Source organism: Microbacterium sp. NPDC077391, assembly GCF_040686955.1.
Taxonomy (GTDB): domain Bacteria; phylum Actinomycetota; class Actinomycetes; order Actinomycetales; family Microbacteriaceae; genus Microbacterium; species Microbacterium commune.
Genome location: NZ_JBFBMI010000003.1, coordinates 514,816 through 559,925 on the forward strand (window position 1 = coordinate 514,816; position 45,110 = coordinate 559,925).

General features: G+C 65.2%; 49 protein-coding genes and 1 tRNA gene (1 of these 50 running past the window's edge). 25 read left to right on the plus strand and 25 right to left on the minus strand.

What is annotated here, in order from left to right; all coding sequences use genetic code 11:
* A protein-coding gene (gene narI, locus AB0O65_RS10545; RefSeq protein WP_071641725.1) for a respiratory nitrate reductase subunit gamma crosses the window boundary here: on the plus strand, nucleotides 1–572 show its 3' portion. 187 nt of this gene lie to the left of the window's left edge; the window shows 572 of its 759 coding nt (coding positions 188–759); the start codon falls outside the window, past its left edge; the stop codon is at nucleotides 570–572.
* A gap of 199 nt (nucleotides 573–771) precedes the next feature.
* On the opposite strand, the gene AB0O65_RS10550 is transcribed toward narI, so the two are convergent.
* From AB0O65_RS10550 to AB0O65_RS10565, 4 genes are read right to left on the minus strand one after another with little or no spacing between them, the layout of a single operon-like run.
* Nucleotides 772–1,479, minus strand: coding sequence for an ATP-binding cassette domain-containing protein (locus tag AB0O65_RS10550; RefSeq protein WP_363384862.1), 708 nt, complete (start codon nucleotides 1,477–1,479; stop codon nucleotides 772–774).
* Nucleotides 1,476–2,279 carry an ABC transporter permease gene (locus AB0O65_RS10555; protein WP_071641822.1) on the minus strand — a complete coding sequence of 268 codons (804 nt, stop codon included), beginning with the start codon at nucleotides 2,277–2,279 and terminating at the stop codon, nucleotides 1,476–1,478. The genes AB0O65_RS10550 and AB0O65_RS10555 overlap by 4 nt, the downstream gene beginning before the upstream one ends.
* 47 nt (nucleotides 2,280–2,326) lie before the next feature.
* The gene (gene modA, locus AB0O65_RS10560; protein ID WP_363384865.1) at nucleotides 2,327–3,124 is read right to left on the minus strand and encodes a molybdate ABC transporter substrate-binding protein; all 798 of its coding nucleotides are present in this window, start codon (nucleotides 3,122–3,124) and stop codon (nucleotides 2,327–2,329) included.
* The gene (locus AB0O65_RS10565; RefSeq protein WP_071641719.1) at nucleotides 3,121–3,522 is read right to left on the minus strand and encodes a TOBE domain-containing protein; all 402 of its coding nucleotides are present in this window, start codon (nucleotides 3,520–3,522) and stop codon (nucleotides 3,121–3,123) included. The genes modA and AB0O65_RS10565 overlap by 4 nt, the downstream gene beginning before the upstream one ends.
* A 144-nt stretch (nucleotides 3,523–3,666) precedes the next feature.
* Here AB0O65_RS10565 and AB0O65_RS10570 point away from each other — a divergent pair, with 144 nt between their 5' ends.
* From AB0O65_RS10570 to AB0O65_RS10590, 5 genes are all read left to right on the plus strand, one after another.
* The gene (locus tag AB0O65_RS10570; RefSeq protein ID WP_071641718.1) at nucleotides 3,667–4,770 is read left to right on the plus strand and encodes a HesA/MoeB/ThiF family protein; all 1,104 of its coding nucleotides are present in this window, start codon (nucleotides 3,667–3,669) and stop codon (nucleotides 4,768–4,770) included.
* Between the two features lie 118 nt (nucleotides 4,771–4,888).
* Complete coding sequence (glp, locus tag AB0O65_RS10575; RefSeq protein ID WP_363384869.1) at nucleotides 4,889–6,115, plus strand: gephyrin-like molybdotransferase Glp; 1,227 nt, start codon at nucleotides 4,889–4,891, stop codon at nucleotides 6,113–6,115.
* Complete coding sequence (gene moaC / locus AB0O65_RS10580; protein ID WP_071641715.1) at nucleotides 6,115–6,588, plus strand: cyclic pyranopterin monophosphate synthase MoaC; 474 nt, start codon at nucleotides 6,115–6,117, stop codon at nucleotides 6,586–6,588. Before glp ends, moaC begins: the two co-directional genes overlap by 1 nt.
* Entirely contained in the window at nucleotides 6,585–7,529 is a 945-nt protein-coding gene (locus tag AB0O65_RS10585) for an NTP transferase domain-containing protein (RefSeq protein WP_363384872.1), read from the plus strand. The genes moaC and AB0O65_RS10585 overlap by 4 nt, the downstream gene beginning before the upstream one ends.
* A 1-nt stretch (nucleotide 7,530) precedes the next feature.
* A complete protein-coding gene (locus tag AB0O65_RS10590) occupies nucleotides 7,531–7,779 on the plus strand; it encodes a MoaD/ThiS family protein (RefSeq protein ID WP_071641711.1) in 249 nt (82 codons plus the stop codon).
* 14 nt (nucleotides 7,780–7,793) lie between these two features.
* On the opposite strand, the gene AB0O65_RS10595 is transcribed toward AB0O65_RS10590, so the two are convergent.
* Both AB0O65_RS10595 and AB0O65_RS10600 read right to left on the minus strand, forming a co-directional pair.
* Nucleotides 7,794–8,222, minus strand: coding sequence for a molybdenum cofactor biosynthesis protein MoaE (locus tag AB0O65_RS10595; RefSeq protein WP_143187140.1), 429 nt, complete (start codon nucleotides 8,220–8,222; stop codon nucleotides 7,794–7,796).
* Nucleotides 8,219–8,692, minus strand: a complete 474-nt coding sequence (locus AB0O65_RS10600; protein ID WP_071641707.1) for a MogA/MoaB family molybdenum cofactor biosynthesis protein — start codon at nucleotides 8,690–8,692, stop codon at nucleotides 8,219–8,221. Before AB0O65_RS10600 ends, AB0O65_RS10595 begins: the two co-directional genes overlap by 4 nt.
* Before the next feature lie 98 nt (nucleotides 8,693–8,790).
* Here AB0O65_RS10600 and AB0O65_RS10605 point away from each other — a divergent pair, with 98 nt between their 5' ends.
* Nucleotides 8,791–9,405, plus strand: coding sequence for an ArsR family transcriptional regulator (locus AB0O65_RS10605; RefSeq protein ID WP_071641705.1), 615 nt, complete (start codon nucleotides 8,791–8,793; stop codon nucleotides 9,403–9,405).
* 36 nt (nucleotides 9,406–9,441) lie between these two features.
* Here AB0O65_RS10605 and AB0O65_RS10610 read toward each other — a convergent pair whose 3' ends face one another.
* Nucleotides 9,442–10,218, minus strand: coding sequence for a hypothetical protein (locus tag AB0O65_RS10610; RefSeq protein ID WP_071641703.1), 777 nt, complete (start codon nucleotides 10,216–10,218; stop codon nucleotides 9,442–9,444).
* 123 nt (nucleotides 10,219–10,341) lie between these two features.
* On the opposite strand from AB0O65_RS10610, the gene AB0O65_RS10615 reads away from it, so the two are divergent.
* From AB0O65_RS10615 to AB0O65_RS10665, 11 genes are all read left to right on the plus strand, one after another.
* Nucleotides 10,342–11,025 carry a GntR family transcriptional regulator gene (locus AB0O65_RS10615; RefSeq protein ID WP_313479857.1) on the plus strand — a complete coding sequence of 228 codons (684 nt, stop codon included), beginning with the start codon at nucleotides 10,342–10,344 and terminating at the stop codon, nucleotides 11,023–11,025.
* Between the two features lie 124 nt (nucleotides 11,026–11,149).
* On the plus strand, nucleotides 11,150–12,334 hold the full coding sequence (locus AB0O65_RS10620; protein ID WP_271639397.1) for a branched-chain amino acid ABC transporter substrate-binding protein: 1,185 nt from the start codon (nucleotides 11,150–11,152) through the stop codon (nucleotides 12,332–12,334).
* Nucleotides 12,335–12,449: 115 nt separating this feature from the next.
* Entirely contained in the window at nucleotides 12,450–13,337 is an 888-nt protein-coding gene (locus tag AB0O65_RS10625) for a branched-chain amino acid ABC transporter permease (RefSeq protein WP_177243798.1), read from the plus strand.
* Nucleotide 13,338: 1 nt separating this feature from the next.
* Nucleotides 13,339–14,496: a branched-chain amino acid ABC transporter permease gene (locus AB0O65_RS10630; protein WP_071641697.1), complete on the plus strand. Its 1,158-nt coding sequence runs from the start codon at nucleotides 13,339–13,341 to the stop codon at nucleotides 14,494–14,496.
* The gene (locus AB0O65_RS10635) at nucleotides 14,493–15,419 is read left to right on the plus strand and encodes an ABC transporter ATP-binding protein (RefSeq protein ID WP_071641695.1); all 927 of its coding nucleotides are present in this window, start codon (nucleotides 14,493–14,495) and stop codon (nucleotides 15,417–15,419) included. Before AB0O65_RS10630 ends, AB0O65_RS10635 begins: the two co-directional genes overlap by 4 nt.
* Entirely contained in the window at nucleotides 15,416–16,126 is a 711-nt protein-coding gene (locus AB0O65_RS10640; RefSeq protein WP_071641693.1) for an ABC transporter ATP-binding protein, read from the plus strand. The genes AB0O65_RS10635 and AB0O65_RS10640 overlap by 4 nt, the downstream gene beginning before the upstream one ends.
* A 53-nt stretch (nucleotides 16,127–16,179) precedes the next feature.
* Nucleotides 16,180–17,340, plus strand: coding sequence for an FAD-dependent oxidoreductase (locus AB0O65_RS10645; protein WP_313479865.1), 1,161 nt, complete (start codon nucleotides 16,180–16,182; stop codon nucleotides 17,338–17,340).
* 31 nt (nucleotides 17,341–17,371) lie between these two features.
* A complete protein-coding gene (locus tag AB0O65_RS10650; protein ID WP_313479867.1) occupies nucleotides 17,372–17,617 on the plus strand; it encodes a (2Fe-2S)-binding protein in 246 nt (81 codons plus the stop codon).
* Complete coding sequence (locus AB0O65_RS10655) at nucleotides 17,614–18,993, plus strand: FAD-dependent oxidoreductase (RefSeq protein WP_363384882.1); 1,380 nt, start codon at nucleotides 17,614–17,616, stop codon at nucleotides 18,991–18,993. The genes AB0O65_RS10650 and AB0O65_RS10655 overlap by 4 nt, the downstream gene beginning before the upstream one ends.
* Nucleotides 18,993–19,994: a proline racemase family protein gene (locus tag AB0O65_RS10660; protein WP_071641685.1), complete on the plus strand. Its 1,002-nt coding sequence runs from the start codon at nucleotides 18,993–18,995 to the stop codon at nucleotides 19,992–19,994. Before AB0O65_RS10655 ends, AB0O65_RS10660 begins: the two co-directional genes overlap by 1 nt.
* Before the next feature lie 46 nt (nucleotides 19,995–20,040).
* Nucleotides 20,041–21,513 carry an aldehyde dehydrogenase (NADP(+)) gene (locus AB0O65_RS10665; RefSeq protein WP_071641683.1) on the plus strand — a complete coding sequence of 491 codons (1,473 nt, stop codon included), beginning with the start codon at nucleotides 20,041–20,043 and terminating at the stop codon, nucleotides 21,511–21,513.
* Nucleotides 21,514–21,662: 149 nt separating this feature from the next.
* Here AB0O65_RS10665 and AB0O65_RS10670 read toward each other — a convergent pair whose 3' ends face one another.
* The 3 genes from AB0O65_RS10670 to AB0O65_RS10680 are packed head-to-tail and all read right to left on the minus strand — an operon-like array spanning nucleotide 21,663 to nucleotide 24,830.
* Nucleotides 21,663–22,850, minus strand: a complete 1,188-nt coding sequence (locus tag AB0O65_RS10670) for an amidohydrolase family protein (protein WP_083428633.1) — start codon at nucleotides 22,848–22,850, stop codon at nucleotides 21,663–21,665.
* Between the two features lie 25 nt (nucleotides 22,851–22,875).
* Complete coding sequence (locus AB0O65_RS10675) at nucleotides 22,876–23,859, minus strand: proline racemase family protein (protein ID WP_177243793.1); 984 nt, start codon at nucleotides 23,857–23,859, stop codon at nucleotides 22,876–22,878.
* A gap of 41 nt (nucleotides 23,860–23,900) precedes the next feature.
* Nucleotides 23,901–24,830 carry a hypothetical protein gene (locus tag AB0O65_RS10680; protein WP_071641679.1) on the minus strand — a complete coding sequence of 310 codons (930 nt, stop codon included), beginning with the start codon at nucleotides 24,828–24,830 and terminating at the stop codon, nucleotides 23,901–23,903.
* A 108-nt stretch (nucleotides 24,831–24,938) separates the two neighbouring features.
* Here AB0O65_RS10680 and AB0O65_RS10685 point away from each other — a divergent pair.
* Nucleotides 24,939–25,026: transfer RNA gene (locus AB0O65_RS10685), tRNA-Ser, on the plus strand.
* A gap of 179 nt (nucleotides 25,027–25,205) precedes the next feature.
* Nucleotides 25,206–26,702 carry a tyrosine-type recombinase/integrase gene (locus AB0O65_RS10690; protein ID WP_363384886.1) on the plus strand — a complete coding sequence of 499 codons (1,497 nt, stop codon included), beginning with the start codon at nucleotides 25,206–25,208 and terminating at the stop codon, nucleotides 26,700–26,702.
* 74 nt (nucleotides 26,703–26,776) lie between these two features.
* Here AB0O65_RS10690 and AB0O65_RS10695 read toward each other — a convergent pair whose 3' ends face one another.
* The 4 genes from AB0O65_RS10695 to AB0O65_RS10710 all read right to left on the minus strand — a co-directional run bounded on the left by AB0O65_RS10695 (nucleotide 26,777) and on the right by AB0O65_RS10710 (nucleotide 30,525).
* Nucleotides 26,777–28,267, minus strand: a complete 1,491-nt coding sequence (locus tag AB0O65_RS10695; RefSeq protein WP_363384889.1) for a hypothetical protein — start codon at nucleotides 28,265–28,267, stop codon at nucleotides 26,777–26,779.
* Nucleotides 28,268–28,270: 3 nt separating this feature from the next.
* A complete protein-coding gene (locus AB0O65_RS10700; RefSeq protein WP_363384892.1) occupies nucleotides 28,271–28,744 on the minus strand; it encodes a hypothetical protein in 474 nt (157 codons plus the stop codon).
* Between the two features lie 122 nt (nucleotides 28,745–28,866).
* Complete coding sequence (locus AB0O65_RS10705; protein WP_363384895.1) at nucleotides 28,867–29,313, minus strand: prepilin-type N-terminal cleavage/methylation domain-containing protein; 447 nt, start codon at nucleotides 29,311–29,313, stop codon at nucleotides 28,867–28,869.
* Between the two features lie 186 nt (nucleotides 29,314–29,499).
* Nucleotides 29,500–30,525 (minus strand): tyrosine-type recombinase/integrase, encoded by a 1,026-nt coding sequence (locus AB0O65_RS10710; protein WP_363384898.1) that lies wholly within the window; start codon nucleotides 30,523–30,525, stop codon nucleotides 29,500–29,502.
* A 131-nt stretch (nucleotides 30,526–30,656) separates the two neighbouring features.
* On the opposite strand from AB0O65_RS10710, the gene AB0O65_RS10715 reads away from it, so the two are divergent.
* From AB0O65_RS10715 to AB0O65_RS10725, 3 genes are read left to right on the plus strand one after another with little or no spacing between them, the layout of a single operon-like run.
* The gene (locus tag AB0O65_RS10715; RefSeq protein ID WP_363384901.1) at nucleotides 30,657–30,875 is read left to right on the plus strand and encodes a hypothetical protein; all 219 of its coding nucleotides are present in this window, start codon (nucleotides 30,657–30,659) and stop codon (nucleotides 30,873–30,875) included.
* Nucleotides 30,876–30,924: 49 nt separating this feature from the next.
* Complete coding sequence (locus tag AB0O65_RS10720; RefSeq protein ID WP_363384904.1) at nucleotides 30,925–31,782, plus strand: hypothetical protein; 858 nt, start codon at nucleotides 30,925–30,927, stop codon at nucleotides 31,780–31,782.
* Between the two features lie 21 nt (nucleotides 31,783–31,803).
* On the plus strand, nucleotides 31,804–33,210 hold the full coding sequence (locus tag AB0O65_RS10725) for a hypothetical protein (protein WP_363384907.1): 1,407 nt from the start codon (nucleotides 31,804–31,806) through the stop codon (nucleotides 33,208–33,210).
* Between the two features lie 96 nt (nucleotides 33,211–33,306).
* Here the strand turns inward: AB0O65_RS10725 and AB0O65_RS10730 are convergent, their stop codons facing one another.
* The gene (locus AB0O65_RS10730; RefSeq protein WP_363384910.1) at nucleotides 33,307–33,972 is read right to left on the minus strand and encodes a hypothetical protein; all 666 of its coding nucleotides are present in this window, start codon (nucleotides 33,970–33,972) and stop codon (nucleotides 33,307–33,309) included.
* Between the two features lie 214 nt (nucleotides 33,973–34,186).
* Here AB0O65_RS10730 and AB0O65_RS10735 point away from each other — a divergent pair, with 214 nt between their 5' ends.
* On the plus strand, nucleotides 34,187–34,831 hold the full coding sequence (locus AB0O65_RS10735; RefSeq protein ID WP_363384913.1) for a hypothetical protein: 645 nt from the start codon (nucleotides 34,187–34,189) through the stop codon (nucleotides 34,829–34,831).
* A gap of 3 nt (nucleotides 34,832–34,834) precedes the next feature.
* Here AB0O65_RS10735 and AB0O65_RS10740 read toward each other — a convergent pair whose 3' ends face one another.
* From AB0O65_RS10740 to AB0O65_RS10750, 3 genes are all read right to left on the minus strand, one after another.
* Nucleotides 34,835–35,230, minus strand: coding sequence for a hypothetical protein (locus AB0O65_RS10740; RefSeq protein WP_363384916.1), 396 nt, complete (start codon nucleotides 35,228–35,230; stop codon nucleotides 34,835–34,837).
* 39 nt (nucleotides 35,231–35,269) lie between these two features.
* Nucleotides 35,270–35,479: a hypothetical protein gene (locus tag AB0O65_RS10745; RefSeq protein WP_363384919.1), complete on the minus strand. Its 210-nt coding sequence runs from the start codon at nucleotides 35,477–35,479 to the stop codon at nucleotides 35,270–35,272.
* A 119-nt stretch (nucleotides 35,480–35,598) separates the two neighbouring features.
* Entirely contained in the window at nucleotides 35,599–36,372 is a 774-nt protein-coding gene (locus tag AB0O65_RS10750) for a hypothetical protein (protein WP_363384921.1), read from the minus strand.
* A gap of 248 nt (nucleotides 36,373–36,620) precedes the next feature.
* Here AB0O65_RS10750 and AB0O65_RS10755 point away from each other — a divergent pair, with 248 nt between their 5' ends.
* Nucleotides 36,621–39,431 (plus strand): DNA methyltransferase, encoded by a 2,811-nt coding sequence (locus tag AB0O65_RS10755; protein ID WP_363384973.1) that lies wholly within the window; start codon nucleotides 36,621–36,623, stop codon nucleotides 39,429–39,431.
* Nucleotides 39,432–39,438: 7 nt separating this feature from the next.
* Here AB0O65_RS10755 and AB0O65_RS10760 read toward each other — a convergent pair whose 3' ends face one another.
* The 7 genes from AB0O65_RS10760 to AB0O65_RS10790 form a co-directional block, all read right to left on the minus strand.
* The gene (locus AB0O65_RS10760) at nucleotides 39,439–39,867 is read right to left on the minus strand and encodes a hypothetical protein (protein WP_363384923.1); all 429 of its coding nucleotides are present in this window, start codon (nucleotides 39,865–39,867) and stop codon (nucleotides 39,439–39,441) included.
* A gap of 26 nt (nucleotides 39,868–39,893) precedes the next feature.
* The gene (locus AB0O65_RS10765; RefSeq protein WP_363384926.1) at nucleotides 39,894–40,085 is read right to left on the minus strand and encodes a hypothetical protein; all 192 of its coding nucleotides are present in this window, start codon (nucleotides 40,083–40,085) and stop codon (nucleotides 39,894–39,896) included.
* A gap of 57 nt (nucleotides 40,086–40,142) precedes the next feature.
* Nucleotides 40,143–41,231, minus strand: a complete 1,089-nt coding sequence (locus AB0O65_RS10770) for a hypothetical protein (protein WP_363384929.1) — start codon at nucleotides 41,229–41,231, stop codon at nucleotides 40,143–40,145.
* 453 nt (nucleotides 41,232–41,684) lie between these two features.
* Nucleotides 41,685–42,176: a hypothetical protein gene (locus AB0O65_RS10775; protein ID WP_363384932.1), complete on the minus strand. Its 492-nt coding sequence runs from the start codon at nucleotides 42,174–42,176 to the stop codon at nucleotides 41,685–41,687.
* A 67-nt stretch (nucleotides 42,177–42,243) separates the two neighbouring features.
* The gene (locus AB0O65_RS10780; protein WP_363384935.1) at nucleotides 42,244–43,650 is read right to left on the minus strand and encodes a hypothetical protein; all 1,407 of its coding nucleotides are present in this window, start codon (nucleotides 43,648–43,650) and stop codon (nucleotides 42,244–42,246) included.
* 2 nt (nucleotides 43,651–43,652) lie between these two features.
* Nucleotides 43,653–43,952 (minus strand): hypothetical protein, encoded by a 300-nt coding sequence (locus tag AB0O65_RS10785; protein ID WP_363384938.1) that lies wholly within the window; start codon nucleotides 43,950–43,952, stop codon nucleotides 43,653–43,655.
* Between the two features lie 282 nt (nucleotides 43,953–44,234).
* Nucleotides 44,235–44,906, minus strand: a complete 672-nt coding sequence (locus tag AB0O65_RS10790; RefSeq protein WP_363384941.1) for a hypothetical protein — start codon at nucleotides 44,904–44,906, stop codon at nucleotides 44,235–44,237.
* Nucleotides 44,907–45,110 lie beyond the last annotated feature (204 nt).

Here is a 45,110-nt window from a genome sequence, read left to right on the forward strand (position 1 = left end):
TTGCCGGCCACGTCGTCGGCCTGCTCATCCCACGCGAATGGCTGTACGCCATCGGGATCAGCGAGGAGATCTACCACATCGGCGCGACCGTGCTCGGCTCGTTCGCCGCCGTGCTCACCCTCGCCGGTCTCGCCATCCTCGTCTTCCGCCGCCGCACCGTGCCCGCCGTGTTCCTCGCGACGACTGTGATGGACAAGGTGATGTTCGTCTTCCTCGGTGCCACGCTGGCGTTCGGCACCCTCGCCACCTTCGTGTACCAGGTGTTCGGATCGGGGTTCTACTACCGCGAGACGATCTCGCCGTGGATGCGCGAGCTGATGATCTTCCGCCCTCGGCCCGAGCTCATGCTCGAGGTGCCGCTGCTGTTCCAGCTGCACGTCATCACGGCCTGCCTGCTGTTCGCCCTGTGGCCGTTCACCCGGCTCGTGCACGTGTTCTCGGCGCCGGTCGGCTACCTGTTCCGGCCGTACATCGTGTACCGCTCGCGTGACGACCACCGCGGGTCGCAGTCGCCGAAGCGGGGTTGGGATCCGGTGTCGACGCCGGACCCGGCGCGGCTGCGGCGTCCCTGACGTCCCTGGTCGGGACGTTCTGGAGGTTTCTGGAAACGGGGCCGGGCTCCGGGACGTTCCCTTCGTTCGCAGAACGGGTGCCCCTCCCGCTTCGCGGGTCCCTCCCCGATGCTCACTCCGGGAACGTCCCTACGCCCTACTCGGTGTGCAGCCGGGGCGGCGGTGGGGAGTGAAGAAAGGGGAAAGGGGGGAGAAGGGGTCAGCGGGTGGCGGCTACCGCCTGGGTGAAGGGGGTGTCCGGGGTGGCCAGCACTTCGTGGAGGGGGCCCTCTTGGGTGATGCGGCCGTGCTCGAGGATGAGCAGGTGATCCGCCAGGGCGTGAGCGTCGGCGACCGTGTGCGAGACGACGATCGTCGTGGTGCCGTGCAGCTGGTCGTGCACGACCTCGCGCAGCTGCGCGGCGGCGAGCACGTCGAGCGAGCTAAACGGCTCATCCAGCAACAGCAGCCGCGGGCGCGCCGCGAGGGCGCGGGCGAGGGCGACGCGCTGACGCTGACCACCGGAGAGCTGATCCGGGCGGCGATCACCGTGTCCGGGCAGCCCGATGTGCGGCATCCACTCGGCGGCGACCGCGACCGCCTCGGCGCGCGACGAACCTGCCGACCGCGCGGCGAACGCGATGTTGCCGATGGCGGTCATGTGCGGAAACAGTAGCGGGTCCTGCCCGAGCAGGCCGATCGCGCGCCGCGACGGGGGAATGTGTCGCGTGGCATCCGCCAGCCGATCGCCGTCGATGTCGACGTGCCCGGCGTCGAGACGGGTGAGACCCGAGATGGCATCCAGCAGCGTCGTCTTGCCGGCACCGCTGGGGCCCATCACCGCGAGCACGTCGCCGGGACTCAGCGACAGGCGCACGTCGAGCTCGGCGTGCTCGACGATCACGTGCGCGTCGAGAGCGCCCGTCACTTCAGCGCTCCCGGTCGCCACGCGCGCACGAGCAGCAGCACCACGACCGCGGTCGCCAGCAGCAGGATCGACAGCGCCACCGCCGTCTCGCGCCCGGTGCCCGCCCCGTTGAACGCCGTGTAGATCGCCAGCGGCATCGTCTGGGTCACCCCGGGGGCGTTGCCGGCGAACAGCGCCGTGGCCCCGAACTCGCCGATCGCCCGAGCGAAGCACAGGATCACGCCCACGACGATGCCGGGCGCCGCGAGCGGCAGCGTCACCCGCCACAGCACCCGCCACGGCCTCGCGCCCAGCGTCGCCGCGGTGCGCTCGTATCGGCCGCCGACGCTGCGGATGGTGCCCTCGACCGCGAGCACGAGGAACGGCAGGGCGACGAACGCCTGCGCCAGCACGACCGCCGTCGGGGTGAACGGCAGGGTCACGTCGAAGGCATCAGACAGCATCCGGCCGATCGGACTGGTCCTGCCGAACAGGAACAGCAGCGCAACGCCGCCGACCATCGGCGGCAGCACGAGCGGCACCGCGACGAGCGCGCGCAGCAGGGCGGACACCCGAGGACCCGAACGCGCCATCAGCAGCGCCAGCGGAAGACCGAGCACCAGGCAGAGCGCCGTGGCGGCCAGACCGCTGAGGAGCGACAGGCGTAGCGCGTCGACGGCGACCGGAGAGGTGATGTCCTGCCACAGCGTCGCCCAGGACGCGCGGGTGACCAGCGCCAGCAGCGGCAGGATCAGCAGCAGAACGCCCAGCACCGCCGGGGCGATCAGCGTGAAGGGCGTGCCGGTGCCGGTGTCGCGGATGCCGCCGCGACGCGTGGTCGAGCGACGATCGGGGGTGGGGAGCGCCGTCACGGTGTCCCGAATCCGAGCCGCTGCAGGATCCGCTGCCCCTCGGGTCCGCGCACGAAGGTGGTGAAGAGGGCGGCCGCCTCGCCCGTATCCTCCAGCGTCACGATCGGATAGCGGTTGACGACCTGGTCCGCGCCGTCGGGTGCGAAACTCTGCACCGCATCGTCGCCCACCGCATCGGTGGCGTAGACGATTCCGGCATCCGCCTCTCCGGCGGCGACCTTCCGCAGCACCGCCGTGACGTTCTGCTCGAGACTCGCCGCGGAGACCCGCACGTCCGCGGTCTCGAGCAGCGTGGCGGTCGCCGCGCCGCAGGGCACCTGAGGGGCGCAGAGCACGGTCACGACGTCGGCGAGGTCTGCGAGGGTCTCGACGTCGCCGGGATTGCCGGCCGGCACGGCCACGACCAGCGTGTTCGTGGCGAACGGCTGCGGGCCGGCCGCCAGCCCGCTGTCGACGAGCGACTGCATGCTGCGCTCGTCGGCCGTGGCGAGCACGTCGGCCTGCGCGCCCTCGATCAGCTGCGTCACCAGGGTGCTCGAGCCGTCGTAGACGATCGGGTTCACGGTGACGGCGGGGTGCTGCTGCTCGAACGACTCCGCGATCTCGTCGAACGCGGTGCGCAGCGACGCGGCGGCGAACACCGTCACCTCCCCGGTCGCACCGGTCTGCTCGATACCCGGTCCGGAGTCCTCGCCGTTCGGATCGAGGCTGTCACCCCCGCGCGCCGCCGGCGTGCATCCGGTGAGCAGCAGCACGCCGAGCAGCGCGGCGATCCCGACCACCCGCGACCTCACCGCCGCATCTCCTTCGGCGTCTCGATGACCACATTCGTCGCCTTGATCACGGCGGACGCGAGCGAACCGGGCTGCAGATCGAGCTGCCGGGCGGCCTCGGCCGACAGCAGCGAGACCACGCGATGCGGACCGGCCTGGATGTCGACCTGGGCCATCACGCCATCGATCTGCACCCGGGTGACCAGCCCCGTGAAGCGATTGCGCGCGCTGGAGAACGGGTCGGAGTCGTCTGCGGGCGCGTCGGCCAGGCGCTGAGCGTGCTCGGCGAGAGCGGCCCCGGGGATGCGGGCGGGGGAGTCGCCGGTCACCGGCAGCGCCCCGTGGTCGATCCAGCGCCGCACCGTGTCGTCGCTCACGCCGAGCAGACGGGCCGCGTCGGCGATGCGATATGAGGTCATGAGCCGACTCTAGCCGCGGTGCTCCCGCATCTGGGTGCGCTGGGGGAGAAAAACGCCGCATCTGCGGAACCTCGGTCCCGGGGTGCGGGCTTTCCCCGGCGAGCGGTGCTGGCCCGCCGCCGACGAGGACCGTACGCTCGGAGTATGCCCCTGCCGCCCCTCGTCGAGCCCGTCGAGGCCCTGAGCGACGCCGAGCGCGTGCGCACCGCGCGCCACCATGTTCTCGCCGGGCTGGGTGAGATCGGGCAGCGCCGCCTGCACGCCGCCCACGTCGCGGTCGTCGGGGCTGGGGGACTCGGTGCGCCCGTCGTGCTCGCGCTCGCCGCAGCGGGGATCGGAACCCTGACGATCATCGACGATGACGACGTCGAGCTGTCCAACCTCCAGCGCCAGGTGATGCACCGGCTCGATGATGTCGGCAGGCCGAAGGTCGACAGTGCCGTGCGCGTCGCGGCCGACCTCTCACCCGAGACCGTCGTCAGACCGGTGCGCGCGCGGCTGGCATCCGGCAACGCGGCAGACCTGCTGGCGGGAGCCGACCTGGTGATCGACGGCACCGACACGTTCGAGACGCGCCTGGTGGTCGCCGCCGCCGCCGAGCGGCTGGGCATCCCGCTGGTGTGGGGCGTCATCCAGGAGTTCGCCGCGCAGATCACGGTTTTCTGGTCGTCGCCGCCGGAGGGCGTCGACGCCGTCGTGCTGAGCGATCTGTATCCGGAGGGCAGCGTGGGCGAGCTGCCCACGTGCGCCGCGGTCGGGGTGTTCGGAGCGCTCTGCCTGCAGGCCGGGTCGATCCTCGCGATGGAGGCGATCAAGCTCATCGCCGGCATCGGCGACCCGCTGCTGGGCAGAGTGCTCGTCATCGACGCGCTGCGCGCCAAGATGGGCGAGGTGCCGCTGCGTCCGGCTCGAGCTCGCGCTCGGGCGGTGCCGGAGCCCGAGGCGAAGCGGACGATTCCGCACATCGCGGTCGCCGACCTCGTCGTCGAGTCTCAGGCGGGTGCGCTGCTGCTCGACGTGCGGGAAGATGCCGAGGTCGCCACCGGCATGATCCCCGATGCCACCCACCTGCCCCTCGCGCGGGTGCTCGCCGACCCCGGCGCGATCGACGGCGAGCGGATCGTCGTGATCTGCCAGGCCGGGGTGCGCGCGCGGCGTGCGGCGGAAGCCCTGCGTGCTGCCGGCCGCGACGCCGTGGTGCTCTCCGGCGGCATGGACGCCTGGACCGCGCAGGAGCCCACCCCATGACCCCCGCTTCTCCCTCCGGTATGAGTTTGTGCCGCCGGCGCGCGCCGCGAACGGCACGAACTCATACCGGAGCGAGGCAGCGGGTGGGGTGGGGATGGCGACGAGAGGAGGGGCACGCATGAGAACCGTCGAAGAGCAGCTCGAGATCGTGCTCGCACAGGTGCGGCAGCGCCTGCCCATCACCGTGCCGCTCGATGACGCGCACGGTCTGACCCTGGCATCCGACGCCCACGCGGCCTCTGCCGTGCCCGTCTTCGACAACTCCGCCATGGACGGCTTCGCCGTGCGCTGGGCGGATGTCGCGGACGCGACGCCCCAACATCCGGTCACGCTGCGCGTCGTCGCCGACATCCCCGCCGGCAGCGCGATCGACCCGGCGATCGCGCCCGGAGAGGCCGCGCGGATCATGACCGGCTCGCCGACGCCGACCGACGCCGACGCGATCGTGCCGTTCGAAGATACCGCCGGGGGCCTCGCCGACTCGCTCCAGACGGCGGTCGTGCAGCGCGCGCCCAAGGCGCAGAACGCGCACATCCGTCGCGCCGGTGCCGATATCAGCGCCGGTGCGGTCGTGCTCGGCGCGGGAACCCTGCTCGGTCCGCGGCAGCTGGCGGCTCTGGCATCCGCCGGCACCTCGCACGTCGAGGTCGCCCCCCGACCCCGGGTCGCGATCGTGTCGACCGGCTCCGAGCTCGTCGCACCTGGCGCGCCGCTGCAGCGCGGACAGATCCCCGAGTCTAACGGCATCCTGCTCGCCGGGCTCGCCGCAGAGGCCGGCGCCGCGATCGTGCTGCGCCGCGTCGTCGACGACGAGGGCGACGGGCCCGCCGACGCTGTCGCCGAGGCGAGACGGCTCGGCGCCGACGCGATCATCTTCTCCGGCGGCGTCAGCGCCGGGGCCTACGAGGTCGTCAGACAGAGCCTCGGCGACGCCATGGAGTTCACGAAGATCGCCATGCAGCCCGGCAAGCCGCAGGGCTTCGGCGCCGCCGCCGACGGGATGCTGATGTTCGGCCTTCCCGGCAACCCCGTCAGCGCCGCAGTGTCGTTCGAGGTCTTCGTGCGCCCCGCCCTGCTGCGCATGCAGGCGCGCAGCGCCATCCACCGGCCCCGCCAGCACCTGGCCGCCGGCGTCGACTGGCGCACCCCGCCCGCGCGCCGACAGTACCTTCCCGCCGTGATCGACCGCACCGACCCGGCCCGCCCGGTCGTGCGCCCGGCGACCGCCGGCGGGTCGGGTTCGCACCTCAGCGTGGGGCTCGGCGCGGCCGAGGCCTATGCGATCGTCCCCGCCGAGACGGAGCAGGTCTCCGTCGGCGACCTCATCGAAGTCATGGAGCTGTGATGACCTTCACCCACCTGGATTCCGCCGGCCACGCCCGCATGGTCGACGTCACCGAGAAGCAGCCGACCGTCCGCGCCGCCACTGCCCGCGGGTTCGTGCGCTGCGCGCCCGAGACGGTCGCCCTGCTGCGCGACGGCTCGGTGCCCAAGGGCGACGTGCTGGCCGTGTCGCGCATCGCCGGCATTCAGGCGGCGAAGCGCACCCCTGAGCTGCTGCCCCTCGCGCACGTCATCGGCGTGCACGGCGCGGTGGTCGACCTCGACATCGAAGACGAGGGCGTCGCCATCGAGGCGACCGTGCGCACCGCCGACCGCACCGGCGTCGAGATGGAGGCGCTCACCGCCGTCTCGGTCGCCGCGCTGTCGGTGATCGACATGATCAAGGGCGTCGACAAGTCCGCATCGATCGAGCACCTGCGCATCACCGCGAAGGAGGGCGGTCGCAGCGGATCGTGGCGTCGGCCCGGCGAATGATCGCGTCGACCTTCGGCGCGATCCTGCTCGTCGGCGGACGCGCCACCCGGATGGGAGGCGGGGTCAAGCCGCTGCTGGAGGTGGGCGGTCGGACGCTGCTGTCTCGGGCGCTGGCCGCGGTGACGGATGCCGGATGCGCGCCGATCCTGGCGGTCGGCCCCGAGCTGGATCCTGACCCGCGGCTGCGCTGGGTGCGCGAGGATCCGCCGTTCTCGGGCCCGGCCGCGGCCATCGCCGCGGCCATCGCCGCGGCGGTGGCCGCCCTCGAGCATCGAGCAGGCGACGGCGGCAGCGACGCCGGCGACGGCGGCGACGGCGGCAGCGGCGACGGCGGCGGCGCGGAATGGATGCTCGTGCTCGCCGGCGACTTGCCGCACGCCGACCGGGTCGTGACGCGTCTGACGAGCGCGGCGAGCTCGGCCCCGCCCCATGCCGATGCGGTCGTGCTCACCGCCGACGGGCATCCGCAATGGCTGGCCGGCGTGTACCGCACTCACGCCCTGCGCGCCTCGATCCGCGCGGCGACCGGCGAGCTCGCCGACTCGTCGTGCCGCGCCCTGCTCGGCGGCCTCGATATAACGTGGCTGGCAGACGAAGATGGGATCACCGCCGACATCGACACCCCGGCGGACCTGGCGCGCACGCGCGCCGCATTCGAGGAGGAGCACGTGAGCGAAACATCCCGCACCCTGCCGCCGGAGGCGCTCGACGAGTGGGCGCTCGCCCTGCGCGAGCGATTCGGCCTGGCCCCCGACGACGTGCCGATCGGTCTCATCCTCGACCTCGCGCGCGACGTCGCCAACGGCGTCGCGCGGCCCGCTGCGCCGTTCAGCGCGTTCATCGCCGGCCTCGTCGCGGGTCGCTCCGGCGGCACGCCGGAGCAGGTGCGGGAGACCGTCGCCGCGGTGGTCGAGCTGGCCGGCGACTGGAAGGAGTCCTGAGATGACGACGACGCAGAGCGCCACGGTGCGCTTCTTCGCCGCGGCGCAGGAGGCGGTCGGTCAGGATTCGCTGACGACGGATGCCCCGACCCTGGGCGTGCTCAAGCAGCGGCTGCTCGCCGAGCATCCGGCGCTCACCGGCATCCTGTCGCGCTGCGCGGTGCTCGTCGACGGCACCCGCGTCGACGATGATTTCGCGCTCGCCGAGGCGCGAACCATCGACGTGCTTCCGCCCTTCGCCGGCGGGTGAGCCCGCGTCCGCGGTCAGCCGCCGATGCCCTTCCACGCGGTCGTGCCGTCGGCCTCGACCTGTCGCTTCCACACCGGCAGCTCGCGCTTGATCGCCTCGATCACCTCGCGGCACACGGTGAACGCCTTATCGCGGTGCGATGACGCCACCGCGATGACGACGGCCGCCTCGCCCACATCGAGTCGCCCGACCCGATGGCTGACGGCGACGATGGCATCCGTCCCCTCAGCGGCGACCTCGGCGATGCGGTGCAGCGTCGGCTCGGCATCCGGGTGGGAGGTGTACTCCAGCGCGACGACGGCGTCCGCGGCATCCGGATCGTGATCGCGCACCCGGCCCACGAAGGTCGTGACGGCACCGGCTGTGGTGCTGTCGACGGCGGTGATGTGCTCGTCGAGTGACAGCGGCTGATCTGAGATGCGCGCGAGGCGGACGGTCATCAGTGGTCCTCTCCGTGGAGTTGGCTGAGCACGTGCCCGGCGACCGAGAGCACGACGGGCATGCCCTCGGCGACGGCCTTCGGCGAGCCGGGCAGGTTGACGATCAGTGCGTCGCCGACGACCCCGGCGAGGCCGCGGGTCAGCATCGATGCGGGGGTGGCCGCGAGGCCGGCGCGGCGCAGCTCCTCGGCGATCCCCGGCAGGTGCCTGTCGATCACGCGGGTGGTGCCCTCCGGCGTCTCGTCGCGCGGGCCGACGCCCGTGCCGCCGCTGGTGATGATGAGCCGGATGCCCGCATCGAGAAGCTCTCGCAGGGCATGCTCGACGGCATCCGCCCCGTCGGGGATCACGGTCGCGTCCGCGCAGGCGAACCCCGCGTCGCGCAGCGCGCGCACGGCGACCGGACCAGCGGAGTCGGCTCGCACCCCGGCCGCGGAGCGGTCGGAGACGGTGAGCACGGCGGCGGGGATCATGGCCTCCACACTATCCGCGCCACCCGTCTGCGGGTGGTTCGGGATTATTCACGGCCCTCGATCACCCGCCCGCGTGCCGGCTCTGGGAGCATGGGAGCATGACCACCACTGCGGTCTCGTACGGGCCCATCTCCAGCTACTCGCGCGTGCGCATCCTGCATCTCGTGCAGACGCGAGCCGAGCGGACGATCGGCGAGCTGTGCGAGGCGACCGGTCTGCACGCGAACACCGTGCGCGAGCACCTGCAGCGGCTGATCGAGGGCGGCTACGTCATCCAGGCTGCCGAGCACCGCACCACGCGCGGGCGCCCGCGCACCCTGTACAGCGCGGCGACCGGGGCCCCCGAGGCGTCGAGCCCGATCGCGCGCGACAAGGTCGCGGAGGCCGCCCGCCGCGGCGACCTGATGCGACGCATCCTGTCGGAGCCGGACTCCGAGCTGGGCCGCGAGGCGACCTACCAGCTGGACGCGCTGGTCGAGCATCTCGAGGAGAGCGGCTTCGAGCCGATCGTCGACGAGGGTCGCATGACGGTCGACCTCACGCCGTGCCCGCATGCCGCGAGCTCTCCCGAGCACCGTCCGATGCTGTGCCAGGTGCACCTCGGGCTCATGCAGGGGGTGCTGACGCAGGCCGGCGGACCGGTCGCAGCGGAATGCGTGCAGGTCGCGCGGCGGCCGGAGGAGTGCACGGTTCAGCTTCGGCTCACCGCCTGATCCGGTCTCCGGCGTCTGTGCGCCCGACGTGCACGGTCAGTTGTACAGCGACTCGGTCGGCTCCATCACGATCCCGTGCGCCTCGAACGCCTGACGGCGCTCTTCGATGCGCCGGTGCATCTCCGCCTGCGCCTCGGCGACGACGGATGCCGGAAGCGGGACGGATGCCGGATGCGGGTCAGCGTTGCCCGCGGTCAGGTACGCGTCGAGCTCGGGACCCGACGTCCACGAGCAGATCAGCGAGTAGCGCGGCTCGGGGCCCTGATGCCACACGGCGTGCCAGAAGCGCTGCGTGTCGACGACGATGCGGGAGCCGGCGTGCAGCGGGAGGCGGATCTCGGTCGAGGGGTCGAAACGGTCCGAGCGCAGGATCAGCAGCGAATCGGGATCGTCGGTGAGGTTGAGCCACGCACGCACGACCCACCCGGTGCCCTCGGTGTTGAGCCGGTTGTTGTCATCCTGGTGCAGGTTGTAGATGGCATCGGCATACGTGTTCGGCTGCAGCTCGATGACGCGGCAGCGACCCACGTTGGCGCCGGGCTCGAGCGCGCGCGCCTGCAGCGTCGGCGCCTTCGCGACCTGGGAGGGGATCCACACGCCGTCCTTGTCGGTGCGCGGGGGAGTGTGGTTCCAGAAGCCGTTGCACTCGACATCGCCGGCGTGGCTCGCGAGCGGCGCGAAGCGGGTGATGCCCGACGAGCGCCACCCGACGTACTCGAGGTCGCGCCACTCGACGGGATCGGCCGATTGGTCGTGGCGGTCGAGCACGACGTAGCCGGTCTCGCTCAGGGCAGGGGAGGTGAGGTATCCCATCGCGCGTCTCCGTTCCGGCATCCGCTCTCAGATCGATCCTATTGCGAACGGTCATTCGGCGACTCGGGGACGGCCGGGCAGAAGCGCCGTCGCAGCCGATTCGGGTGCGGGTAGTGTGTCGCCATGATGCTGCAGGATGCTCTGAGCGACTTCGCCGCCCCCCTCGCTCCCACCGAGAGCCTGCGCGAACAGATCGAGAACCAGCTGTCGGCGCGCATCGTCGCCGGGGAGATCCCGCCGGGACATGTGCTGACCGTGCCACGTCTGGCGACTGACTTCGGGGTCAGCGCCACTCCGGTTCGCGAGGCGATGCTCAATCTCACGCGCCGCGGTTTCCTCAATCCCATCCGCAACCGCGGATTCGCGGTGACCGAGGTCTCTCAGGATGAGCTCAACGAGCTGTGCGAGGTGCGGATGCTGCTCGAGGCGCCGCCCATGCGTCGCATCGCAGGCACACTCGACGACGGCGTGGTCGCTGAGCTGCGTGCGCTGGCCGACCGCATCGTCGAGGCGGGCCGAGCGGGGCTGTTCGCGGAGTTCCTGGCCGCGGACACCGCATTCCACCTGCGAGTCCTCGCGCAGGCGGGCAACCGCGCACTGCTCGACCTGGTGCGGGAGCTTCGCCAGCAGACGCGTCTGGTGGGGCTCGCCCACCTGGTGGAGTCCGACGCACTGATGCCCACCGCCCTCGAACACGCGCAGCTGGTGGATCTGCTGGTCGCCGGAGATGGCGAGGGGGCGGAGGCGCTCATGCGCCGGCATATCGGTCACGTCGGAGGCGTGTGGAGCGGACGCGACGAGCGCTGATCAACTGTTCCACGCGTCGCCGGTCACAGATTGATCTCGGAGATTCCTTTCTGGCCACCTCAGCAGTAATGTGTCACGTACTATCCGATGGCACATGCAATGAGGCATCCAGGAGGACCATCACATGAACACCCGCAATCCGCGTCTGCGACGCACGCTGTCCCTCGTCGCCGCCCTAGGCGCGATCATCATCACCGCCGGCTGCTCGGGCGGCCTCGGCGCCGGCGACGACGGGGGCGGTGACTCCGACGGGCCCATCAAGCTCGGAATGCTGGCGCCGTTCTCGGGCAGCGAATCCGCTTTCGGGGATTACATGAAGAACGGTGCGCAGCTCGCGATCGACGAGATCAACGCCGACGGCGGCATCGACGACCGAAAGCTCGAACTGGTGGTGGAGGACGACGCCTGCGACGCCACCGCCTCGGTCGCGGCCGCGAACAAGCTCGTCACCAACGGCGTGGTCGCCTCGGTCGGCGGCTACTGCTCGGGAGCCACCCTTCCCACGCTGCCGATCTTCGACGAGGCCGGCATCCCCATGGTCATCCCGGCAGCCAACTCGAACGAGCTCGTCAAGCAGCAGCTGCCCGGTGTATTCCTCATCAACGGCACCGGCACACAGCAGGCCAAAGCCGCAGTGACGTACGCCCAGAAGATCGGCGCGAAGACCGTTGCGGCGATCGACGATGCAACGGCGTACTCCGCCGATCTCGCCGGATCGTTCGTCCAGCAGGCTGAAGAGGCGGGACTCACCGTCGCATTCGAGGCCACCGTGACCCCCGGCGAGAACGACTACTCGGCAGTGGCGACACAGCTCGCCTCGGCCAAGCCGGACCTCGTGTACTGGACGGGGTACTACCAGGAGGGTGGTCTGATCGTCCGCCAGGCCACTGACGCCGGCTACGAGGGTGCGTTCCTGGTGGGCGACGGATCGGTCGACGCGAAGTTCGCCGAGATCGCCGGCAAGGGCTACACCGACAAGGTCGTGGGAACGTTCACGCAGACGCCCGACATGATCCAGGGCGCCGACAAGTGGATCGCAGACTACGAGAAGCTCGCCGGCGGCAAGCCCGGCCCGTACTCCACCCAGTCGTACGATGCCGTGCGCGTGGTCGCCGAGGCGATCGACGAAGCCGACAGCACTGACTTCGACAAGGTCGTCGCGGCGCTCGAGGGGCTGAAGGACTTCAAGACCTTCGCGGGCCCGTTGACGTTCACCAAGGATCACACCCTCTCGGGCGGCGGCTTCGTGATCGTGGGCATCGATCCCGCGAGCGGCAGCTTCGTGCTCGAGGACGACCTCCAGGGATGAGATCGGCAGAGCGGGGCGGTGCGAGCCGCCCCGCTCGGCGGCACCGACCCGCTCCCACCCGGCATCCGACCGGGACGCTTCCTTCCGCCCCTGACGAGCAAGGACATCCGCAGTGATGCAACTCATCTGGAACGGCCTCATCGTCGGCTCGTTCTACGCCCTCGTCGCGCTCGGCTACAGCATGGTCTACGGGATCATCAAGCTGCTGAACTTCGCGCACGGCGATATCTACATGCTCGGCGCATTCGCCGGCTTCGCGACCATGTCGGCATTCGGGATCTCGAACGAGTCGTCCATCCCGCTGCTGCTGGTCATCATGCTGTTGTCGATGGTGACCACCGGTCTCATCGGCGTCGGCATCGAGCGCATCGCCTACCGTCCGCTGCGCAAGAGCCCGCGCCTGGCCGTGCTGATCACGGCCATCGGCGTCTCGTTCACCCTCGAGTACGCCGTGCGCCAGATCTTCGGCCCCAACCCCGAGGCCTTCCCGGTGCGGCTGGAGTCGTCGGGCTTCGACTTCGCCGGCATGCGCATCACCGCCGCGCAGATCGTGCTCGTCGTGATCGCGGCCGCCCTGATGCTCGTGCTCGCGCACATCGTCGAGCGCACGCGCCAGGGGCGGGCCATGCGCGCCATCGCCCTCGACCCGCAGGGCGCGCAGCTGATGGGCGTCAACGTCAACCGCGTGATCGCCACGGTGTTCTTCATCGGCTCGGCGCTCGCGGGAGCGGCCGGCGTGATGGCCGGCGCCTACTACGGCTCGATCGACTTCCTGATGGGATTCATCATCGGACTCAAGGCGTTCACCGCGGCCGTCATCGGCGGCATCGGCAATCTCTACGGCGCCATGCTCGGCGGACTGCTGCTCGGGCTGCTCGAGTCGTTCGGCTCGGCGTGGTTCGGCGGCGAATGGCGAGACGTCTTCTCGTTCGCCTTCCTCATCCTGTTCCTCACCTTCAAACCCACCGGGCTGCTCGGCGCCCGCGTCGTCGAGAGGATGTGACATGTCCCGCTCCGCATTCCGAGACCGCGCCGCACTGCGCGCGCCGTCCCCGCTGTTCGATCGCCCGGCCCCGCCGGCGGGCATCCTCTCGTCCAACACCGGCTTCCTGCGTGCGCTCGGTGCGATCAGCATCGTGCTGCTGCTCGTGCTGCCGTTCCTCGACGCGTCGCGGTACACGATGTCGATCGCGACGAGCGCGCTGATCTACATCATGCTGTGCATGGGGCTCAACGTCGTCGTCGGCTATGCCGGACTGCTCGACCTGGGCTACATCGCCTTCTTCGCCGTCGGCGCCTACACCTCCGGCATCTTCACGACGGTGCTCGGCTGGCCGATGTGGGCGGCCCTGCCGGCCACGGTTCTGGCGTGCATCATCGCCGGCATCATCATCGGCGCGCCCACCCTGCGCCTGCGCAGCGACTACCTCGCCATCGTCACGCTCGGCTTCGGCGAGATCATCCGCATCACGGCGAACAACCTCGACATCACCGGCGGGCCCTCCGGCATCCACGGCATCCCCACCTGGCGCTTCGGCGACTGGAGCTTCGCCGACGGCTTCACCCTGTTCGGGCTGGAGTTCCCGCAGCGCGTGGTGTTCTACTACTTCGTCGCGGCCGTGGTCGTGCTCGTGGGCGTGATCGGCGCCGGGCGCCTCGCCCGCGGGCGGCTGGGCAGGGCGTGGAAGGCCGTGCGCGACGATGAGGATGCCGCTGAGGCGATGGGCATCAACACCTACATCGCGAAGATCATGGCGTACATCATCGGCGCGGTCTGGGCCGGCGTCGCCGGGCAGCTCATGGCGACGCACCTGTCGGCGATCAGCCCGAACAGCTTCATGTTCCTGTACTCGGCGCTCATCCTCATGGCCGTCGTGCTCGGCGGCATGGGATCGACGCCCGGTGTGATCATCGGCGCGCTGTTCGTCTCGCTCGCCCCCGAGCTGCTGCGCGACTTCGCGGAATGGCGCTTCCTCATCTTCGGTGTGCTGCTGGTGGTGGTCATGCTGTTCCGCCCCTCCGGGCTGTGGCCGGCGACCGCGGTGCTGCCCTGGTTGAAGAAGCGCAGGCCGGTGCCGCCGGCGACGGCAGGGTTCATGGCGGTGCCGCCGCCGGCCGCCAACGAGGACCTCGAGACCGTGGAAGGCGAGGAGAGCCGATGAGCGCGCTGCTGGAGGTCAAGGACCTGCGCCTGCAGTTCGGCGGCGTGAAGGCCGTCGACGGGCTGAGCTTCTCGGTCGAGGCGGGGGAGATCCTCGCGGTGATCGGGCCCAACGGCGCCGGCAAGACCAGTGCGTTCAACTGCATCTCGGCGTTCTACCTGCCGACGTCGGGGTCGGTGGTCTTCGACGGCAACGACATCGTGCGCGAAGCGCCCGGGATCTTCCGCACCCTGCGTCTGGTCGACCTGCTGCAGAGCTTCGGCTTCTACCGGGTGCTGCCGTCGCGGGTGACGAAGTGGGGCATGGCGCGCACGTTCCAGAACCTGCGCCTGTTCCGCGAGCTCAGCGTGCTCGACAACATCAAGACGGCGATGCACGCCAACCTGCGCGAGGGGTTCTGGGCGACTCTGCTGCACACGCCCGGGTACCGGCGTGCCGAGGCGGAGTGCGCCGAGCAGGCCCGAGGATGGCTGGACTTCGTCGGCTTCACCGGCGACGAGAACCTCTACGTCACGCAGCTGCCCTACGGCGAGCAGCGCCGCGTCGAGATCGCTCGCGCCCTCGCCACCGGGCCGAAGCTGCTGCTGCTGGACGAACCGGCCGCCGGACTGAACTTCAACGAGAAGCAGGGGCTGATGCAGCTGATCCGCCGCATCCGCGACCTCGGCGTCGCCGTCGTGCTGATCGAGCACGACATGGGCCTGATCATGGAGCTCGCCGAGCGCATCGTGGTGCTCAACTACGGCAAGGAGATCGCGGTGGGCACGCCCGAGCAGATCAAGCACGATCCGGTGGTCATCGAGGCGTACCTCGGCGTCGAAGACGAGGCACTCGACGACACCAAGCTGCAGACCGGCACCGTGAACCTGTCATCGCTCGATCCTGCCCGACCGGGTCGCACCCGCAAGGGGGGCCGGTCGTGAGCACGCTGACAGTCGATGCGGCCGACGTCTACTACGGTCGCGTGCACGCCCTGCGAGGTCTGAGCTTCGAGGTGCAGGAGGGTGAGATCGTCTGCCTGCTGGGCAACAACGGCGCCGGCAAGTCGACGACGATGAACATGCTCTCGGGGCTCGTGCGCCCGAAGTCGGGCGCCGTGCGCTGGGGTGAGATGGATCTCGCCACAGCCAAGCCCTGGGACATCGTCGCGGCGGGGCTCATCCACGTGCCGGAGGGTCGACGCATCTTCTCGACCATGACCGTGCACGAGAACCTGCTGCTGGGCGGATACACCGTGCGCGACGCGAAGCTCATCGCCCAGCGCGTCGATCAGGTGTACGCGCTGATGCCGCGCCTCGCCGAGCGGCGCCGCCAGCAGGGCGGCACGCTCTCGGGCGGCGAGCAGCAGATGGTCGCGATCGGACGCGCGATCATCGGCGGACCCAAGCTGCTGCTGCTCGACGAGCCGTCGATGGGACTCGCCCCGCTGGTGGTCAAGCAGGTCATGGAGACGATCCAGGCGGTGAACGCCCAGGGCACCACGGTGCTGCTGGTCGAGCAGAACGCCCGCGCGGCGCTGAAGATCGCCGACCGCGCGTACGTCGTCGAGAGCGGGCAGACCACCCTGTCGGGTCCGGCCGCGGAACTTGCGGCGGACGCCCGGGTGATCGACGCCTATCTCGGGGGCTGATAAGCATTGTGAGCATGTGACATTGCACTAAGCTGGTCGAGGAGGTGTGATCGATGCGGATCATCGTGATCGGAGCCGGCGCGGTTGGCGCCGCCTGCGCGCTGAGCCTGACCGAGGCCGGCGCCGAGGTGACGGTGCTCGACCGCACCGGGGTGGCCGGTGAGACTTCGAGTCGCTGCGAGGGCAACATCCTCGTCTCCGACAAGCAGCCGGGAGCCGAAGCGGTCATGGCCGTCGAGGCGAACCGCGCGTGGCGCGAGCTCGCGGCCCGTCTCGACGCGGAGCGCGTGCCCGGACAGCCGGCCACCGAGTTCGAGGCGAAGGGCGGGATCGTCGTCGCCTTCGCCGAGGGCGCCCAGGCGCTGAAGGCCTTCGCTGCGGCGCAGCGCGAGATGGGCATCCGCGCCGAGGTGCTCGACACACCGGCGCTGCGCGCCGCCGAGCCGCACCTCGCCCCCGAGATCGCCGTCGGCGTGCACTACCCCGACGACGCCCAGGTGCAGCCGAGCCTGGCCACCCAGGCGATGCTCGCCCGCGCCCGTCACCTCGGGGCGCAACTGCAGATCACCGAGGTCACCGGGGCCGTCGTCGAGGCCGGGCGGGTGCGGGGTGTGCGCACCTCGACCGGCCGCATCGATGCGGATGCCGTGGTGAACTGCGCGGGTCCGTGGGCCGGTGAGATCGCCACGCTGTTCGGCGCCGCCCTCGACATCCGGCCGCGCCGCGGCACGATCCTGGTGACGACGGCGATGCCGCAGCGCATCTTCCACAAGGTGTACGACGCCGACTACGTGGGCGCGGTCGGATCGGCGGATGCCGCGCTGCAGACCTCGACGGTGGTCGAGTCGACCCCCGCCGGCACCGTGCTGATCGGCTCGAGCCGCGAGCGCGTCGGATTCTCGGAGGACGGACTGCTCGCGCCGCTCGCCGAGATCGCCGCGAAGGCCGCCAGGCTGTTCCCCTTCCTGCGCGACACGATGCTGCTGCGCACCTACTTCGGCTTCCGCCCGTACGCGCCCGACCACCTGCCTGCCATCGGCGCGGACGCGCGGGTGCAGGGACTGTTCCATGCGGCCGGGCACGAAGGCGCCGGCATCGGCCTGGCGCCCACGACCGGGGCGCTCATCGCGCACGCCGTGCTCGGCGCCTCCGCGCCGCTCGATCCGACGCCCTTCCTTCCCTCGCGGCTCACCCTGCAGGGAGCAGCCGCGTGAGCGCCCGAGTGCGGTGCGGGAGGGTCGCGGCATGAGCATCCGCATCGAACTCGACGGCGAAACGCTCGAAGGACGCGACGGCCAGAGCATCGCCGGCGTGCTGCTTGCGCACGGGCACCGCACCTGGCGCACCGCCGAGGGCGGCGAACGCGGCATCTTCTGCGGCATCGGGGTCTGCCAGGACTGCGTGCTCACCGTCAACGGCGTCGAAGGCGTGCGCGCATGCCAGCGCACCGCCTGCGACGGCGACGTGATCGAGAAGGAGACCCGCGCATGAGCGATACGGCGCGCCGGGTGATGGTCATCGGCGCCGGCCCCGCCGGCCTCGCCGCTGCCGCAGCCGCCGCAGACGCCGGTGCCGAGGTGGTGCTCGTCGACGAGGGCGAGCGCGTCGGCGGGCAGTTCTGGCGCCACCATCCTGTGCTCACCGACGAGCGTCTGCAGCATCAGCGCCGCCGCTTCGCCGATCTGCGCGACCGGCTCCGCGGGGTGCGCGTGGTGTCGTCGGCGAGCGTGTGGCGCGTCGAGGCCGGCCCACCGCTGCGTGCGCACGTGCTGATCGGCCCCGCCGATGCCGCGAACCGGCGGGCGGAGACCATCGAGGCGGATGCCGTCGTCGTCGCCACCGGCGCGCACGATCGTGTCCTGCCCGTGCCGGGGTGGACGCTTCCCGGCGTCACCTCCGCGGGCGCCGCGCAGGCGCTGGCCAAACGCGACGGGCTCGCACCCGGTGCGCGCACCGTGGTCGCCGGCGCCGGTCCGTTCCTGCTGCCGGTCGCGCAGAGCGTGGCGCTGATGGGCGGCGAGGTCGCCGAGGTCGTCGAGGCGACCGAGGCAGGACGGATGCTGCGCGGCTGGGGCGCTCGTGCATGGGAGCTCACCGCCGCCACCGCCAAGGCCGGAGAGCTCGGCTCGTATCTTGTCTCGCTGGCGCGGCACCGCACGCCGTACCGCTTCGGCAGCGCGGTCACCCGCATCCATGGGGGTGCCGCGGTGGAGGCTGTCACCGTGCAGCGGATCGACGCGGACTGGCATCCGATCGCGGGGACCGAGCGGACCGTCGAGTGCGACTCGGTCGCCCTCGGACACGGATTCACCCCGCGGCTCGAGGCGGCGATCCAGTTCGGCTGTGAGATCGGCTCCGACCGCTTCGTGCAGGTCGGCGACGACCAGGGCACCAGCGTCGCCGGTGTGTACGCCGCGGGCGAGATCACCGGGATCGGCGGCGCGGATGCCGCGCTCGCCGAGGGGGAGATCGCCGGTCTGGCCGCCGCGGGAGTGCCTGAAACGGACCGCCGCTGGAGGGCTCCGCTGGCCGCCCGGCGACGGATGCGCGCGTTCGCCGCGCGCCTGGACGTGCACCGCATCGGCCGGGGGTGGCCGACATGGCTCGAGGACGACACGATCATCTGTCGCTGCGAGAGTGTGCCCAAGGCGCGCATCGACGAGTATTCGTCCGCCTCGTCGCGCGCCATGCGCCTGTCCACCCGCGCCGGACTGGGCGCCTGCCAGGGCCGCACCTGCGGTCGCAGCGTGGAGGATGTGCTGGGGACGCGCTTCGACATCGATCGACGTCCCGTGCTGTCGTCGGTGCGGATCGGCGAGCTCGCCGCGCTCGCCGACACGACGACCACAATCACAGGAGGTATCTGATGCGCGCGCGTCGAACGATCCAGGCCGTGGACTCGCACACCGAGGGGATGCCCACGCGCGTCGTCACCGGTGGGGTGGGACGCATCCCCGGCGCGACCATGAACGATCGCCGCCTGTACGCGATGGAGCATCTCGACGGGCTGCGCGGCTTCCTCATGAACGAGCCGCGCGGTCACGCCGCCATGTCCGGTGTGCTGCTGCAGCCGCCGGCGCGGGACGACGCCGACTGGGGCATCGTGTTCATCGAGGCATCCGGGTTCCTGCCGATGTGCGGGCACGGCACCATCGGGGCGGCGACGGTGCTCGTCGAGACGGGCATGGTCGAGGTCACCGAGCCGGTCACCGAGATCCGCCTCGACGTCCCCGCGGGCCTGGTCATCGCGCGGGTGCGCGTGGAGGACGGCCGGGCCCTCGACGTCACCATCGAGAACGTGCCGAGCTTCGTAGACCGCCTCGACGAGCGCATCGACGTGCCGGGCATCGGCGAGATCAGCTACTCGGTCGCGTTCGGCGGCAACTACTACGCGCTCGTCGACCTCGAACAGGTGGGGCTACCTTTCGACCGCGCCCGGCAGGACGACATCCTCGCCGCCGGACTCGCGATCATGGATGCCATCAACACCCAGGCCCCGCCCGTGCATCCGGTGCTGCGCGGCGCCGACCACGTGCACCACGTCGAGTTCATCGCCCCCGGTTCGGATGCCGTGCGATCCCGTCATGCGATGGCGATCCACCCGGGCTGGTTCGACCGCTCGCCCTGTGGCACCGGCACCAGCGCCCGCATGGCCGAGCTGCACGCGAGGGGCGAGCTCGACCTGAACGTGCCGTTCGTGAACGAGTCGTTCATCGGCACCGAGTTCACCGGCACGCTGGTGGCCGAGACGCGCGTGGGAGACCGCCCCGCGGTGGTGCCCACCATCACCGGACGCGCTTGGGTGACCGGACTCGGGCAGTATCTGCTCGACCCGGACGACCCGTTCCCCGAGGGGTTCGTGTTCTGACCGCAGCGCGGACACCGCAGACAGACATCGAGACGAGGAGAGAACAGTGACAGAGAAGCCCATCGACGCCGTCGCCGCAGCCGCGGCCGTCGCCGCCCGCCCGTTCGCCCGCACCAGCCCCCGCGAGCGCGGCGCGGCCCTGGTCGCGGTCGCCGAAGCGCTGGAGAGCGCAGCGCCCGAGCTCATCGAGATCGCGATGCGCGAGACCGGCCTCACCGAGACGCGGCTGGCCGGCGAGCTGCGACGCACGGCCTGGCAGCTGCGCCTGTTCGCCGACACCATCGTCGACGGCGGCTACCTCGATGTGCGCATCGACGCAGCCGACCCCGACTACGTCATCGGTCCGCGACCGGACCTGCGCCGGATGCTGGAGCCGGTCGGCCCGGTGCTGAACTTCGCCGCATCGAACTTCCCGTTCGCGTTCTCGGTCGCGGGCGGCGACTCGGCCGCCGGACTCGCGGCGGGATGCCCCGTGGTGGTGAAGGCGCATTCCGGGCATCCGGAGCTGTCGCGGCGCACCGCCGAGATCGTCGCCGCGGCCCTCGAGGGCGCGGGGATGCCCGAGGGGAGCTTCCAGCTGATCAGCGGGCAGGAGAACGGCGTCGCGCTGCTGAAGGACGAGCGCATCCGCGCCGGGGCGTTCACCGGGTCGACGCACGTCGGCCGCATGCTGGCCGACATCGCCGCATCCCGGCCCGTGCCGATCCCGTTCTTCGGCGAGCTGGGCAGCGTGAACCCGGTCTATGCGACCTACGCCGATTCCGCACTGCTCGAGGCGTTCGTCACCTCGGTGTCGGGCTCGGCGGGGCAGCTGTGCACCAAGCCCGGGTTCCTGTTCGTGCCGGAGGGGTCGGATCTGGGTGCGGTGACGGATGCCGCCGGCGCCGTCGACGAGCACCGGCTGCTGAACCCGGGCATCGGGCGCGCGTTCTCGCAGCGTCGTGACGACGTGCTGGGCGCCGACGGGGTGACCGTGCTCTCGAAGGGGGAGGTGCGCACGGATGACGCCGGGCAGACCTACGCCACCCCGACCGTGGTGACCGTCGGCGTCGACACCCTGATGGCGAACCGCGAGGCTCTGCTCGAAGAGTCCTTCGGACCGCTGTCGGTGATCGTGCAGTACAGCGACAGGGATGCGCTACCGCAGCTGCACGTCGAGCTGTTCCCCGGCAACCTCACCTCGACCCTGCACGCACGCGCCGACGAGCTCTCCGACGGCTCGCTCGCCCCGCTGGTCGACGCACTCGCACAGACGAGCGGACGCGTGCTGTTCGGCGGGTGGCCTACCGGCGTCTCGGTGACGCCCGCCATGCAGCACGGCGGCCCGTACCCGGCGACCACGACCGATGCCACCAGCGTCGGCACCGCCGCGATCACCCGCTTCCTGCGCGGCGTGGCCTACCAGGGCGCCCCGCAGGAGCTGCTGCCCGCACCGCTGCGCGACGACAACCCGTGGAATGTGCCGCAGCAGCGCAGCGAGGCCGGTCGCTCGCACGAGTGGGGCTCATTCGCCCGCTGACCCGACCGGCTGGTCTCGCCTCTCAGCTGAGACCCGCGTTACGCCGAGACCCCCACGTGTGCGCAGGCGCACGTGGGGGTCTCGGCCTTGGATGGGGGTGTCGCTGAACCGTGGGTGTCGCTGAACCGTGGCTGTCGTCGGCTGCGTGGTCAGATGCGGGCGCCGGAGCGGATGACGCCGAGGCGTGCGTCCTCGCGCCACAGCGTCGAGGGGTCGGCGAGCGGGTCGGATGCCAGCAGCACGGCGTCCCCGTACGCGCCCGGTCGCAGGTGTCCCAGCGCGGTATCCCCGATCAGCTCGGCGTTTACGACGGTCATCGACTGCAGTGTCCTGGCGGCACCGCTGGCCTCGACCTGCAGACGCACCCCGGCGAGCTGGTCGTCTTCGAGGTCACCCATCAGGTCGCTGCCGAAGCCGACCCGCACGCCGGCGGCGTGGGCGAGCCGCACGGCATCCTGCCCCTTCGTCAGCACCTCGGCGTTCTTCGCGAGGGAGACGGCGTTCAGCCCGATCTCGGCGCCGCGGCGGTCCATCGCGTCGTACGCGGCCAGGGTGGGCACGAGGAAAGCACCCGCCTCTGCCATCATCTCGGCCGTCGCCTCATCGATGAGGTTGCCGTGCTCGATCGATCGGATGCCGGCGCGCACGGCGTGCTGCACGGCCTCGGACGAGTAGGCGTGTGCGGCGACGTAGCTGCCGCGGCGGGTCGCCTCCTCGACAACGGCGCGCAGCTCTTCGGGTGAGTACTGCGGGATCCGGATCGGGTCGGTCAGCGAGAACACCCCGCCAGAGGCCATCACCTTGATCGCGTGCGCGCCGGTGCGCAGCCGCTCGCGTACGGCGACGCGCAGGTCGTCGACGCCGTCGACGACCTCGCACATGTGCCCGTGCGAGAAGCACACGTCCACGTGCGCGGCGCGCGGATCGCCGTGCCCGCCGGTCTGACTGAGGGCGGGGCCGGTGAAGTGGTACCGCGGAGACGGGAACAGTCCGGCATCGATCGCCTGAGCGAGCCCGATGTCGCCGCCCGCGACGTCGCGCACCGTGGTGAAGCCCCGCTGCAGCGCCCGCGCGAGCCGGCGCGCGCCGTTGAGTGCGGCATAGCTGAGCGGGCCCCGCTCGTTCTCGAAGCCGTCCATGCTCGTGGCGTAGGCGTGGAAGTGCGCATCGATGAGTCCGGGGACGACCCAGAGGTCAGCCGCGTCGAGCGTCTGGGCGCGGGGATGCGGGTGCTCGCACACCCTGCCCTCGGCGATGTGCAGGTCGCGGCGCTCGAAGCGCTCGCCGTCCCAGACCTGGGCGCCGGAGATCGTCAGGGGTGCTGCGGGTGCGGACATGCTCATGTCTCCTCGGTTCTCTCGGTCAGCGCAGGCTGAAGCCGTCGGCGACGGGGTCGTTCTCGTCGAGTTCGAACGTGCAGGTGCCGACCCGGTGCGCCATGCCGCGGACTTCGGGGATGACCCCCTCTGTCGTGCGCTCGGCGACGCGCGCGAGGAAGCGGGTGCCGATGATCGAGTCGTGGGTGAGCGTCTCGTCATCGGCCAGCGCTCCGCTCGCCGCGAGCAGCGCCACTCGCGCCGCAGTGCCCGAGCCGCACGGGCTGCGGTCGACCTCACCGTCGGCGAACACGGTCACGTTGCGCTGGTGGGGACCCGCGTCGGTGCGCCCGAGATCGTCGAACAGGATGGTGCCGTAGACCCCCGAAAGACGGTCGTCCTCGAGCTGCGCGGCCGGATGCCCGTTGAGCGCCCACTTGATCTCGCGGCCGATCGCGATGAGATCGGTGGTGTGCTGCGGGGTGACCTCGAGCGCGACGACCGAGGCGGGCAGCGTCGCGTAGACCGCGCCGCCGAAGACGAGGTCGACCTCGACGTCGCCGTGCGACGTGCGCAGCGGGATGCCGCGGGCGAGCACCCGGGATTCGACGTTGCGGAAGACGATCTCGTCGATGCGCCCTGCGCTCTGGCGCACCAGCGCCTGCACGCGTCCGCTCGGAACGTCGATCGTCACCGCCGTCTCGCCGTCGGGGTCGGACGGGACTCGGCCGGTGCGCACCGCCCAGGCGCCGAGGGCGATCGTGCCGTGCCCGCACGCCGTCGAGAAGCCGTCCTTGTGCCAGAACAGCACCCCGAAGTCGGCGCCCGCGTCGTCGGGCGGGGTGATGAACCCGCCGTACATGTCGTCGTGGCCGCGCGGCTCGAGGCAGAGGAACCGCCGGATGGCATCCGCTTCACCGCTGATCGCCTCGATGCGGCGCTCGGCGACCGTGTCGCCGTGCGTGGGTGCGCCCTCGACGATGCGGAACGGCTCCCCGGCGGTGTGCCAGTCCTCGGTGCTCCACTGCATGCGTTCTCCTTCGATGCTCGGGTGGTTCCGTGGTCCGGCGCTCAGACGGCCAGCCGGGCGACGGCGAGGTCCTGCCAGCCCATGCCGCAGGTCTTGACGATCCGCGGGCGGTCGGTCGCGGCGGGAGTCGCGCCGGTGAACAGTTCGTGCATGGTCACGACGTCCTCGAGGCGCAGCATCCCCGCCTCTACGGCGACGATCACGTCACCGGCTTCGGATGCCGCGACCCGGCGGCTCTCCACGACGACCTGCGATCGGCCGACGAGCGCGGGGTCGAGTTCGGTGCGGTCGGGCTCGTGCGAGCCGATCGCGACGATCGTCGCGTCGTCGCGCACCGCCTCAGAGGGGAACAGGGGAGCGGATGCCGTGGTCGCGCACACGATGAGGTCGGCGGCCGCGATGTCGTCGAAGGTGCCTGCGCGCATGTCGGCGTCGGGCGCGTAGGAGCGGGAGGCCTCGACGGCGGATGCCGCGCGTCCGGCATCCCGCCCGATGATGCGCACCGAGCGCAGCGGGCGGATCGCCGCGAACGCCTCGACGTGACGGATCGACTGCGGCCCGGTGCCGATGACGACGAGGTCGCCGGCGGTCGCGCCGGCGAGCACGTCCGCGCAGGCGGCGGAGACCGCGGGGGTGCGCAGGCTCGTCAGCGCGGTGCCGTCGAGGATGGCAGTGGGCGCGAGGGTCTGGCCGTCGACGAGGATGTACACGCCCTGGATGCGCTCGAGACCCCGCTCGGGATTGCCGGGCGCGACTGTGGCGAACTTCTGCCCCACGGCGCCGCCCGCGGCGGCGGGCATGAGCAGCAGCTGCCCGTTGGGGACGTCGAGGATCTGCCGCGCGAGGTCGTGCTCGGGGTCGAAACCGTCTCGCAGCGTGCTCTGCACGGCGGCGATGGCGGCGGACATGCTCACCCGCTCCGAGAGCAGCTGCGCGTTGACCAGGGCGAGATCCGCGATGACGTCGGGCATGCTCCCAATCTAGGATCAAAACAGTAATATGTCACGCGCTATCGCTGTTCGGTGCGCGGGTCGGTCTCGATTCGCGAACGGGCGGACGGATGTCGTAAGCTGGACGACGGTGACGTGTCCGAGCGGCCGAAGGTGCAACTCTCGAAAAGTTGTGTAGGGTAACCCCCTACCGTGGGTTCAAATCCCACCGTCACCGCTCTAGACCCCTGATGAGACTGAGAAATCAGCTCTCATCAGGGGTTTTCTCTTGCCCAATCCCCTCTCGGAGGGTGCCAAATCGACGCATTTGGTGTCAATATGGGTGTTAATATTTCGTCCCTTCTCGGGGTAGGCTCAGCCGTGACAGACCCGCTCCTCTCCCACTGAAGGCAAGCCGTGGCACAGGCAAACAAGCGCACCCTCAACGGCATCCCGTCGTGGCAGGCTGTCCGTGTCTTCTCAGTGAAGCGAGCGGTCGTAGACCCCGAGACCGGCGCAGTCATCACGTTCGAGAAGGTGAAGAAGCGCCTTACCGGGTCAGGACCAACCAAGACCATCGCGGAGCAACGTCTTGAGGAGAAGGTCTCCGACTTCCGCATCCTCATGGCGAATGACCCCAACAACGCTGACCTCTTCCCCAAGAAGAAGCAGCAGGGGATCACCGTGAACGAGCTGCTTGACCTGTGGTTGGACTACAAGCAGGAGGGCGGGCGGAAGGTCCCGCTCGACCCTGCCACCGTGGACGAATACGAACGACGGATGCGAGTCCACATCCGCCCGCACCTCGGGCACATCCGCATCACCTCGCTCAAGCAAGAGCAACTAGACACGTTCATTTGGTCGACACTGCTCCGTGAAAAGCGGAAAGTGAAGGACCCTGAGACCGGGGAGATGGTGGAGGGGAAGGAACCTGCTGTCGGTCAGTCGCTCCGGCGCACCATCTACTCCATCCTCAAGCAGGCGCTTGATCTCGCCGTGAACCGCAAGATGATCGTCTTCAACCCCATCAACGGGGTGGAGCGTCCCGCACAGACTCGGATGAGCGACGACCATGAAGCGCGCATCGTAGAGAACCACTACATCCCCCGCCGCATCGTGAAGGCGCTATGGGGAGAGCCTGAGCTTGGACTGTGGATCTTGATGTTCATGGGTCTCAGAGCCTCAGAACGGTTGGGCATCGAACTCTCTTCGTTCCGTTACCTTGAGGACCCGACCAAGCCGACCGAACTGACGGTGAACAGGCAGCTTGACCGCAACCGCAAGACAGGTGAGTTCTTCATCAAGCGGAAGACGAAGACTCGGAGCGGCAAGCGCATCCTGATCCTGCCCGACGAGGTGTCCTCCCACCTCCTGCTGTGGAAGAAGCAGCGCGACAAGTGGGAGAAGGAAGGGAAGAAGAACAAGACGTGGAAGCCTGAACCGGGCTTGGAGAACCTGTTCTTCGTGAAGAGCGACGGAACCGCTATCCGCCCTCAGAAAGACCGCTACGCATGGACGCGGCTACTGACGAGGCTGAAGCTCCCCATCCACCGCGAGCACGACATGCGGCACATGACCGCCACGATGCTCGGAAAGGCAGGCGTCAACCCTTCCGTGGTTCGGATCATCCTCGGGCATTCGACCGTGCTCATGAGCATCTACTATCAGCACCTCGACAAGGCGGACACGCAGGCACCGTTGGAGCAGGTAGCTGAGCAGTTCAGCAAGGACGCTTACAAGACCAAGATCACAGCGCCCGTTGCGCTTGACGATGATGGAAGTGACGAGGGCATCGAAGTGCTTGATGCCACCGCAGAGGTCAGCAAGCTGCTCATCATGGGAGTCGGTGCTGAGGGCGAAGAGATTGACCCCGACAGTGCCGCGCCTGAGAGCGCTTCTGAGAGCCTCGACTGAGGAATATAGGGAACAGCCCCTCACGGAACCTTTAGTGGTCTGTGAGGGGCTGTGGTGCGGTCTGAGGCCATCTCTTAAGTAGGGCAGCGTCCGCTCTGAACCTTCTTCGTGTCAGAGGAGTAGAAGAACCACTCTTCCGGCACGTTCGCATTGAAGCCCTCCACGCAGAAGGATGCTGCGAAAGTGTTGTTGGAGGCATCAGCCTTCACTCCACCATTCGCATCAGGGGTAGTGGTGTTCCCGCCACCGCCGCTGCTTCCACCACCTGAACCGTTGAGGTAGTTGCTCCACCAACTCTCGGGCAGGTCGTCTGTCATTGAGAACTGAACTCCGCTTGGTCCACCACAGTCGATTGACGTTCCTACCGGTGCGGTTTGGCAGTAGCGCCCACCTTGAGCAGTGATGTATGAGTAGGTGCCGTCACTCTCGTACACGGACTTATCCGTGACGAAAGCCGCGTCAATCGCCGGGCGACCTGAGAATGCTTGATTAGTCGTTGAGGTGTAGAGAATGTTGATGTCATACAACTCACGGGTGGGCAGGTTGCCCTGATCGTAGCCGTTGCCGTAGTCCACGCAGTAGTAGTAGTAGTTGTCTTCACCTTGTCTTGGGTAGCGATCAGCAACGCCGTCTCCGTCGCTGTCAATCTTGCTAAAACCGTTACAGTTCGCGAACAGATCGGTCGGAGACTTGGTGATGATGATTGTGTACGTCCCGGTCGCGGGGAAAGACCAATCTGCTACATACTCAAACGGAGTGCTTTCGGTCACGCTGTGGACAGGTCCACGTCCGTTCACGCTCCACTGCTTCTGTGATGACGATGTGAGTTTGAAAACAGACAGGCTTGAGAGCGCTTCTTCTGAAGTCAGCATCGCATCGCTCTCACGAATGAAGTTACACAGGTTCTGACCTTGCTCGTCAGCGGAGGTGCGCAACGGAAGGAAGCGGTTGTATCCGAAGTAGACGGTGGCGCAGTCCCTCTTCAGCACAGTCATGAGGTCGGAAGCACTACTGATGTGACCGGCGGTGTAGTTGAAGTCGAAGGACATCGCGTTCCCCACCTTCCCCACGGCATAGTAGGCAGCCTGAGCAGCGAACGGGGTTCCGGTGTCGTACTTGTTCGCTGCTTGGAACTCTTCCCATGTCAGCATGCGGTTGGTTGAGGGCTTGTAGGTGCCGTCACCGTTGCCCGGAGTCGCTCCGGTTCCGCCGTCACCTCCTGTGCCGCCTGTGCCCCCTGATGAGCCGTTGTCGTTCTCGTAGTCATCACCTGCGGAGGAGACGAACTCGCCGTCCGCATAGAAGCGCACAGTGTTGTCAGGGGAGATGGGTCCGTCAGCACCGAGCGGGTAGCCTTCGTCCTCATTCCACGACTTCTCAATGTCGGTGGCGATGTTGCGAACGTCGCTTTGAGCGGTCGAAGCCCATGCGCGCTTCTGTTGTTCTGAGAAGATCGGGATTGCGATTGCGGCGAGGATGCCAACGATCACTATCACGATGATCAGTTCCAATACGGTGAAGGCTTCGTCTGCCTCCCTTCTTCTAGCTATTTTGATCATGCTCATGTCTTAGTCTCCTTGAGTGGTTTTCTTGGTTTGATACGCTCCTGTTCGCGTGTACTTCTGTTCGATCGACGAGTACTTGTACTCACCTTTGAGGGCAACGTTGGTGCCTCGCACGAAGAAACCGTCTGTTGCGTTCCCCCACACTGAAATACAGTTGTTGTTGGCTGACACCACGATGTTGATGCCTTGTATGTTCTTTTGCCCGCCCTCGCAAGCGGGGGTTGCGAGGACGATGTCTCCTGAGGCCGGGTTGCGGTTGAAGTAGGTTGCTACCGCGTCGGCAGCGGAACGAACATCGTTCTCTACCGGCTTCTTGAGATTTCCGTAGGTCATGCCGATGACAATGGGTAGGACAGCTGCGCTGAGAATCATCATGATGGTCAGAGTCACCATCAGGCTGATGAGGTCGAAGCCTTCTTCGTTGCTACTTGGCTGAGGCGTCTTGCGGGTGCTCAACTTATGTAAGAGGTTTGTCATAGTTCTGCTCCTTGATGTTGGGGGACACCCTTAATATCGGCATCCGAGCGAACTTTGAGTGGAAACAGGGAACGCCCCCGAAGATGGTTCTCGGGGGCGTTCATCGGAGAGAGCGAGTGGGATCAGCTTTCAGTGATTTTTCCTGTCTCACTTGTGTAAGTGATGGTTGTTGGGTCACCGTTCTCGTTGGTTCCAACGATGGTGTAGTCATCCCATGAACCGCTAGCGGTTAGCGTGGTGTTCGCGTCGGATACTTTGATATCCACAGTCGCAGCAGTGTCAGCAGCACCGTTTTGAACGGATAGGGTCACGTCAGCACCTGCGGCTGTTTGAGTGGATGAGATGTCAGTTGCGGTTGGTTTCTTCACTAACAGTGTTGCGAGTTGAGTGTTGGCGTTCTTCACGTCACTCTTCACGCCTGCGGTGATAGCACCTTTCTGTTGGTTCATGAAGATTGGGATTGCGATTGCGGCTAAGATCCCGATGATGACTACGACGATCATCAGTTCGATGAGGGTGAACCCTTCTTCTGAGCCGGTGTTACGAAGTTCTTGTAGTTTGTTTAGCATGTGTGCCTCCTGAGGATTAGGGCTTTGAGAGCCACTAATACAATCGGCACTTCTGCGGAGTTCGAGTCGATGTTCCCGAAACTCGTTCTTTCATAGTCATCTGTTATCAAACGTTCCCGAAAGAACGAGAAAACGCGTCCCCTCCCGCTATTAGATGAGAAGTGGGAGGGGACGCGTCCGAAGGGTTCAGGCGTTGAGGTAGTCAGCCTGAGCAGCGCGCTCAACTGTGGTGCGGTCGTAGGAGCGGAGCGTGTTCATGTCGCGGTGACCACTCACGGCGGCGATGTCCTTCTCGCTCACGTTCGCTTGGTTGGAGAGCGTGATGAACGTGGCTCGCAGCGAGTGGGACGAGTAAACATCTGTGGACGTGCTCACACCTGAAGCCGCCACTACGGAGCGAAGCAGCTCAGTGATAGCGATGTTCGGGTGAAGCATCGGCGTCGGCTGAACTCCCCGCTGACCACGAACCGCAGGGAACAGCGGAAAGTCAGGGGCGCTCTCTCGTGTGAAGCCGTAAGAGGCAAGAACGCCCACCCACTCATTCACGGCGCGCACAGGGTCAAGCAGGCGGTCAGCGGCTCGTGCGACCGGAACCGTGTGTCCCTTTCCGTGCTGATCGGTCTTGGAGAACCGCACCCGCACGTTCAGCCCGTCAATGGTGAGCGCGGGAGTGATGTCGGAGAGGGTGAGCGTCCCGATGTTGGAGGAGCGGAGCGCTGTGGCGATACCTAGAGCGATGAGAGCACGGTCACGAACCGCACGGGGGGTGTGCTTCTTGCTGAGGTGCTTATGGATGAGCTTGAGGTCCGCCACGGTGAACGCCTGAGCCTTACGGGGAGTGTGGTCGCGCAGCTGTCGGGTCAGACCTTCCATGAACGCCTTGACCAACTTCGTCTGAAGAGCGGCGTAGTAGGTCGGGTTCTCATAGGTGACGTGGCTCTTCACAGCGGCGAGAGTCTTGTTGATGGTGGAGAGGGAGCGGCCTTCGTCAGCAAGGTGACGAAGGTAGGACAGAACGCGCTCCACGAACACGCCTGTGCTGTCGGGGGCTGACGGGTAGAACTCCCATCCCTGCCGCTCGTAGTAGGCGAACAGAGACTTCATCGCCTGCGCGTAAGCCTTCTGCGTGCTCGTGGCGTTCTCATCACGAATGGTGGTGAGGATGCTGTCACGGTTTGGCGTGGCAACCGGGGTGGTGGTGAGGAGTTCCATCGTCTGCGTCCTTCCGACGATGGGTACTATCGCGGCAAGGCCGGACATTTCAAACTCAGAGAATCTCTCTTCTCTCAACTTCGTTCTCTAAGTGCCGATATCGTTGGCATCCCACCACTTGGAGGTCCCCCGTGACTATGACTACCGAACAGTTTGTTGATGAGTATGAGCAAGCAATGGAGCGTGCTCAGGCTGACGGGGCATCGACGCCCGAGAAGGTAATCGACAATGCCTTCAACTACCTCTCAGAAGAAGCGCAGGCGTTCTATCTCTCAAACCTCAACGTCGATGAAGTCCTGATGTGGAAGATTGAGGCTATCGAGAACCGCGTCGTAGGAAAGCCTCTCTAGCCCTTCAATCAGGCGCAGGGAGATCCGCCCAATCCATAAAATCGTTCGTATGGCAGATCATGAAGAGCGGCATCTGAACGCGCTCAAGTCGTTCGTTCTTCGTGCGCGGCGCATCAGAGCACACTCCCTCGCGCAGGACGCCAAGCTGCTGATGGAGCTTCAGAACCCGAAGATGACCATTCACTTCACCCCTGAGACAGGGGACATGCGAGTAACGATGAAGGTCCCTCCCGAAGAGCAGGTTGAGAGCGCCGCTGCTCGGGTGCGACCGCTGATCCTCAACACGGAGGACACCTACCACGCGAAGGTGATGAACGCGCTCCTCTACTTCGCTCAGAAGGCGGGTCTCTCCGCGACCGGGCTTGAGTCGATACGGGAGATGAAGCGGCAGTGGGCGAAGACCAACCCGAAGGGGAAAAGCCTCGGCTTCTACGAGGTGCGGGTTCAGAAGAACGGTGAGCCTGAGACACGCATCAGCGACAACGCGCTCGCGTTCTCGTGGATCTACGGCGATGTGGTTCACGCGGACACTGAGCGACGGGAAGAGGGGAAGGCGTTCGGTGTGGAAGAGCGCTACCGCGCCGCTGTGCCGGTCGTTGTTCGGCTGATGATGCTAGCGATGGTGACGCTGACCATCACTGAACGGTTGAACGCTGATGGGATGCTCCCGGACCTCGGCGGCGTCTTTGACGAAGATGTCGTGGTTACTGAGACTGAGATTGCCGTGAAGACGCAGGTGTTCGTGGCGGAGTATGACGAGAACGGCAAGATCCCGGAACCCCCGGACATGGATCAGGAGTTCGGTGAAGGGTGGGTGCCGTTCGCGGAAGCTTTCAAGGATCAGTTCCCCGCGACGGTCAAGCCTGAGGGCGCGGATGGGGAGCAGGAGACCGAAAGCCCTGACTGAGCCTGCTCGTACACTGCGGGTATGTCTATCGTGCTCAAGTTCGGTCAATCAGTCGCGGGGTTGTTGTTCGACGGAGCGGACGGCACCCCCTACACAGGCGCGACGTTGCGAATGGACCACGGCAGAGGTGTCGTCGTGGAAGTGCCATACATCCATTACGACCAAACCGGGCAGTTCACTCACGTTGATGAGTGGTTTCAGAAGCAGACACCGCCGGAGAACCTGATCCTCGAAACCCCGAGCGGCATTGTGGGTCTCTACGGCATCCGGTGGCAAGGAACCTCAGTCAGGTCAGGTGTCTCATTGGGACAGTTACGCCCGTCCGAGACGCTATTGGGGCGGTATGAAGCGCCGCTCGATGAGAAGTTCAAGGTGCGTGAAGCACGGAGCGAGATTGACGGGCTGCGTGAATGGACAAGGTTCTACGGCATAGACACTGAAGCCGAGAGGGACGAAGAGGGACTTGCGCAAGGTCTTATCGTCCGGGTGCGGTCAGGTGGTGAGGCGACGTGGCAACAGGGCGAAGCCACGATGAAGCTCGTCACGCAGTGGAAGACCGACCACCCGGAAGAAGACCCGCATGGTGGTCTGAGCATCGCTGAAAGCGTGGTGCTGACTTCCTCGTTTCCAACCCCGCGACCGTTCACCGATCACCTAGCCGAGCAACGCAAGATCGTGAGCCTCGTCACTCTCCTCGCGGGGCGTCCTGTCCACTTCCGGCGTCATCAGGTGGCTGACGAGATGATCGTGATGCGCTCCTTGGGGAACACCATCCTGTCTCGGCCACGAGAGGACCTCATCAGTAGGCACACGGTGCGCGAGTATGAGCAGCCGAGACCCAAGCGAAACGACTTTGACGAGCTGCTCGCGCGTCTGCCCGAGATCGGGGAGGCAGGGCTGACCACTTGGGCTGAGCAATACGAGCCGTGGAGACGCTTCATCCTCCCGGCTGTCGGTGTTCTTGGCAGGCAGGGTGCGTTCACAGAGGACTTGATCATCTCCACCTCGATGAGCATTGAAGCCGCAGGGCAGCTCATCGGCAGACGGGACGGTGAAGAGCCGACATACAACCAATACGGCGGGACAACGACCTCCACCAACGTGTACCGCTGCCTCCACCTCCTTGAGGTGAAGTGGGGAACGATAGCCGCTGACTACGTGTCTCTCGCGAAGGCGGTTGCCAACACCTACAACGACATCAAGCATTTCGACCGGGGCGAGTTCCCCGACGCCCCGGTGTCGCACCTCATCAGCATCATCACGCGAATGATTGTGCGGTTGCTTGCTCTCCACATCATTGACAGGAGTGGCGCACTCCTCAAAAACCATCGGGAGGAAGGCGCTATGTGGAAGGTTCAGGAGTGGAGCGACCTCTACCACCTGACGTTCAACGAGCGAGGAAAGCCTGTGTTCACGACAGCAGAATAGGTTTCGGCTGCGTGGGTGGGGTGCTCCGTGCCTGAGAGTGAGTCATTGTGGGTGTGTCCTCTTCGCGGATGCGGAAGGACACACCCACGATGACGCTCAGCGACGGTAGGAAATGGAACTGCTACCCGCTTCATCTAGGCTAACAATCAAGAAGCCTTCCGGGTCAAACTCACCGGGGGCGACCCCGAGAAGACGAACACGAAGCATCTCAGACTTCGGTTCATCCACGTATCGACGCTCGATGACACCCGAGTTCTCCCAACGCAGAACAAGCATGTAGCCGTCTTTCCCTCCGGGTGCGGGGCGAGCGTTGAGAAGCTCGGCGTTGTCGCACTCGGTGTGCTCCCCATCAACCCACCGGAAGCGCCACGCGCCCGCTGAACCGAACTCTTCTCCCCACACTTCGATGGTGAGTGCCGGGTAGAAACACGCCAACGCCTCAAACAGGTCATGGAACGGGTTCCACTTTGTGTGGCACTCAATGTGAATAGTGGACGTCGAACCCGCCTGTGAGAGAGAAAGCTCACTGTCGAACGGGTGAACCTCATCGAGACCATCGAGAGTGGGGTGACCTTCAACGTCACACTCATCGTCGTGCCGAGCGTTCACCAACTCAATGAGGGACAAGTTCCAAGAGTCAGACCACCCCGCAGCAATCTGCTCAGCGGTCTTCGCCGGAACGTTGAGCATCGCCTGATGGATAGCCTCAACAGTCTCGGTCGGCCCGGAGATGGTGATGTGGTTGTAGCAGTAGTTTGCCATTTGATATTCCTTATCTATACCTCGTAACCCTTGCGGGCACGGGATCAAGGAATATTCAGTTGCTACTCACCGGGGCTGCTTGGTGATGTTTCTACTATGACACGAACCTCCGACATTGGGACTTAGAGAACGATCTTGAGGGAAGTGAGGTTCTCTAAGTCCGTCTCTTTCGTCTGAGTTGCCGATATTTACGGGAACAGGTGAAGGAGACATCATGACCAACTCTCACAAGAAGCAACCACCCGGGATGATCAGTCTGCGCATGCTCAGGCAAAGGCCCGATTGGACTGATACGGGTATCAAGATTTTCCTCGGGAAACCGGATATAGTCACGCACCTGCGGGAGGATAACGTTGGCGGTCCGATGACCCACCTCTTTGCTGAGGAACGCATCCAAGCTGTAGAGCAATCCGACGCATGGAGAAAATGGGTATCTAGAGCGGAGCAGCGCCGGAAGCGTTGGTTACGTCGTCAGTGGATTGCGACCAAGGCTCCGATCTACGTGGGTGGCGAAGAGCAGTCGGTGGTGATCCTCGTTCAGGAGGCTATGAGGAGTGTCATAGACCACAGGACTCAGAACGGACTCAGCGTAGAAGGGTTCACGGTTTCACAACTCCCCGCAGCAGACCTCGAACGCATACTCACCAACTACATCCGTCATCGCTACACCAACTACGACCAATTGGTTGAGAAGCTCGATCAGCAGCCCGGCGACCCGCTAGAGAGCTACATCCTGCTGAGGCGGCGCGTGCTGAAGGCGATGAGTCAAGCGTTCCCCGACCTCCGCGAGGTCTTTAAGCGACAGCTCGCCGCACGAGAACGATGGGACGTTGAGAAAGCAGACCGTCTCGCGGCTTGAGGGTCATTGGGTGCTCCTGAAGGCCGACGACCACGCTTCCTCAAGCAGACGTGCCTTCGTGGCGGTGAGGGAGGTCAGTTCTCCGCTGTCCCGATCAACCGTGTAGAACACCGCACGTCCCGCCAAAGATCCGACACGGGTGTTGTTGTCATCCGGGCGGTAGCCGAACGTCGCGGCAAGCTGCGTCAGCACGGGGTTGGCGTCTAACTCACCGAACAGAGCCGCATCAGCCGCCACAGCGATCTTCCACCGCCCCGACGCGGGCAAGATGGTGACGCCTCGGCTCCCGAGTAGTTTCGTGAATACCTCAATGTGCCCACCGTTCAGATCAGGCTCCACGGTTAGGTCGTGGAAGGAACCGTCCTCCATCACGTAGCCGACACGAACCTCTGTGCTCACACCTCCATCTTGCCGCACCTCAACAGGAGGGATAGGTGCTCACAACTCAGCTGTGAGGACGATGCGGTAGGCCTCGGTGAGACGGTCGCCATAGTCAACGAGGGCAACTGCGCCAAGCACGCCACCCTCAATGGAGATCGTGTTGCGGACATGCGCCACAGCCGTCTCCTCGGTGAAGGGTTCCTCACCCTCAAACACGCCCTCGTTCTGATCCGCAGCGACAAGCTTCACGGCTTCTGCGTAGTCCAAGAGCAACCTCCGTGTTTACTGAAGTTCGAAGCGTATCTCGAAATGAAGAGGTTGTCCGGGGGAACGAAAATGTATGTCCCCTCACTACTCAGGCAAAGCGTAAGGGGACATACATCTCATCAGCGTGACAGCTTCTTCGTGTCGTCCATGAGATACGTCGCTAAGGACTCACGAGGGAAGCCTGAGAGGTCAAATGACTCAGGGAGTGAGTGTTTCTCCCGGACAGCAGCCTCCACAACATCGTCAGTAACTGCCGGATTCTCCCAAGCAGCCTCAACGACCTGAGATTCCTCGTCAGTCAGAAGCCCAATCAGCAACTCAACGGGCGTGTGTGGGTTGCTTGCCGCATACTCCCGAATATTCTCATCTTCACTTGAAACGAAGAGTTGGAATACCTCATGCGGTGGAGTTTCGATATAGTCCACTTCCCACCGTCCGTCATCCCACAGCACAGCGTCATTCCAATCGCTGTCACATGAAGAGTGAACGTTCTCAACGGACTCCTCGGAGGAGACCAACTCGCCGTTACGCCACGAGTAACGCACCGCGCCCTCGCTGCTGAACTCCTCGGCGTAAAGCTCAACCGAGCACGAAGAGAACACAGCGCTCAGCACCGTCATGAAGAGCGGGTCTAGCCACCACTTGGTGTCATATGTCATCTCAAGCGTCGCTTGACCGTCGTGGTTGGCTTCGTAGTTCATCACCGTGTTGAAGGGGTATCTGTCCACCTCATCGGCATGACAGAGCCTCGCTTCGTCGGCCATGTCGTACACGACGGAAGCCCACCCGTCAGCACCACCAATCATTGCCGCTTCGCTGAATCGCTTGTGAGCGTTCCTCAGGATGTCAGAGGGACCCGCGATTGAAAGTGAGTTGAAACACCAATTTGCCATTTTTGTTCTCCTTATAGACCTCACACCCTCTATCGGGTGCGGGATCGGAGAACTTTTCAGATATGGCATCAACCGGGGAAGCGGTGATGTTTCAACTATGACACCCGCCTCCGACATTGGCGTATACGCCGGGAAGTGCGGGTGATGGACGCCATGAATCTGCGGAACAGGCGGCACCGTGTGGTCGTGACAGGCTGAGGAGCCACCTCCCGGCAGAGTCGAACCGAGCCGATAACCTGATCCGTGTGATGACTGAGGACGCATCGGCACGACGCAAGGCGGCGAAGCAGTTCGCCACCAAGTGGGCGGCCGTCAAGAACGAGAAGCAGTACGCCCAATCCTTTTGGTCTGACTTCTTCCACGCGGTCATCGGAGTGGAAGACCTCCTCGTAGCAGGCATCGAGTTCGAGCACCCGGTGCGCAGCGTCGCGACGAAGACCATTCAGTTCATCGACGTGCTGTGGGGCGGGGTTGTCCTCATCGAGCACAAGTCCGCAGGCAAGAGCCTCGACAACGCCGAGAAACAAGCACGCGACTACCTCGTCTCGCTCCCCATCGCTGAACGTCCTCCGTTCCTCATCGTCAGCGACTTCGCACACATCCGCATCGTGGACGTGTGGCAGAACACCGCCTACGAGTTCCACCTGTCTGAACTGCCGCAGCAACTCCCGCGCGTCGACGCGGTCTTCACCAACTACTCCAAGAAGGCCACCATCAACGAGGTCGTCGCTGACCGTAAAGCAGCGAACCTGATGGGCGACCTCTACGAGACGTTCGAGGCGGCGGGATACACCGGTCACGACGTATCGGTGTTCCTCGTCCGTATCCTCTTCCTGCTGTTCGGTGACGACACCGACATGTGGAAGAAGAAGGGACGCTTCCAAGAAGTTGTGGAGGCGACCAAGGGCGACGGTAGTGACCTCGGAGCCACCCTTCAGCAGCTGTTCTACGTCCTCGGGCACGAGAACCGTCCGCCCGCAACACCCGCCGAGCTGCTCGCCTTCCCCTACGTGAACGGCGGGCTGTTCGACAGCAAGGACGACCTCCCGTTCTTCAGCTTCACGCCTGAGATGCGAACGGCTCTGCTGAGAGCGTGTGCCTACGATTGGTCGGAAATCAGCCCTGCCGTGTTCGGCGCGATGTTCCAAACGGTGAAGAGCAAAGATGACCGCCGTGAACTCGGTGAGCACTACACCTCGGAAGCGAACATCCTCAAGCTCATCCGCCCGCTGTTCCTTGACGACTACTTGGAACGGCTCCGCAAAGCATGGCTGAGTCCGAAAGAGCTTCGTGATCTTCGGAGAAGCCTCGGAGAACGGAATTACCTTGACCCGGCTTGTGGCTCGGGCAACTTCCTCATCGTCGCCTACAAGCGTCTCCGTGACATCGAACTGAAGATCCTCGCTCGCATTCAGGAGTTGGAAGGCACGCAGGGTCAGGTGGGCTTGGAGATCGCGAACGCCTCAGACGCAGGTGTGGTCGTGAAGCTGACTCAGTTCCACGGCATTGAGTATGAGGAATGGTCCTCGCAGATCGCGACCGTGGCGATGTATCTCGCTGACCGGCAAGCAAACCTTGCGATGGATGAGGTCTTGGGTTCCTCCCCGAACCGCTTCCCGCTCAAGGAGAGCGCCAAGATCGTCAGGGGAAACGCTCTGCGCGTTGATTGGGCTGAAGTCTGCCCGATGGGCGACAACACGGTGATCATGGGCAACCCGCCCTTCGTGGGTCACTCTGACATCAACAGCGAGCAGCGCAAAGATGTCGTGGAACTGTGGGGCAGGACGCCGGGTGCCGGGAACCTTGACTATGTAGCGTCGTGGTTCCTGATCGCCGGGAAGAAGATCAGAGGCACGAAGGCTGTCGCAGCGTTCGTCTCCACGAAGAGCATCACGCAGGGTCAGCAGCCGCCTGTGCTGTGGGACAAGCTCTACCCGCTCGGTATCGGCATCAGCTTCGCTCACCGTCAGTTCCGATGGAGGAACGCCGGAGGGCAAGAGGCGAGCGTTCACGTCATCATCGTCGGCATCGAATGGAACGACCCGGCGAAGAGCGGAGAGCGGCAGGCGAAGAAGCGGCTGTGGTCTTACGAGACCGTCAACAGCGAACCCGAACTCGTTCTCCTCAACAACATCAACGCCTACCTGTTGGACGCACCTGACGTGCTCGTGCGCAGTAGAAGCAAGCCCATCGTTCCGGGCACACCGCTGATGACCAACGGCAACAAGCCTGTGGACAACAACCTGCTCTCTAAGATCAGCGCAGAAGACGCCGCTCACATCCGTGATACCGACCCCATAGCGGCGAAGTATCTGCGCCGTGTGGTGGGTAGCGAAGAACTCATCAACGGCGTGGAGCGGTGGGGTCTGTGGATGGTGAGCGCCAACCCGTCTGACCTCCTTCAGAGTCCGGTGCTGAAGAGCCGCGTGGAGGCGGTGAAGGCTTACCGGGAAGCGTCCACGAAGGTTCAGACGCAGAAGGACGCAGCTCGGGCTTGGGAATGGCAACAGGTCAATCGTCAGCCGACTCAGAACTTCCTCGGGGTGCCGCGGCACTCGTCCCACGACCGCGACTACACACCGTTCGCTTTCCTCACCCCCGACTATGTTCCGAACGACGCTCTCTCCTGCGTTCTCGGGGCTACACACGAGACGTTCGGCGTGATGAGCAGCCGCGTGTTCAGCGTGTGGAACAAAGCGGTCTCCGGGCGACTGAAGGAAGACCCCCGCATCTCATCCGAGATCACCTACAACAACTTCCCGTTCCCCGTCTACGAGGACGAGGGGCGCAAGAAGGCTGTGGAAGACGCAGCGGCACACGTCTTGGCTGTGCGGGATCAGTTCCCTGATGTGAGTCTCGCGACGCTCTACAACCGCACCGTGATGCCTACGGCACTCAGGAAGGCTCACGCCGATCTCGACAAGGCAGTCCTGAACGCCTACGGCCTCCGCACGAACACTTCGGATGTCGGGATCTTGGAGACGCTCTTCGACCGCTACTCGCAGTTGTTGGCAGGGTTGTTCGCTGAGCAGGCTAAGAAGCGCACGCGACGGCGCTGAGGTGTCCTCACGGACGCATGAAGCTCACCTCAAGCGTGCGCTCCATCCAATCCGTTGTTGTCGTCGGGGGATGACCGAGCGCGGCTCGCAAGTGGTTGAATTCACCATCAGAAACGATCAGGCCGCTCGGGGTCGCCATGCCTTTCGGAACCGCCGTCTCACACCCGTCTAGGAACTGAACGAGCCTGTGTGGTCTCGCAGCGGTAAGAACCTGAAGCTCACTAGCCTTCAGCCGACGCAGCAGCCCGCTCACGGCACAGGCAGATACGACCGGCTCAACATCATCCAAGAGGTGGAAGAGTGTCAAGCGGGAAGCATTCGGGTTGAGAGCCACAGGGCAACGAACCTCCCACAACGCGTGGAAAGCCAATCGAGCTAGCCGAGCAGAAGGAGTGCCGCTGTGTCCGGCGTCTCGGATGTCCTGCTTCTCGCTCACGCCTCCGAACGTATCAGCGGGGTTGTTCAGCCTTCGAGGGAGCGGAGTTCGTCGCTGATGTGCTGACGCACGCGAGAGCGGTCTTTCGCTTTGAACTGACGGCGAACGGCTTGCTTCACGCGAGGTGAGTCGCCACCGTCCTCCCAAAGGTCATAGAACGAGGTGGTGTGGTTGGACACGAGCATTGTGCGTTTGGGTCGCGGGTAGCGTTTCTTCATGGTGTGCTCCTTCAGGTTGGGGTCACACTCAATATCGGTTCGTCCGCCGCCTCACGTTCAGAACGGTTCCTCGTCATCAGGGATGTCCGCAAGCGTGAGTGCTGTGGGGCGGGTGAAGTTGTACCCCGTCGCTTCCACAAGCTCGTAGACATCTTCAGCGGTGGCATTCTCCGCAGCGTTGAGCAGCTCGTACTTCAGTTCCGGGTTCTCTTCGTGGATTAGCAGCCACGTTCCACCGCTGAAGGTCAGCACGGTCTCTGTGATGGAGTTCTTCCGCCACTCTGCTTCCTGCTCAGCGATGCGGTCGGCAACGCCCATCTTCTTGAAGAACCCGATGGAGGTGTTCATCATGCGTCGACCTTGGAACACTCGCTCAACCTGACGGAACCATTGGCGAGCGGCAGGGTCAGCGGGGATAAGGAACCCATCCTCATCTACACGCCCACCGTCAGCGTCGCGGAGCGCATCCCACACGGTCAGTGTGGTCGGATCCTTGGACTTTCCGAACACAACCTCATCACTGAACTTCGTGATGTAGTTCATGACCCGGCGCACATCCCGCGCAGCAACCCACTGAGCGTCTTGCGCCTTCTTTGTAGCCTTGTAGCCTCTGCGGCTGATACCGGCTGTCCAACGACCGACGAGAGCCTTCGTAAAGAAGTCTCGGTCAGCTTTATCAAGAGACCCGCGAACGAACACTGCGACGTGAAAGTGAAGATTGTGAGTGACTCGGTTCCAATCGTGGGAACCGTCAGCGCGCACGCGAGGTCGCGGAACTAGCTCGACAACATCCACGCGCCCCTTTATGCCGTACATGCGTGTGTCCAACTTCCACTGTCTTTGGTTGAAGACAGTGCGGGACAACACAGTGCGGAAGTCGTTGAGCCTACGGTTTAGCTCCCACTCTTCGTGAGCGTGAGAAGGGATGGAACGGTCAACCCCGTACTGCTCAGCAGCCGCCTTCAGGCGTGCTTTCGCGCCTGAGCGAGGTAAGCCGGTGTCCATCTCACGGAACGCTTTGAACGCCTCGGTGTCACGACGGAACGCATACTCGGCATCGGAGAAGGAGGGAGTAAACGACTGACGGGTCTTCGCTGTGAAGGTGAGGAACAAGGTGGTGCCGCCCGCGCGAGTGTGCTCGTCCACTGCGATAGCCAAGCGTCTGCGGTCTTGGTACGAGCGGATGGGGGAGCAACGGGGACAGAACCGTGACCCGCATTTCTGTTTCGTCCACGACGCTCTGACGCCCTTGTCAGAGTAAGTCTTGCGGAGTTCCACCCCACCGTCACCCGCACGGCGTGACCGGTCGCAGTTCGCTCCTGAAGGGGAGGACGAGATGCGGTTGAACACACTATGTAAGTGAAAGGCGTCCTGCCGTGCCTGTTGCCTTTCATTGGCTGCTCGTGTGGGTGAGGTGAGGGTGGTTTCCATTCTGCGACTCCTTGAGGGTGATGAGCGTCCTTCCTGTTGGGGTTGTGAAGTGCTCGATATTGTTATCGGCAAAATTCTGAGAAGTCGTGTCCGAAACAGACAGAGAGTTGATGAGAACAACAAGGAACCCCACCTGAGAAGTCAGGTGGGGTTCGTCTATGGATGTGGTCAGCTAGTCAGGTAGTCCAACGGGTTGATCCGGCGAGGGGGCTTGATTGAAGGAGTTTCCGCCTGCGGTTGTGGTTCCTCTCCGTAGACCTCGACGTCAAACACGACAACAACGTTCAGACTGAAGTTGTATGGCGAAAGAGCGACCTCGACATCGTGAGGAACGAAGCCATTCTCGTAGAGGTAAGTAATGAACTCACTTAGCGTGTCGGCGTTCACTGTCTCGGGAGCAACGCGGGATAAGTTTGTGAAGGAGATGGTCACGTAGGGGTTGCGCAGCATCGCTTCCTTTAGTTCTTCCTCGGCAGTGAGATCCTCATCCCCGTAGGTTGGGAATTCGTCAGTGACGCGCATCACAATCTTGTGAGTAGGGATGAACCATCTACCTGCTTCATCGATCACGCTCGTCTTGAAGAACGTGGGTATCGCCTTCTTGATTGGTTTTAGAGTGGCGCGTAGTTGTGTGGTTGCGTGGTTGTTGTTAAGTATCACAAGGACCTCCTAAGGGACTTTCTGCCTTCTATATCGGCATCCGCAGAAAGTTCGAGAACGCGAGAGGTCAGCGGTTCACGGAGCGCACAACCTCGACCTCGGGCGATGTGGACTGTTGGGGACAGGTGGCGTTGCCTAGCACCCACTCCATCTGCCAACTGTTGCCATGCTGAACCGGCAGGTAGAAGTCTGCGGTGAACCGATAGCGCGATGTCCAACTGAAGGGCTTGCTGCTGTCCTCGCTTGCCCAATTGAACGAGATCGTGCCGCTGCGTGAGTAGGTGCCCCACTTGTCCCACTCCCAAGAGCCGCGAGCGTAGACCTCGGCGGGAGTGGAGCCGGGAGTGATGGTGTGCTGAACCTGCCATGAGCGAGGATTGCTGATACCTGCTCCACCGGCTGACGGCTGTGGGATTTGAACAGGCACAGGTTCACCGTTTCGCAGCACGACCACGCGGGATGCTTGGTCGCCCACACGGTAGTCATCGGTCACTGAGCACGCCCATTGCGGGTTACACAGGTTCGGCACGAAGAGAGCGTCAGTCCGCACACCTGCGGTCAGAGGAGGGGTGAAGTTACAGGCGTAGGTGTACGGAGAAGCAATCGTCTCAGTGCCCCGCTGTGAGCAGTCGTAGTTGTTGGGAGCGCCAAGCCAAGCGGGGTAGACCCACCGTTCGCAGATGCGGTAGTCCAAGCGCCAATCAAGGCGGTAGTAGCCGTAGACAGGCTGACCGTTGCGGGTGAGCGTCTGAGCGGTGAACGCAGGCTGCCAAGCGCCGATGTAGCGCTCAGGGTTGGACAGGTCGACCCCACGGTCGATATAGCCGCTCGTGTTGGAGAGCGTTCCGCTACTGCCGTAGGTCGTGTTCGCCGTCGCGTTCGCTGACGTGGAGGTTTGATAGAACCACGCTTGACCATGCGTGTAGACCGTTCCTCTTCCGTCTAGGCGAGCGATGGGCGCGTACTCGTCAGTCGGATACAGGCACTTGAAGCGGGCGTAGAGCCACACGGTTGAGCCGTCCGCTTTGACGCGCTCGATGTAGTAATCAACCCGACCGTTGGAGGCACGGTCTGCGTGGGGCGGGCAGGTGTCAGCTTCAGTCATTGTCCGGTCAGGGAACCAACAACGGTGTGAGCTGCTCTCCTCATAGGGGTAGTTGAAGGTGACCCGCTTCGTGCTTTGGTTGTGCCACGCGCTACAGCCGACGTAGGTCGTCAGGTACTTCGGTGTTGCGCTGCCGCCACCTGTTCCGGGAGTGACGGTTTCACCTGTAGATGATGTGTATGGCTCGTCTGCCCAATTGCTTTCGCTTCGCACAGTGCTGTCCACGTAGCACACAGCCTGCCCGCACGACGTTTCAGAAGCCGCGTGGACAGGCTGTGTGTTCAGGACGATTGTGAAGAGACCCGCAACGAACCCGATGAGGGCGAGGAGCAGAAGGCTGATGCGGTAGCGCGGTAAGTCTGTGTCCATTCTTACCAATCCACAGGCTCAGCGGTCGTACATGCGTAGGTGCCGTCCTCCTTCACCACAACGGAGGGGCTTTCAGGGTCATCGCAGGTGATGGTCTTCCCGTTGGGGAGGGTGGCGTTCCCGTCGACCACGTCGATCACCACAACCTCTTCTGCTTCAGGAACCGTCTCGACGGGAGCAGCGGTTGTGGTCTCCACAGGGGCGGGAGTCGTAGGAGCAGGTTCAGGGGTCGGGTCTGAACATGCGGTGAGAGTGAGGGCGAGGGCTACGGCGGCGGTAGCGAGGGTGAGCTTCTTAATCATTGGTCTGTTCCTTCGTTGTTGGGGTTCTCTTATAGATATCGTCTGATCCCACAAAACGGCTGTTTGCGTATTGTCGCGGGGTTTTCGTTGACCGGCAAGCGCAAATGCCTGAGGGGGAAGAGTAGTGTTTCGCTCTTCCCCCTCGGTCGGGTTGACGGTAGTTTTCAATGTTCCCCAACATACTTACCGTCAGAAGGAGGCACAGAATAGACTTCCATGTCAGGCACGCATAACGTACTTACTATAAGTATCGGCAAGGCGGACAAAACTACGGCGAGAAACTCAACTCAAGTTCTCAAGAGCTAGACGCACCGCTTCAGCATCCGCATCCTCGGAGGACAATTGCGCTTCGCTAGCCTCGTCAACACTTGGGCGGGCGGCACCTGAGGAAACACCAAACCTCTCGTTGAAGTCGCCAAGGAATGGCAGCTCTTGTCGTAGATGGGCCACGGTTTGAACGAGAGCCTTCAAGTCATTGCCGCCGGGAAGGAAGTAGGGGCGTGCTTCGACGGGCACATCGGAACCTTCAGAAACCAAGTAGCAAATACCCTTTGATGGGATGTCGGTGTTGATGAGGTGGGAGTCAGCACCAAGCTGCGCCATTCCCTCACCCAAGATCATGTTTGTCATCGTGGGGGTACGGGTCTTGAAGGCGACAGCTTGCTGAAACATGTCTCGGAAGTCCGTGTCGAGGATCTTTGAGGATGGTTTCTGTGTCGCGATGTTCATATTGATACCTGCGGCTCTGCCCTCCGATACGAGGCGACGAGTACAAAGCGTCATCTCGGATTGAAGGTCTTTGTCCTCCTTCGGGCTTTGCGCGTGAGTGAAGGCACTCAACATCGCGTACTCATCAATAGGAACCGAGATCATAGGGATGCCCGTCGCCGCAGCAACCTCGGGCGTGATCTTCGCGTAACCCTGAGCCTCCATCCACTCGTACCTGCGTTCCATCTCACCGACGAGAAGGCGGAGTAGCTCAGCCGCACCCTCGCGAGTGCGCGCACGGGCAGAGAGACGAGCGTCCCACGGGGCAAGCTCCACTCGTTTGAGGTCGATCCCGTGACGGCGCTCACTGAAATTCCTCGGTTCTGCTCATCGAAATTCCCCACTCTGGGTCGCTCCGCCGCATGAGGCGGGCCTTCCTCGATGCTGGTG

Excerpts from the sequence above, each read along its gene's own strand:
- AB0O65_RS10565 (WP_071641719.1), bottom strand. The coding sequence starts at position 3,522 with ATGACCTCATATCGCATCGCCGACGCGGCCCGTCTGCTCGGCGTGAGC.
- AB0O65_RS10570 (WP_071641718.1), top strand. The coding sequence starts at position 3,667 with ATGCCCCTGCCGCCCCTCGTCGAGCCCGTCGAGGCCCTGAGCGACGCC.
- glp (WP_363384869.1), top strand. The coding sequence starts at position 4,889 with ATGAGAACCGTCGAAGAGCAGCTCGAGATCGTGCTCGCACAGGTGCGG.
- moaC (WP_071641715.1), top strand. The coding sequence starts at position 6,115 with ATGACCTTCACCCACCTGGATTCCGCCGGCCACGCCCGCATGGTCGAC.
- AB0O65_RS10585 (WP_363384872.1), top strand. The coding sequence starts at position 6,585 with ATGATCGCGTCGACCTTCGGCGCGATCCTGCTCGTCGGCGGACGCGCC.
- AB0O65_RS10590 (WP_071641711.1), top strand. The coding sequence starts at position 7,531 with ATGACGACGACGCAGAGCGCCACGGTGCGCTTCTTCGCCGCGGCGCAG.
- AB0O65_RS10600 (WP_071641707.1), bottom strand. The coding sequence starts at position 8,692 with ATGATCCCCGCCGCCGTGCTCACCGTCTCCGACCGCTCCGCGGCCGGG.
- AB0O65_RS10605 (WP_071641705.1), top strand. The coding sequence starts at position 8,791 with ATGACCACCACTGCGGTCTCGTACGGGCCCATCTCCAGCTACTCGCGC.
- AB0O65_RS10610 (WP_071641703.1), bottom strand. The coding sequence starts at position 10,218 with ATGGGATACCTCACCTCCCCTGCCCTGAGCGAGACCGGCTACGTCGTG.
- AB0O65_RS10615 (WP_313479857.1), top strand. The coding sequence starts at position 10,342 with ATGATGCTGCAGGATGCTCTGAGCGACTTCGCCGCCCCCCTCGCTCCC.
- AB0O65_RS10620 (WP_271639397.1), top strand. The coding sequence starts at position 11,150 with ATGAACACCCGCAATCCGCGTCTGCGACGCACGCTGTCCCTCGTCGCC.
- AB0O65_RS10625 (WP_177243798.1), top strand. The coding sequence starts at position 12,450 with ATGCAACTCATCTGGAACGGCCTCATCGTCGGCTCGTTCTACGCCCTC.
- AB0O65_RS10630 (WP_071641697.1), top strand. The coding sequence starts at position 13,339 with ATGTCCCGCTCCGCATTCCGAGACCGCGCCGCACTGCGCGCGCCGTCC.
- AB0O65_RS10635 (WP_071641695.1), top strand. The coding sequence starts at position 14,493 with ATGAGCGCGCTGCTGGAGGTCAAGGACCTGCGCCTGCAGTTCGGCGGC.
- AB0O65_RS10645 (WP_313479865.1), top strand. The coding sequence starts at position 16,180 with ATGCGGATCATCGTGATCGGAGCCGGCGCGGTTGGCGCCGCCTGCGCG.
- AB0O65_RS10650 (WP_313479867.1), top strand. The coding sequence starts at position 17,372 with ATGAGCATCCGCATCGAACTCGACGGCGAAACGCTCGAAGGACGCGAC.
- AB0O65_RS10655 (WP_363384882.1), top strand. The coding sequence starts at position 17,614 with ATGAGCGATACGGCGCGCCGGGTGATGGTCATCGGCGCCGGCCCCGCC.
- AB0O65_RS10660 (WP_071641685.1), top strand. The coding sequence starts at position 18,993 with ATGCGCGCGCGTCGAACGATCCAGGCCGTGGACTCGCACACCGAGGGG.
- AB0O65_RS10670 (WP_083428633.1), bottom strand. The coding sequence starts at position 22,850 with ATGTCCGCACCCGCAGCACCCCTGACGATCTCCGGCGCCCAGGTCTGG.
- AB0O65_RS10675 (WP_177243793.1), bottom strand. The coding sequence starts at position 23,859 with ATGCAGTGGAGCACCGAGGACTGGCACACCGCCGGGGAGCCGTTCCGC.
- AB0O65_RS10680 (WP_071641679.1), bottom strand. The coding sequence starts at position 24,830 with ATGCCCGACGTCATCGCGGATCTCGCCCTGGTCAACGCGCAGCTGCTC.
- AB0O65_RS10695 (WP_363384889.1), bottom strand. The coding sequence starts at position 28,267 with ATGAGCATGATCAAAATAGCTAGAAGAAGGGAGGCAGACGAAGCCTTC.
- AB0O65_RS10700 (WP_363384892.1), bottom strand. The coding sequence starts at position 28,744 with ATGACAAACCTCTTACATAAGTTGAGCACCCGCAAGACGCCTCAGCCA.
- AB0O65_RS10705 (WP_363384895.1), bottom strand. The coding sequence starts at position 29,313 with ATGCTAAACAAACTACAAGAACTTCGTAACACCGGCTCAGAAGAAGGG.
- AB0O65_RS10710 (WP_363384898.1), bottom strand. The coding sequence starts at position 30,525 with ATGGAACTCCTCACCACCACCCCGGTTGCCACGCCAAACCGTGACAGC.
- AB0O65_RS10720 (WP_363384904.1), top strand. The coding sequence starts at position 30,925 with ATGGCAGATCATGAAGAGCGGCATCTGAACGCGCTCAAGTCGTTCGTT.
- AB0O65_RS10725 (WP_363384907.1), top strand. The coding sequence starts at position 31,804 with ATGTCTATCGTGCTCAAGTTCGGTCAATCAGTCGCGGGGTTGTTGTTC.
- AB0O65_RS10730 (WP_363384910.1), bottom strand. The coding sequence starts at position 33,972 with ATGGCAAACTACTGCTACAACCACATCACCATCTCCGGGCCGACCGAG.
- AB0O65_RS10735 (WP_363384913.1), top strand. The coding sequence starts at position 34,187 with ATGACCAACTCTCACAAGAAGCAACCACCCGGGATGATCAGTCTGCGC.
- AB0O65_RS10750 (WP_363384921.1), bottom strand. The coding sequence starts at position 36,372 with ATGGCAAATTGGTGTTTCAACTCACTTTCAATCGCGGGTCCCTCTGAC.
- AB0O65_RS10755 (WP_363384973.1), top strand. The coding sequence starts at position 36,621 with ATGACTGAGGACGCATCGGCACGACGCAAGGCGGCGAAGCAGTTCGCC.
- AB0O65_RS10765 (WP_363384926.1), bottom strand. The coding sequence starts at position 40,085 with ATGAAGAAACGCTACCCGCGACCCAAACGCACAATGCTCGTGTCCAAC.
- AB0O65_RS10780 (WP_363384935.1), bottom strand. The coding sequence starts at position 43,650 with ATGGACACAGACTTACCGCGCTACCGCATCAGCCTTCTGCTCCTCGCC.
- AB0O65_RS10785 (WP_363384938.1), bottom strand. The coding sequence starts at position 43,952 with ATGATTAAGAAGCTCACCCTCGCTACCGCCGCCGTAGCCCTCGCCCTC.
- AB0O65_RS10790 (WP_363384941.1), bottom strand. The coding sequence starts at position 44,906 with ATGGAACGCAGGTACGAGTGGATGGAGGCTCAGGGTTACGCGAAGATC.